The sequence below is a fragment of the Aquicoccus sp. genome (assembly GCF_041686535.1).
Lineage (GTDB): Bacteria > Pseudomonadota > Alphaproteobacteria > Rhodobacterales > Rhodobacteraceae > Aquicoccus.
In genome coordinates this window covers 55,157-100,895 of record NZ_JAWLDS010000002.1, presented here as the reverse complement: position 1 = coordinate 100,895, position 45,739 = coordinate 55,157, and the positions used below count along the sequence as shown (strand labels likewise).

General features: G+C 63.6%; 39 protein-coding genes and 1 tRNA gene (1 of these 40 only partly in view). 22 read left to right on the top strand and 18 right to left on the bottom strand.

All coding sequences use genetic code 11. The annotated features are described in order from the left end of the window. Positions 1 to 149: 149 nt before the first annotated feature. Positions 150 to 225 (bottom strand) — tRNA-Ala (locus ACESL9_RS01230). A gap of 177 nt (positions 226 to 402) precedes the next feature. Continuing rightward, positions 403 to 723 (bottom strand): TIGR02300 family protein, encoded by a 321-nt coding sequence (locus tag ACESL9_RS01225; protein WP_372613540.1) that lies wholly within the window; start codon positions 721 to 723, stop codon positions 403 to 405. A 137-nt stretch (positions 724 to 860) separates the two neighbouring features. Here ACESL9_RS01225 and ACESL9_RS01220 point away from each other — a divergent pair, with 137 nt between their 5' ends. Both ACESL9_RS01220 and ACESL9_RS01215 read left to right on the top strand, forming a co-directional pair. Further along, a complete protein-coding gene (locus tag ACESL9_RS01220; RefSeq protein ID WP_372613448.1) occupies positions 861 to 1,547 on the top strand; it encodes a M48 family metallopeptidase in 687 nt (228 codons plus the stop codon). A gap of 185 nt (positions 1,548 to 1,732) precedes the next feature. After that, positions 1,733 to 2,911, top strand: a complete 1,179-nt coding sequence (locus ACESL9_RS01215; protein ID WP_372613446.1) for an acetyl-CoA C-acyltransferase family protein — start codon at positions 1,733 to 1,735, stop codon at positions 2,909 to 2,911. On the opposite strand, the gene pbpC is transcribed toward ACESL9_RS01215, so the two are convergent. Further along, on the bottom strand, positions 2,908 to 4,959 hold the full coding sequence (gene pbpC, locus ACESL9_RS01210; RefSeq protein WP_372613444.1) for a penicillin-binding protein 1C: 2,052 nt from the start codon (positions 4,957 to 4,959) through the stop codon (positions 2,908 to 2,910). The genes ACESL9_RS01215 and pbpC overlap by 4 nt on opposite strands. Then, complete coding sequence (locus tag ACESL9_RS01205) at positions 4,956 to 10,388, bottom strand: alpha-2-macroglobulin family protein (protein WP_372674408.1); 5,433 nt, start codon at positions 10,386 to 10,388, stop codon at positions 4,956 to 4,958. Before ACESL9_RS01205 ends, pbpC begins: the two co-directional genes overlap by 4 nt. Positions 10,389 to 10,530: 142 nt before the next feature. On the opposite strand from ACESL9_RS01205, the gene ACESL9_RS01200 reads away from it, so the two are divergent. Next, a complete protein-coding gene (locus tag ACESL9_RS01200) occupies positions 10,531 to 12,732 on the top strand; it encodes a response regulator (protein ID WP_372674407.1) in 2,202 nt (733 codons plus the stop codon). On the opposite strand, the gene yaaA is transcribed toward ACESL9_RS01200, so the two are convergent. The 3 genes from yaaA to ACESL9_RS01185 form a co-directional block, all read right to left on the bottom strand. Continuing rightward, positions 12,717 to 13,490: a peroxide stress protein YaaA gene (gene yaaA / locus ACESL9_RS01195; protein ID WP_372610677.1), complete on the bottom strand. Its 774-nt coding sequence runs from the start codon at positions 13,488 to 13,490 to the stop codon at positions 12,717 to 12,719. The genes ACESL9_RS01200 and yaaA overlap by 16 nt on opposite strands. A 34-nt stretch (positions 13,491 to 13,524) precedes the next feature. After that, complete coding sequence (gene recQ, locus ACESL9_RS01190; RefSeq protein ID WP_372674406.1) at positions 13,525 to 15,564, bottom strand: DNA helicase RecQ; 2,040 nt, start codon at positions 15,562 to 15,564, stop codon at positions 13,525 to 13,527. Positions 15,565 to 15,646: 82 nt separating this feature from the next. Next, positions 15,647 to 15,931, bottom strand: a complete 285-nt coding sequence (locus tag ACESL9_RS01185) for a YggT family protein (RefSeq protein ID WP_111362730.1) — start codon at positions 15,929 to 15,931, stop codon at positions 15,647 to 15,649. A 158-nt stretch (positions 15,932 to 16,089) separates the two neighbouring features. On the opposite strand from ACESL9_RS01185, the gene ACESL9_RS01180 reads away from it, so the two are divergent. The 12 genes from ACESL9_RS01180 (at position 16,090) to ACESL9_RS01125 (ending at position 27,135) form a co-directional block, all read left to right on the top strand. Further along, positions 16,090 to 17,481, top strand: a complete 1,392-nt coding sequence (locus ACESL9_RS01180; protein ID WP_372610673.1) for an MFS transporter — start codon at positions 16,090 to 16,092, stop codon at positions 17,479 to 17,481. Positions 17,482 to 17,504: 23 nt separating this feature from the next. Beyond that, positions 17,505 to 18,323: a penicillin-insensitive murein endopeptidase gene (mepA, locus tag ACESL9_RS01175; protein ID WP_372610719.1), complete on the top strand. Its 819-nt coding sequence runs from the start codon at positions 17,505 to 17,507 to the stop codon at positions 18,321 to 18,323. Further along, positions 18,296 to 19,186, top strand: coding sequence for an esterase-like activity of phytase family protein (locus ACESL9_RS01170; protein WP_372610671.1), 891 nt, complete (start codon positions 18,296 to 18,298; stop codon positions 19,184 to 19,186). Before mepA ends, ACESL9_RS01170 begins: the two co-directional genes overlap by 28 nt. Before the next feature lie 76 nt (positions 19,187 to 19,262). Beyond that, positions 19,263 to 19,901 (top strand): queuosine precursor transporter, encoded by a 639-nt coding sequence (locus ACESL9_RS01165; RefSeq protein ID WP_372610669.1) that lies wholly within the window; start codon positions 19,263 to 19,265, stop codon positions 19,899 to 19,901. Positions 19,902 to 20,231: 330 nt separating this feature from the next. Beyond that, a complete protein-coding gene (gene arfB, locus ACESL9_RS01160) occupies positions 20,232 to 20,645 on the top strand; it encodes an alternative ribosome rescue aminoacyl-tRNA hydrolase ArfB (protein ID WP_372610667.1) in 414 nt (137 codons plus the stop codon). A gap of 138 nt (positions 20,646 to 20,783) precedes the next feature. Beyond that, entirely contained in the window at positions 20,784 to 21,716 is a 933-nt protein-coding gene (locus ACESL9_RS01155) for an AEC family transporter (protein ID WP_372610665.1), read from the top strand. Positions 21,717 to 21,729: 13 nt separating this feature from the next. Next, entirely contained in the window at positions 21,730 to 22,413 is a 684-nt protein-coding gene (locus tag ACESL9_RS01150; RefSeq protein WP_372610663.1) for a nitroreductase family protein, read from the top strand. Positions 22,414 to 22,460: 47 nt separating this feature from the next. Next, positions 22,461 to 23,294 (top strand): S-formylglutathione hydrolase, encoded by an 834-nt coding sequence (gene fghA, locus ACESL9_RS01145; protein ID WP_372610661.1) that lies wholly within the window; start codon positions 22,461 to 22,463, stop codon positions 23,292 to 23,294. 1 nt (position 23,295) lies between these two features. Beyond that, on the top strand, positions 23,296 to 24,729 hold the full coding sequence (sthA, locus tag ACESL9_RS01140) for a Si-specific NAD(P)(+) transhydrogenase (protein WP_372610659.1): 1,434 nt from the start codon (positions 23,296 to 23,298) through the stop codon (positions 24,727 to 24,729). Further along, the gene (locus ACESL9_RS01135; RefSeq protein WP_372610658.1) at positions 24,726 to 25,172 is read left to right on the top strand and encodes a YaiI/YqxD family protein; all 447 of its coding nucleotides are present in this window, start codon (positions 24,726 to 24,728) and stop codon (positions 25,170 to 25,172) included. Before sthA ends, ACESL9_RS01135 begins: the two co-directional genes overlap by 4 nt. A gap of 16 nt (positions 25,173 to 25,188) precedes the next feature. Continuing rightward, positions 25,189 to 26,157 carry a DMT family transporter gene (locus ACESL9_RS01130; protein WP_372674405.1) on the top strand — a complete coding sequence of 323 codons (969 nt, stop codon included), beginning with the start codon at positions 25,189 to 25,191 and terminating at the stop codon, positions 26,155 to 26,157. Between the two features lie 63 nt (positions 26,158 to 26,220). Beyond that, positions 26,221 to 27,135 (top strand): ornithine cyclodeaminase family protein, encoded by a 915-nt coding sequence (locus ACESL9_RS01125; protein ID WP_372610654.1) that lies wholly within the window; start codon positions 26,221 to 26,223, stop codon positions 27,133 to 27,135. Between the two features lie 24 nt (positions 27,136 to 27,159). Here ACESL9_RS01125 and ACESL9_RS01120 read toward each other — a convergent pair whose 3' ends face one another. Next, positions 27,160 to 28,392: an MFS transporter gene (locus ACESL9_RS01120; RefSeq protein ID WP_372610652.1), complete on the bottom strand. Its 1,233-nt coding sequence runs from the start codon at positions 28,390 to 28,392 to the stop codon at positions 27,160 to 27,162. 393 nt (positions 28,393 to 28,785) lie between these two features. Here ACESL9_RS01120 and zapE point away from each other — a divergent pair, with 393 nt between their 5' ends. Further along, complete coding sequence (gene zapE / locus ACESL9_RS01115; protein ID WP_372610650.1) at positions 28,786 to 29,853, top strand: cell division protein ZapE; 1,068 nt, start codon at positions 28,786 to 28,788, stop codon at positions 29,851 to 29,853. A gap of 21 nt (positions 29,854 to 29,874) precedes the next feature. Here the strand turns inward: zapE and ACESL9_RS01110 are convergent, their stop codons facing one another. From ACESL9_RS01110 to ACESL9_RS01065, 10 genes are all read right to left on the bottom strand, one after another. Beyond that, the gene (locus tag ACESL9_RS01110) at positions 29,875 to 30,447 is read right to left on the bottom strand and encodes a hypothetical protein (protein WP_372610648.1); all 573 of its coding nucleotides are present in this window, start codon (positions 30,445 to 30,447) and stop codon (positions 29,875 to 29,877) included. A 275-nt stretch (positions 30,448 to 30,722) separates the two neighbouring features. Further along, positions 30,723 to 31,994 carry a bifunctional folylpolyglutamate synthase/dihydrofolate synthase gene (locus ACESL9_RS01105; RefSeq protein ID WP_372610646.1) on the bottom strand — a complete coding sequence of 424 codons (1,272 nt, stop codon included), beginning with the start codon at positions 31,992 to 31,994 and terminating at the stop codon, positions 30,723 to 30,725. Further along, positions 31,991 to 32,938 carry an acetyl-CoA carboxylase, carboxyltransferase subunit beta gene (accD, locus tag ACESL9_RS01100; RefSeq protein WP_372674404.1) on the bottom strand — a complete coding sequence of 316 codons (948 nt, stop codon included), beginning with the start codon at positions 32,936 to 32,938 and terminating at the stop codon, positions 31,991 to 31,993. Before accD ends, ACESL9_RS01105 begins: the two co-directional genes overlap by 4 nt. Before the next feature lie 80 nt (positions 32,939 to 33,018). After that, entirely contained in the window at positions 33,019 to 33,918 is a 900-nt protein-coding gene (locus ACESL9_RS01095; RefSeq protein ID WP_372610643.1) for a CPBP family intramembrane glutamic endopeptidase, read from the bottom strand. After that, positions 33,915 to 34,808 carry a CPBP family intramembrane glutamic endopeptidase gene (locus ACESL9_RS01090; RefSeq protein ID WP_372610641.1) on the bottom strand — a complete coding sequence of 298 codons (894 nt, stop codon included), beginning with the start codon at positions 34,806 to 34,808 and terminating at the stop codon, positions 33,915 to 33,917. Before ACESL9_RS01090 ends, ACESL9_RS01095 begins: the two co-directional genes overlap by 4 nt. A 43-nt stretch (positions 34,809 to 34,851) precedes the next feature. Next, positions 34,852 to 35,802, bottom strand: coding sequence for a fatty acid desaturase family protein (locus tag ACESL9_RS01085; protein ID WP_372674403.1), 951 nt, complete (start codon positions 35,800 to 35,802; stop codon positions 34,852 to 34,854). A 69-nt stretch (positions 35,803 to 35,871) separates the two neighbouring features. Then, entirely contained in the window at positions 35,872 to 37,185 is a 1,314-nt protein-coding gene (locus ACESL9_RS01080; protein ID WP_372610637.1) for a TRAP transporter large permease, read from the bottom strand. Continuing rightward, a complete protein-coding gene (locus tag ACESL9_RS01075; RefSeq protein ID WP_372610635.1) occupies positions 37,178 to 37,687 on the bottom strand; it encodes a TRAP transporter small permease in 510 nt (169 codons plus the stop codon). Before ACESL9_RS01075 ends, ACESL9_RS01080 begins: the two co-directional genes overlap by 8 nt. Positions 37,688 to 37,749: 62 nt before the next feature. Continuing rightward, positions 37,750 to 38,766, bottom strand: a complete 1,017-nt coding sequence (locus ACESL9_RS01070; RefSeq protein ID WP_372610633.1) for a TRAP transporter substrate-binding protein — start codon at positions 38,764 to 38,766, stop codon at positions 37,750 to 37,752. Positions 38,767 to 38,969: 203 nt separating this feature from the next. Next, the gene (locus ACESL9_RS01065; RefSeq protein WP_372610631.1) at positions 38,970 to 39,470 is read right to left on the bottom strand and encodes a MarR family winged helix-turn-helix transcriptional regulator; all 501 of its coding nucleotides are present in this window, start codon (positions 39,468 to 39,470) and stop codon (positions 38,970 to 38,972) included. A gap of 144 nt (positions 39,471 to 39,614) precedes the next feature. Here ACESL9_RS01065 and ACESL9_RS01060 point away from each other — a divergent pair, with 144 nt between their 5' ends. The 6 genes in view from ACESL9_RS01060 to ACESL9_RS01035 are tightly spaced (at most 12 nt apart) and all read left to right on the top strand, a layout consistent with a single transcriptional unit that may run on beyond the window. Beyond that, positions 39,615 to 40,556: a PDR/VanB family oxidoreductase gene (locus ACESL9_RS01060; RefSeq protein WP_372610629.1), complete on the top strand. Its 942-nt coding sequence runs from the start codon at positions 39,615 to 39,617 to the stop codon at positions 40,554 to 40,556. Between the two features lie 12 nt (positions 40,557 to 40,568). Continuing rightward, complete coding sequence (locus ACESL9_RS01055) at positions 40,569 to 41,909, top strand: aromatic ring-hydroxylating dioxygenase subunit alpha (RefSeq protein ID WP_372610627.1); 1,341 nt, start codon at positions 40,569 to 40,571, stop codon at positions 41,907 to 41,909. Then, positions 41,906 to 42,385, top strand: coding sequence for an aromatic-ring-hydroxylating dioxygenase subunit beta (locus ACESL9_RS01050; RefSeq protein ID WP_372610625.1), 480 nt, complete (start codon positions 41,906 to 41,908; stop codon positions 42,383 to 42,385). Before ACESL9_RS01055 ends, ACESL9_RS01050 begins: the two co-directional genes overlap by 4 nt. Continuing rightward, a complete protein-coding gene (locus ACESL9_RS01045) occupies positions 42,382 to 43,998 on the top strand; it encodes an AMP-binding protein (protein WP_372674402.1) in 1,617 nt (538 codons plus the stop codon). Before ACESL9_RS01050 ends, ACESL9_RS01045 begins: the two co-directional genes overlap by 4 nt. Further along, positions 43,995 to 45,155, top strand: coding sequence for a thiolase family protein (locus tag ACESL9_RS01040; protein WP_372674401.1), 1,161 nt, complete (start codon positions 43,995 to 43,997; stop codon positions 45,153 to 45,155). The genes ACESL9_RS01045 and ACESL9_RS01040 overlap by 4 nt, the downstream gene beginning before the upstream one ends. After that, positions 45,155 to 45,739: the 5' portion of an SDR family oxidoreductase gene (locus tag ACESL9_RS01035; RefSeq protein WP_372674400.1), read on the top strand. It continues 654 nt past the right edge of the window; only the first 585 of its 1,239 coding nucleotides appear in the window; its start codon is at positions 45,155 to 45,157; its stop codon lies beyond the right edge, outside the window. The genes ACESL9_RS01040 and ACESL9_RS01035 overlap by 1 nt, the downstream gene beginning before the upstream one ends.

Here is a 45,739-nt window from a genome sequence, read left to right as displayed (position 1 = left end):
CCGGACAAGGCAAGCCTTTGCCACCATGACACGGAGGCGCCAGGACAGGCGGCTTCTGTCCCGCACCGGCCTGAACGTGGCGTGCCGGCGAGGTGAGAACGCCGCAGGGGGAACGGACAATCAAGGATGGGTCTTGCAACGCAGGGATTTGGTGGAGCCTAGGGGGATCGAACCCCTGACCTCTTGCATGCCATGCAAGCGCTCTCCCAGCTGAGCTAAGGCCCCGAAAGTCCAGCCGTTGGACTGTCGCCGCTATCTAGGCAAAGCGCCGGGCGGGATCAAGCGGAAAATCGCGGTTTTCGCGGGTGGCTGACCCGCGATGACCCGCGAGGGTCCGCACAACAGAAAATGCGCCGCTGCCTGGCAGGGCGCATTCCGATCACATGCAACCGGCGTTGCAGGTCAGTCGTCGTCATCCGACGCGACATCGGCGATCTCGTCGAGCGACACGTTGTCGTCGTCGTCATCTTCGAGAACATCCGCGTCGAGATCAACCTCGACATCATCCTCATCGAGAACATCCGCTTCCAGTTCGTTCTCTTTGCTCTTGGTCTTCTTGGTCACGGCATCTTCGGAATCGGCGGACAGCAGGCTGCGCTTGCCGGTCTCGATATTGATGGTCTCACCGGTATAGGGGCTTACCACGGGGTTCCGGTTCATGTCGTAAAACCGCTTTCCGGTGGTCGGGCAGACGCGTTTGACGCCCCATTCTTCCTTGGGCATGGCAATCCCTCTGAACTCTCTTGTCTTGTCGACGATCCGCGCCAACTGCCATAACATGTGCAGGGTGTCAAAGGCTTTCAGGGACTTTCGGGAATGCAGAAATTCAAGGTCGCAGTGCAGCGGGCGAAACCGCGGTCATGAGCGTGCATGTCATCCCCGGCGACCCGCCGGTCGAACTCTTGCTGCGGCGCTCGGGGCGGGCACGGCGCATTTCGCTGCGGGTGTCGGCGCTGGACGGGCGGGTGACGCTGACCTGCCCGCAGGGCACACCTGACGGCACGGCGCTCGCGTTTGCCCATGAGAAGGCGGACTGGCTGCGCCAACAGCTGGACCGGACCCATGACGCGGTAGCGGTGGGAATCGGCTGTGACCTGCCGTTTCGCGGGCGTCTCTTGCGGGTTCTGCCCGGTTCGGGACGCGGGGTCCGGGCCGGACAGGAATGCGTGCATGTCGGCGGTGCGCCCGATCGCGCGGCAGCCCGGCTCGAAGGGTTTTTCAAGCAGACCGCCCGCGACCGCCTGGCCGAGGCATCCGACCGCTACGCTGCCGCGCTGGGCCTGTCCTATACACGGCTTACCCTGCGCGACACGCGTTCGCGCTGGGGATCCTGTTCTTCGCAGGGTGGGCTGATGTATTCCTGGCGGCTGATCATGGCGCCGGATGCTGTGCTGGAATACGTCGCCGCGCACGAGGTTGCGCATCTGGCCGAGATGAACCATTCACCACGTTTCTGGCAGCATGTTGCGCGGCTCTACGGGGATTGTTCCGCGCCGCGCCGCTGGCTGCGCGATCATGGCCCGGGTCTGCACCGCTACCAGTTCTGAGACCAACTGCCCTGCGCGGCAACGCGGCACGCGGGTGTGTGCGTGCGGAAATTACCGACCCGATGCGCGCAAAGATCCTTTGGGCTGGAAACAAGGGACAAAATGACGAAACGTAGCCCTGCCATTCGCTGGCCACAGCGCGTATGCTGCGTGCGGAAACACGTCACTTTTTTCGGGATAGGCTCATGACAGATATCGTAATCCTCGACGGCGCCCGCACTGCCATCGGAACCTTCGGCGGCGCGCTCGCCGGAACACCGCCCGCGCAGACCGGGGCAATCGCGGCAAAGGCGGCGCTGGAACGTTCGGGCGTCGATGGTGCGCAGATCGGGCATGTGGCCTTTGGCCATGTGATCAACACCGAACCGCGCGACATGTATCTCAGCCGCGTGGCGGCAATCGATGCGGGCATTCCCGATACGGTACCCGCGATGAACGTCAACCGCCTGTGCGGCTCGGGTGCGCAGGCGATCGTTTCGGTGGTGCAGTCACTGATGCTCGGCGATTCCGATTTCGGTCTCGCCGGTGGGGCCGAAGCGATGAGTCGCGCACCGTACATCGTGCCAGACCAGCGATGGGGCGCCAAGATGGGGGATATCCGCACGCTCGACATGATGCTGGGTGCGCTCAACTGTCCGTTCGGCACGGGCCATATGGGCGTCACTGCCGAGAATGTCGCCGGCGAGCATCAGATTTCGCGCGAAAAGCAGGATGCCTTTGCGCTGGAGAGCCAGCAACGCGCCGCGAAGGCCATCGAGGCGGGTCATTTCCAGAGCCAGATCGTTCCGGTCGAGGTCAAGGTCAAACGTGACACTGTCGCCTTTGACACCGACGAACACCCCAAGCCCTCCACCACGCAGGAAGGACTTGCCGGCTTGCGCCCGGCCTTCCGCAAGGACGGCAGCGTGACCGCAGGCAATGCCAGCGGCATCAACGACGGTGCCGCCGCCGTCGTGCTCGCCCGCGCTGACGCGGCGGAAAAGGCCGGTCTCAAACCCAAAGCGCGCGTTCTGGGATACGCCCATGCCGGCGTTCGGCCCGAGGTGATGGGCATCGGCCCGATCCCCGCCGTGAAGAACCTTCTGGCCAGGACCGGGCTTGAGATCAACGACTTCGACGTGATCGAATCGAACGAGGCTTTCGCCGCGCAGGCCCTTGCCGTCAACAAGGAACTGGGCCTCGACCCGGCCAAGGTGAACCCCAATGGCGGTGCAATCGCGCTTGGCCACCCGGTCGGCGCAACTGGCGCGATCATCACGGTCAAGGCACTCTATGAGCTTGAGCGGCTCGGCGGATCAAAGGCCCTGATCACCATGTGCATCGGTGGCGGCCAGGGGATCGCGCTGGCGATCGAACGGCTTTAATCGACCTCGACCACGGCGCGCGCGGACCGCCCGCGCGCGTCAATCACCGACAGGGTCACGAACCCCTTTCCGACATGCTCCAAGGCGATCTCGCGCTGGTAGTGGCCAGTGACCTGCGGGGCCCCGTCCGCCAGAACCGCAAAGGGCGGCACCCCGTCGCGCAGTTTGACCACAAGCGGCATGCCCTCCTCCAGCGAGACCCGCACGCCATCTGGCGGAAATGCCAGCACCGGAGCATCGGCCTCCGCGCTGAATACCGCTTGACGCCCGCGAAACCTTTGAAGCGGCGCAGGCAGGTCGGAATTGCCCAGGATCAGTGCCTCGGGCGGCGGGGGTGGAAGCGGATCAAGTTTGGGTTTCAGGCGCTGGAACACCTCGAGCAGAAGCGGCGCCGCCAGATCGCCGCCAAAGGCGCCCGGAACCGGCGTGCCATCAGGCCGGCCGATCCAGACCCCGGCCACGTGGCGGCCGTCATAGCCCACGGCCCATGCGTCGCGGTGGCCGTATGACGTGCCTGTCTTGAAGGCCAGCCGCCCGTTCGCCTTGGCCTCCGAAGGTGTCAGTTGCGACAGGATATGGCCCACATGCCACGCGGCGGCGCGGCTGACGAAACGTTGGCGTTCATGGACCGATGACTCGTCCGGCTTCCAACTCAGCTCAATGGCTTCACCGCCCCGGGCGAGACCCGCGAACAGCTGGACGAGCTCATGCAGGGAAATGCCGAGACCACCCAATGCGACGGCAAGCCCGGGCTTGCCCCCGGTCACGGTGGGGCCGATACCGGCGCGCTTCAATCCGCTCATGAACCGGGCGGGTCCGATCTCGTTCATCAACAGGACCACGGGGATATTGAGAGACAGGCGAAGCGCCTCGGACACGCGGATCTCGCCCCGGAAACGCCCGTCGAAGTTTCTCGGGGCATATGAACCGAAGGCCACCGGCCGATCCTCGATCACCGTCTCGGGATGGGCCAGTCCCAGGTCGAAGGCCATGGCGTAAACCAGTGGTTTGAGGGTGGATCCCGGCGACCGCGCCGCCCGCGTCATGTCGACGAATCCCTGCCGCGACGATGTCTTGCCGTAGCTGGCCGAGCCGACCGACGCGAGGATTTCGCCGCTGCTGTGGTCGGCCACCATGATCGCGACCGAAATTTGCCGCGACAGGTCCGACAGTCGCGCGGTGGCAAGTCGTTCCAGTGCCTCCTGCAAATGGCGATCCAGGCTCAGATAATGCCGCATCGACAAGGGGGACGCGGTGCGCACCCGGTCCGTCATGTGCGGAGCGAGGGCAGGAAAAGGCTGTCGCTGGCGTGGCACCGGGGCCGCCCAAGCGCTTTCCAGCGTCTCGCCCGAGATCACGCCCGCATCATGCGCACGCGCAAGTACGCGGTCGCGCCCCGCCCTTGCCGCGCGCCAATCGCGGTCGGGCCGCCGGGTTTCCGGCGATTGCGGCAAGGCTACCAGGAGCGCCGCCTCATCCGGGGTCAGGCGCCGGGGTTCCTTGCCGAACCAGGAGAGGCTTGCCGCGCGTACGCCTTCGAGGTTGCCGCCGAAGGGTGCGAGCGTGAGGTAAAGGTCAAGGATCTCGTGTTTGCTCAACTTGCGTTCCAGTGCAAGTGCAAGGCGGATCTGGCGCAGCTTGCCGCCCCATGATCCTGTGCCGCTGTCTTCCAGCAGGCGCGCGACCTGCATCGTCAGGGTCGAGGCACCCGAAACGACCCGCCCATGCCACAGCGCCTGTCCGGTGGCCCGCACCATGGCCCATGGATCAACGCCGGAATGGGAGAAATAACGCTTGTCTTCAAAGGCGATCAGCAGTTCGGGATAAAGCGGGTCAACCTGTGCGACGCCGGTTGCCATGCGCCAGCGCCCCTCATCCACGGTGTAGACCCGCAACAGGTCACCGTTCCGGTCGCGCATTTCGACGGAAGTTTCGGTCGCAAGCGGCGGCAGTGCGGTGATGTCGATCCAGCGATCGAACCGCGCCCAGCCCACGACCATCGCCACGACAATGCCCAGCAGTCCGGCGATGCAGGCGACCCGCTTCATTCCGAGACGATCAGCCGTCCTGCCGCAGTCTGTGCGCGGTAGTGCGGGCGATACATGTCCTCGACCTGTGCCGCAGGGTGATGGAACTCACCGGGCGAGACGGCGCGCACGATATAGGCCAGTTGGAACGCCTTGTCCGAGCGCCAGTCGACCGCGGCAAGGAAACGATCGGACCGGAACTCCGCGTGCTCGGCCTCTTGCGGGTCAAGCCAGTCCAGCGCCCGGATATCACCCGAGCGCAGGAGATTGGGGTTGTCGATCTCGAACCCGGCAGGCAGCGAGTCGTCGATCATGAGCCGCGCCTCGCCCCGCTCGAACGGCGTTATGCGCAACACGGCAACGAAACGCTCGCCCATTCGGGCCGTGAGATCCTGAACCGGTTCACCCTCCATCGTGTAATAGTCCCGTTCGATACGATAGCCGTAGCCGCCCGCCTCCGGGGCCACCTCGGGCACGCCGAAGGTGGTCAGGGTCAGATCGGTCGGCGTATCGCTTTCGTTGCGAATGGCCTGCGGTTGCGCCCGCGCCTCTGCCTCGATCATGCGCACGAACGGGTCATCGAGTGGCGATCCGTTCACACTCAGCCCGGACACGGAAGGATCGTCGACCAGCGCCTTTGCCGCCAGCAGGGACCACGCACTTTCCTGTGTCGAGAAGCTGCGGCTCGTCTGCGCGACATGGTCGGCCAGTTGCCTGCGATCGACCGCTTCGCTGCCCGCCTCGATCGCAAGGCCCAGGACCCCGGCGGCATCGCGTAGATTGCTGCCGTAATCCGCACGCCAGACCGCGGCCTCGTCCTGCAGGCGCGACTGCATCATGCGCCCGGCCCGCGCGAAGAGCGCGTCGGCACGGGTCTGGTCGCCATACATGGCCAGCGCCGCGCCAAGCTGTGCAACCGCAAGCGGCGTGGAAAACGTCTCGACCTTGACGTCGGCGAAGTAGCGCAGATCGGCCATCGCCGCGGCCCCTTCGCGGGCCAGAACCATCAACGCATAGGCGATGTCGGCCCCGCCTTCGTCGAAATCAGGGGCATAGTTCACCCGGTTGCGCAGGTTGTCCATGGCCATGCGAAAGGCTGCCTGCGGCACGTCATGGCCTTCGACCCGCGCGCGGCTCAGGAAATCCGAAACATAGGCATCGAGCCAGAAATCTCCCGACGCGGCACGCCACAGCCCGAATGCACCGTTGCTTGACTGATGGCTCAGAACCCTGGCGATGGACTGGTCTATGCGCTCTTGCACCTGCCGTTGATCGGCATGGCCAAGGGCCGTGGCCACCTTGCCGAAATACAGGAGCGGCATGGCGGCGGATGCCACCTGTTCGGAACATCCATAAGGGTAGCGGTCAAGCGCCGAAAGCAGGCCCGGCGCGTTCAGCTTGGCCAGAGGGCCGGCCGAAACGGTTGCCGAGGCGGTACCGGAGCGCATCCCGGCAAAGACATTCTCGTCGAGCGTGAAGGTCTCGCCCGATCCGAGCACAAAGCGCCGTGTGAGCGCGATTTCGGGGTCGTTCACTCGAACGGGCAGCGCCAGCGCCTTCACGAGTTGCCGGCCATCCGGTGTTGTCAGGGCCACGCGCAACCTGTGATCACCTGCAGCGTCGGCGACAACCGGAATCGAAAAGCTGGCCTTTTCGCCATCGGCCAGCGTCACCCCGGAAGGAATCGCGGCGTCGAGCGTCACCCCCTCGGCGGATACATCAAGCCCCATGCGGCCGGCCGGTCCGTCGGCGTGGGCAAGTTCAAGCAAAAGCCGGCTTTCGTCTCCGGGCGCCATGAAGCGCGGCAGGCTTGCGGTGACGACCACGGGATCGCGCACAAGCACCTCGGCTGCGCCCTGGCCGACGCCGGTTCTCGTCCAGGCCACTGCCATAAGGCGCACCGTTCCGTTAAACTCCGGCATATCAAAAGAAACGTCTGCCGTCCCATCCGGGCCGACTTCGACCGGCCCGGAGAAGAAGGCCACAAGCTCATCCGTCGGCGGGGGCGACTGCATACGCATCTCGTCCGAGGCATCCCCCCCCGAGCGCACGGCCCCCATGACCCCGTTCATCCCGTCGATCAACCGGCCATAAACATCGCGGATATCCATGCCCAGCCGCTGCTGGCCAAAGTAATGGTCGGACGGATCGGGGCTCTCGAACCCGGTCAGGTTGAGTATGCCGACATCGACGGCCGCAACAGTGACGTAGGCCATCTCGTCCTCTTCACCACCATCCACACGGATCACCGCATCCAGCGGTTCACGCGGTTGGGAGGTGTCGGGCGCGTCGATCTCGACGCTCAACTGCTTTTCGTCCGGATCGATCTGCGCATAGGACAGGCCCATCGACCGCGCCGGGTTCTGCGCTGCCGCAACATCCATGGGCCGGATCACGGTCGCCGAGACATACGCCCCGGCACCCCAGTCGTCCGTGACATCCAGCGAAACGCGGTTCTCACCCTCTTTCACATCGACCGTCTTCATCGCGATCAGGTGGTTCGACATGACCGTGACAAGCGCCTTGCCGGCATAGCGCGGCACGAGACGCAAGGTCGCCACGTCTCCACTCCTGTAGCCGGGCTTGTCGAGCGAAAGCTCCAGCATGTCCGGGGTCCTGGTCACATCCGCCGGTGCGTACCACCCCGCGTGGAAATCCTGCGAGCTGGAGACATAGCCGCCATCGATTCGCTCGACGACAAGCTCATAGTGCCCCCATTCGACCGGGGCGGAGACCTGCACCGGTTCCGCGCTCAAAGCCGCCTCACCCCGCTTGACAGCCTGGCGGGTCGTCACGGGCTCCCAGTTCCAGTTGCCGTATTCCTGGTACCATTGATACCGCGTCTCGACGCGGTTGACCGTCCAGCGCACCTGCATCGGCACCCGCTTGAGCGCAGGCGACAGCGCGATCACGTCGAAAGCGGCCTCGGTCCCCTCTGCCACGACACCTTCATCGAAGAGCGGCCGGAGGCCGATCACCGGACCGGCAGGCTCCACGGCCTGGGTCACGCGCCGCTCGACCGGTCGGCTTGACCCCTCGGACACCCGGCCAACCACGTCAAGTTCGAGCATACGGTCATCCGCCGGGGCGTCCGGCAGCCCGATCTGCACCCTTGCATTGCCTTCGGCGTCTGTCCTTTCGCCCTGAAAAGAGCCGCGGCGCGCTGGCGCCTCGCGGTCATGCCGTCCGAACACGTAACCCGGCATGGAGTCCAGGGACCGCCTGGTCCGCAGCACCGTGTCCCCCTCGAGCAGCAAATCTGCGCCCGGCGCCCCGTAGAGGTATCTTGCCGCCACGTCCAATGTCGTGTTTCTGCCGGGCCGCAAGCCACCGTCCGGCAAGGACATTTCGAAATCGATCCGCTCGGGCAGGAAATCCTCGATCAGGATTGTCTGGCTGGCAAGCGCGTCCTTGGCCATATCCGCCTTGACCTCCAACCGCCAGACACCGCGCGGAACGCTGGTGCCGATGGGCATTTCGAAAACATGACCGCCCGCAAGACCGGTTTGCGAGACATGCCGCGCATACTCCACGCCATCCGGGCGCGTCAGTATCGCGGTCAATGGAAGCTGTTCAATCGCAGCAACCTCGGAGTCACGCGCCAGAACTGTCGCGTGGATCACCTCGCCCGCCCGATACGCACCACGGTCCGTCGCTAGGAACACATCCACCGGTCCGCCCGGTGCCCGACCTTCCACACCCCGGTCCGACAGATCGAAAGCCGGATCAGAGAGGGACAGGAAGGCCATGTCCGCCTCGCCATCCCGGGCCGTCACCAGCGCCGGTTCAGAGCCGCCCTGACCACGGGTCAAGCCCGGTTCAAAGCGGGCATGGCCCTGGGTATCGGTTCTCGTTTCGGCCAGAACCCTGTTGGCACGCGAAACCAGAGTCACCTCGACACCCTTGCGCAACTCGGCATCGCCGAGGCCGCGCACGAAGACATGCAGGCCGTCATCGCCGCTCATCGTCGCAATGCCCAGATCGGACAAGACAAACCACTGGGTCGCACCCGGATCGTCATAGCGGTCTTCGCCCGGCACAGATGCGCTCAATGCGTAGACCCCGGCAGGAAGCCCTTCAATGATTTCACCGACGGGCAGACGTGTCAGGACATCCGCGTTGAGGTCGTTGCCCACCTCTCCGACCCCAGTCCAGACTTCGTCGCCGATTTCCCCGGCAAAGCGCCTGTCGGCAAAATGCGGCAGGGGACGACCGAAATACTGTTCCTGGATCGCGCGCAGCACGCTGCGGTCGCTGACATGGCGCAAGCGCAGATCAACCGTATCAAGGTTCACCGTCTCGACCGGCACCGCCGCGTCGCCGGCTCTCGGAAGCACGTAGGCCCGACCCGGGAACCGTACCGATGGTGAACGGTCGCGCACGTAGAAAGACAGTTCGGTAGCCTCAGCCAGGATCTCGCCACTCTCCGCGGGCAACCCTTCGCGAAAGACCAAGGTATAGCGCTGACCATGCGCGAGGCCGGAAACACATATCCGGCTCCCTTCGGCTTCAACCGCCATGCGTTGATCCGGCAGGCGGACAAATGGGGCATAATCGGCCCCGAGCCTGGTCAGCGGTTCGGAAAACTCGGCGCATATGCGGGGATCGGCCTGATCGCTTTCGACCACGTGATCGGTGATGCGGAAGCCGTGTTTTGCAATGGCGTCGTCCAGCGCGGCCAGGAGATCCTCCCGTGCAGAGGTTGCCTTGGCCAATCGCAGGGCCGGAATCATGTCCCGACCACGCCCCAGGCGCTCCAAGGCTTCCGACATCACGGAAAGCGCATTGACGCGTTCAGCATCAGTCCCGGCCCTCAGATAACCGTTGACGGTCGCGAGAAACGCGCGCTCGGCATGCTGGCGCATATCGCCCGCATTCGAACTGTCGATCGCCAGTGACAGCCTGCCGTATTCAACCCACTGATCGCTGGCATCCGATACCGCGACCGCGGCCCCGATCCAGCGCATTGCGTTGAGCGGGTCACCCGCCCGCCGACGGTCATCCGCCGACTTCAGGAGGGTTTCCACGTCCCATTGCCCCCCGGGATGAAGCGGTCCGATTCCAATGGCCTGTTCGACGGCGCGCGCAAGATCGCGCTCCTGCAGGAAAGCCAACTCTTGCGCGCGGGCGGGGGCGTCTCGGGCAATGCGCGGGTCGACCGTCAGAACCTCGCCGGAAACCGCCCCATCGTAGGGGTTTCTCTCGCTGATCTCTGATTTCGGAAAACAGGCATTCGAGCGCTTGTTGAAGGTGAAGGCCCGACATTGTGGATCTGCAAGGCAGGCCTTCTGGCACGATTCCAAGTCGGTATCGAACATCGACTGCAGGTCGGAGCCGTAAAAATCCACGTCTGTTGTAACGACAAGGCGACGCTCGGGGATGACATCCTGTGCAACTGCGATATCGGACAGGCCGGTCAACGCCAAAAGCAAGGGCAGAAAAAAACGCATGAAATCCTCCGTCGGCAATGGATTGATCGTCTCACGACCCATGCGTTTGCGCAACGATTCCCCCATGCGCAGCTTAAGCAAAAATTCACCACAATGGCAGAACCTCACGGCGACCAAGAGAGCGAAATCCGAGAGTTTCGAAATGAGCCTGGCAAACAAACTCGCCGAGGAACGGCGTCTCAGGCTGGCCGCCGAGCGGTTGCTCGAACAAAAGCAAGCCGAGTTGTTTGCGGCCAACCGCAAGCTTGGACTTCATGCCCGCAAACTCTCGGATGAGATCGTCGAAACCCGCGCCGAAGTCCAAACCGTTCGCGACGAGAACCAGCGCGTCAAATCCGACCTGACGGTCGCCCACGAAAAAGTCGAGATTGCCGAGCGCCGACTGTGGCATTCGATCGAGACCATTCAGGACGGCTTTGCCTTCTTCGACGTCGACAGCCTCATGATCGCGGCGAACAAATCCTATCTTGCGGTGTTCGACGGGCTGGAAGAGATCCGGCCCGGGGTCAGCTATGTTCGCATCCTGCAATTGCTCACGGAAGAGGGTATTGTCGATACGGGCGACAGCCCTCCCGCGGATTGGCGCGCAATGATGACCGGGCGTTGGCAATCGCCTTCGCCCGATCCCACGGTGATCCGGTTGTGGAACGGCCAGTACATCAAGCTGATCGATCAGCGAGGTCACGGCGGTGACGTCGTCAGCCTTGCCCTGAACATCACGGAAACCGTGCGATATGAAAAGGAACTGAAGAAGGCGCGCGAACGGGCCGAGGCTGCGAACCGGGCAAAATCCACGTTCCTTGCCAACATGAGTCACGAGATCCGCACGCCCATGAACGGGGTCGTCGGCATGGCCGAACTCCTTCGTGACACGACGCTTGACGAGGAACAAAAACTCTATGTCGATACGATCAAGAACTCGGGCGAGGCCCTTCTGGTCATTATCAACGATGTTCTGGACTACTCCAAGATCGAAGCCGAGAAACTGGTTTTGCATCCTGAACCGTTCGACCTTGAACGCTGTATTCACGAGGTTGTCTTGCTCTTGCAGCCAGTGGCCCGTGACAAGAGCATCGAGATGGTTGTCGAGTATGACCTGTTTCTCCCGACGGTGTTCGTGGGAGATCCCGGTCGCATTCGGCAGGTCCTGACCAATCTCTTGGGCAACGCGGTCAAATTCACTTCCCGGGGGCATGTCCTGGTCCGCGTCGTCGGCATGCAACATGAAGGCAGCACCGAAACCCAGCTTCACATCACCGTCGAGGATACGGGGATCGGTATTGCCGCCGAGAAGGTCGAACACATATTTGGCGAGTTCAACCAGGTTGAAGACGAGCGAAATCGGCAGTTCGAGGGCACCGGCCTCGGGCTGGCCATCAGCGAGAAGCTCATAAAACTCATGGGGGGCACGATCTGGGTCGACTCGGAAGAGGGGGTCGGCTCCTGTTTCGGGTTCAGGTTGGCACTGGAGACGGATGACACGGGCCCAGAAGAACCTTTAGGTTTGCCCGAGCACCTGAAGAAGATCATGGTTGTTGATGATCTGGAGGTGAACCGCCTGATCATGGGCAAGCAGATTGAAGCCTTCGGGCTCAAGGTGCATTGCGTCGAGAACGGACCGCAGGCGCTCGAAATGCTCGACGACAGCTTTGATGCGATCGTGACCGATCACAACATGCCCGGCATGGACGGGCTCGAACTTGCCCGTCTGCTGAAGGAACGACGGGATGACTTGCCCATCATCCTTGCGAGTTCGGACCCGGGAGCCGCCGAACAGGATCCGGCTTTCGCCCTTATCCGGGGCGTGATGCCCAAACCGACGCCAAGGCGGATGCTGCTTCGACACCTAGCTGCCCTTGAGGCCGAGCAGCGCCCCCAGGTTGACCGTCTACCTTCAGCCGTCGCGTCGACCCCGAGCGCGCAATCCCGGCCAATGCGGATACTCGCCGCCGAGGACAACAAGACAAACCAGTTGGTTTTCGAGAAGATGCTCAAATCACTCGACATTGACTTGAAGTTTGCGGGCAACGGGATTGAAGCCATCGAGCTTTATCAGAAGTTTGCCCCTGACCTGATATTCATGGATATCTCGATGCCCCAGATGGACGGCAAGGAAGCCAGCGAAAGAATCCGTGTGATCGAAGGGCAGGGCATTTCCCGCGTTCCCATCGTTGCCCTGACGGCCCATGCCATGGACGGTGATCGCGAAGGCATCCTGGCTGCCGGTCTCGATCACTACCTGACCAAACCGCTGCGCAAGGTCGAGATCATCTCGATGATCGCCAAGTATCGCCCGGATGACGCGCGCGCGATCATCCCGGAAAACGTTCAGGCACCCGCCTGAGCATCTTCATCGCGCAGGAAAACCCAACGATCCTCCTGTGACATCCCGGCGTTGAAACGATACCCTCCGGAGCTGAAATCCTTCAGATCCTCGGGATCGACAAGCCGGTTCTGAACGATGAAGCGCGCCATCGCGCCACGTGCCTTCTTGGCATAGAAACTCACGATCCTGGGCTTGCCCGCACGCATTTCCATGAAAACGGGTTCAACCATCCGCAGTTCGAGCGTGCCGCGGTCGACCGCGCCGAAGTATTCCTGGCTGGCGCAGTTCACGAGCGTCGTGGTGTCGATGTCGCGGGCCTGATCATTCAAGGCCCGCGAAATGCGGTCACCCCAGAAGTCATAGAGCGTCTTTCCCTTCGGGTTGGCGAGTTTGCTTCCCATTTCGAGCCGGTAGGGTTCGATCTCGTCGGTTGGCCGCAAGAGGCCGTAGAGCCCCGACAGAATCCGAAGATGATCGGCCGCCCAGGCCATTTCATCGCGATCCAGCGACGCGGCCTCGAGCCCGGCATAGGTGTCTCCGTCGAACATCAAGGCCGCCGCCGATCGCGGCATCGCCCCGAAATCCCTGAACCTGTCCCGGTTGAGAAGAGCCAGCTTCTCGCTGATCCCCATGAGCCTTTGCAGGTCTGCCGGGCCCAACTCGCGCGCAATCGAAGCCAGCGATTCAGCCTCGGCCTGAAAGATCGGCCGGGTCAACGCGAACTTCGGGTCCGTGTTTTCATTCAGTCGTTTGGCAGGCGAGACGATGACAAGCATATTGCAACCCCAATGAAGCAACCAGAACCGGGACTTAATCCACCTCGCAGAGGATTTCCAGAAACGCCGCCCCAAATCGTTCACTGCGCTTTGGCCCCAGGATCCGCTCGATCGCCTGCGCATCGACCGAGCGCAATTGCGCGACACGTGCCAGAAGCGATGCCGAGCATGTCATGGGCTTCTCGATCCCGTTGCGGCCCCGAGCAAGTTCGCTTTGCACCTGCATCAGGCGGTCATAGATGCGACCCGCATCACGCCCGGCAATCCCGCGCCGCGCCGGATGCACCCTGGTCGCTTCGCCCTGAATGACCGACAGGAATTCAACTCCATAGCGCTCGAGCTTCTTCGCCCCGACGCCGCCGATCCGCGCCATGTCGTCCAGAGAGTCAGGTCGCGTTTCGGCCATCTCGATCAGGGTGCGATCATTGAAGATGATGTAGGCAGGCACCCCTGCGTCCTCGGCCAATGCCCTGCGTTTGGCCTTGAGAGCCGAAAGCAGCGGTGCATCTTCGTCCGAAACCAATGTCTTGACCGTCGGCCTGTCCGGGGGGGTGCGCACGCTGTCCTGTCTGAGTGTTATGCTCTCTTCACCACGCAAGATCGGCAAGGCTTTCTCGGTCAGGCGCAGCGCGCCATGCCGATCAGGGTCAGGGCGCAGCAGGTCGTGACCGAGCATCTGCCGAAAGATCGCCTGCCATTGAGGGCGCGAATACTCCGTGCCCACGCCGAAGGTCGGCAACGCATCATGACCGCGCTGGCGCACCTTTTCCGTGGCATTGCCCAGGAGAATATCGACCAGATGTCCCGCACCATACCGTTCTTCCGTTCGCAGAACCGCGGAAAGCGCCTTGCGCACCGCGATTGTCGCATCAAAGGTTTCGGCCGGGGCATCGCAGATATCGCAATGTCCACAAGCAGGTGCGCCTTCGCCGAAATAGGACAACAGCGTCTTTCGCCGACATTCGATCGCCTCGGCGAGACCAAGCAGGGCATTGAGCCGACCATGATCGGCCAAGCGGCGTTCCGGCGGGGCGAGGCCCTCGTCGATCTGCGTTCGGCGCAGACGGATATCATCAGGGCCGAACAGGGTGAGCGTTTCCGCAGGCGCACCGTCACGTCCGGCGCGGCCGATTTCCTGATAATAGGCTTCGATCGACTTTGGCAGGTCGGCATGGGCGACCCAGCGGATATCGGGCTTGTCCACACCCATCCCGAAGGCAACGGTCGCAACCACGATAAGGCCGTCCTCGCGGGCGAACCGCGTCTCGACAATGCGGCGATCCTCGGCCTCCATCCCGCCATGATAGTGACAGGCATTATGCCCTGCCTCACGCAATGCCTGCGCCAGACCTTCGGTCTTGGCCCGGGTACCGCAATAGACGATGCCAGACTGCCCCTTTCGTGCCGCCACGAATTCGAGGATCTGTCGCCGTGGACCGTCCTTGGCGGCGAACGCGAGGTGGATATTGGGCCGGTCGAACCCGTACAGGAAAACCTCGGGGGTCTTGCCACCGAACAGCCTTTCGACGATCTCGTCGCGGGTTTCGGCATCGGCCGTGGCCGTGAACGCGGCCAGCGGCACGTCCAGTGCGTGCCGCAATTCCCCGATCCTGAGGTAGTCAGGACGGAAATCATGCCCCCACTGGCTCACGCAATGGGCCTCGTCAACCGCGATCAGGCGCACGTCGATCCGCCGCAACATGCCAAGCGCGGAGCCCGCCGCAAGCCGTTCGGGCGCGATGTAGAGCAACTTCAACCGATTGCTGTCCAACGCGTTCCAGACGGCATCTGTTTCCTCTTCGGTGTTGCCGCTGGTCAATGCGCCCGCCTCGACACCCGCTTCGCGCAAGGCGCGCACCTGATCCCGCATCAGCGCGATCAGCGGCGATATGACAACGGTCACCCCGTCGCGCATCAATGCCGGCAACTGGAAGCAAAGCGATTTTCCACCGCCCGTGGGCATGATGGCAAGAACGTCGCGCCCGGACGCGACCGCCTCGACGATCTCTTGCTGGCCCGGACGAAAGGCATCGAAGCCGAAAACGTCGCTCAGAAGCGTATCAGCGCCTGACATTGAAAGCCCGTGTTGATGAGACTGCTCTTGTCCGGTGTTTCACATGTCGGGGCGCGATGAACAAGACCCGACCTGGAGCAGTTCAGCGCAAGAGAAGCTCGGGCAGAATGAAATCGCGCAGGGATATGATGATGATGAACACGACAAGCGGCGCCAGATCGAGCGGGCGCGTATCCGGCAGGATCCGCCGGATCGGGTCGTAAATCGGTTCAAGCAGGCGGTTGAGGCCATGCCATACCTGGGCGACGAAGGGTTGATGCAGGTTGAGGACCTGGAAATTGATCAGCCAGCTCATGATGATATGGGCAAGCAGGATGAAGAATGCGACGTTCAGAATCAACGCCAACGGCCCATAGATCGCCATCATGCCGAAAAAACCCTTTCCTTTGCCACGCTTGTGAAACTAGGTCACGCCCTGTTTAAGAACAAGGCCCATACGAAAATTAGCAGCCTGTCAAGGTCAGGAATACCTTGCCACATTGCCCGTTTCACGGTCTAACTTCACCTGTCGAACCGGGGGTGGGCATGGCCGAGATTTCAGCGCGCAAGCGCATCTGGGGATGGTGGTTTTTCGACTGGGCCAGCCAGCCGTATCATACACTTCTTGTAACATTCGTCTTCGGGCCATTCTTTGCGGGGGTCGCCGCCGAGTACTTTCTTGCCGACGGCCTCGGCCCCGAGGTCGCCGCCGCGCGCGCGCAGAGTGTCTGGTCGCTTTGCCTGACGATCACCGGGATTCTCATCGGGATCGGCGCCCCGGTCATGGGCGCGCTGGCCGATACGCAGGGTCGGCGCATGCCGTGGATCGTCGCGTTTTCGATCATGTACGTGATCGGGTCCGCCGCGCTGTGGTGGACGATGCCGGACGGATCGACCATGTGGTGGATGCTGGTAGCGTTCGGTGTCGGTTTCGTCGGCGCCGAGTATGCGCTGATTTTCATCAATTCGCAGCTTCCTTCGCTGGGTGACGAACAGCAGGTCGGCGAGATCTCGGGATCGGGCTTTGCCTTTGGGTACCTTGGCGGCCTCGTCTCACTGATCATCATGCTGGTCTTTTTCGTCGAGCAGGGTAGCGGAAAGACCCTGGTCGGCCTCGACCCGGCCCTTGGCCTGCTGGATGCCTCCGAGAACGAGGGGACACGTATTGTCGGACCTTTGACCGCGCTTTGGTATGCGGTGTTCATGATCCCGTATTTCCTGTGGGTCCGGGACGTCAGGACACCCCGCATCGACGCCGGCTTTTCCGGCGCCATGAGGCTGTTGCGTAAATCCGTTGCGAATCTCAGGCACAGATTGAGCCTGCTGACCTACCTGGGGTCCTCGATGTTCTATCGTGATGCCTTGAACGGGCTTTACGGGTTCGGCGGCGTTTACGCCAAGCTGGTGCTGAACTGGGACCTGACCATGATCGGTGTTTTCGGCATCGTCGGCGTGATTTCAGCGGCGGCGTTCAGTTGGATTGGCGGCAAGATCGACAAGCGCTTGGGGCCCAAGCCCGTGATCATCATGGCGATCTGGACACTTATCGTTGTCTGCACGGTCATTGTGGGCATGTCGAGAGAGCAGATTTTCGGCATTCCCCTGACAGAGGGGTCCAGCCTTCCGGACATCGTATTCTTTGGATGTGGTGTGTTGATCGGCGGCATGGGTGGCATGTTGCAGGCGGCCTCCCGCACGCTCATGGCACGCCACACCGACCCGATCGCACCGACAGAAAGTTTCGGGCTCTATGGCCTGTCGGGACGGGCGACGGCATTCCTGGCACCCGCGCTTATCGGTGTTGCCACGACCATCACCCAAAGCGCGCGACTTGGTATCGCGCCGATCATCCTGCTGTTCCTGGTCGGCCTGATCATGCTACGCTGGGTCAACGCCAGGGGAGACAAGGAAACATGGTCCGTTTTGCCACATTCGTGATTGGTCTTTTGCTCGGCTTCACCATGCCCGCTCAGGCGGCGGACCCGCTTGCCAAACAGCTGTTCGGATCCAAGAGTGGGCCGTCGCGGCACTCTCCGGCTGCCTTCGGGGGATATGCCAAGGGCTGTCTTGCCGGCGGGGTGCAACTGCCCGAGACCGGCCCCACCTGGCAGGCGATGCGGCTGTCGCGCAACCGCAACTGGGGTCACCCGGAAGCCATTGATTTCATAAAGGACCTGAGCCGTGCCGCGGCCCGCCAGCCGGGGTGGAACGGGATCTATGTCGGCGATATCAGCCAACCGCGTGGCGGGCCGATGCTGTCGGGGCATCGCAGTCACCAGATCGGCCTCGATATGGATTTCTGGATGCTGCCCGCCCAACGGCTCAACCTGTCCCGGGCGGAGCGGGAGTCGCTCTCCTCGATCTCGTTGCGGCATGCGAACGGGGCGTTTGTGAACCAGAACTGGACCCGCGCGCATCACGAGATCATCAAGGCCGCCGCATCCGATCGTCGGGTGGCGCGGATATTCGTCTTTCCGGGAGCAAAGGTGCAGATGTGCAAGGATGAGCGCGGCAACCGCGCATGGCTGCGCAAGGTGCGGCCCTGGTGGGGGCATCACTATCATTTCCATGTCCGACTCGCCTGCCCGCGGGGTATGCATGGTTGCGAAAACCAGAGCCCGCCACCGCGAGGTCACGGCTGCGCCGAGGCCCAGGAATGGGTCAACAACATCCTCGATCCGCCGCCACCCGATCCGAATGCACCGAAACCGACGAAACCGCGGGAATATGTTCTCGCTGATCTGCCTCGGCAATGCGCTGGCGTCCTGCAATCGCCATAGGTGCGATCCTTCTGGTCATTTCGACACTCACCGGTTCGGTCGGAAAGCCGTTCCCCGAGACGTATGTGGCCAGCCATATCTGGCAGGAGGAACTATCGGGATTCGGTGGATTTTCGGGCCTCGACATCGCGCCGAACGGACGTGATTTCGTTGCCGTGACGGATCGTGGCTTTCTTGCCCGCGGGGTTCTGATCCGCGACGGTGAACGGATCACCCGCGTCAGGCTCGATCATTTTGCCCCGATCAACCCATCTCAAACCGACAGCAAGCGCAAGAATGACGCGGAGGCCGTCGTGACAGGGCGCAATGGGCTCTATATTTCGTATGAGCAGAATCATCGCACCATACATCTTGAGCGTGCTGGCGCCATCCTTCGCTTGCCCGCCCATCCCGATTTTCGGCTTTTCCCACGCAATGGCGGGCTCGAGGCGCTGGCCATGGACGCGATGGGACGGCTTCATGCCATTCCCGAGCGATTTCTGCGTGACCGGGCCTTTCCCGTCTATCGCCTTGAGGGTTCGGAATGGTCGATCGTCACCACGTTGAAACCCGTCGGCGGCTTTGTCCCCGCTGGCGCGTCTTTTGGCCCTGATGGTGCGCTTTATGTTCTGGAACGGGCCTTTTCCGGATATGGCTTCCGCTCGCGCGTGCGGCGCGTGACCGAAACTGCCGGAACCTGGAGAGATGACGAGGTATTCCGCTCACCCGTCGGGCGTCATGACAATCTCGAAGGGATTGCCACATGGCGCGACAAGGATGGTCATATCCGCCTGACGATGATTTCCGACGACAACTTCCTTTTCCTGCAACGCACCGAGATCGTTGAATACAGGGTTCCGTCAGAGCTTGCCATTCGCCGGTGAACCCCGTAAACGCCACCTGTTTCCCGCGAGGGGGAACCATGTCGCCGCAACCATGTCAAAACGGGCTTAACCTGATATGAATCGCACGCACCTTCCCGGTATTCTTGCCATGGCCACCATTGTCGTGGCTTCCAACGTCCTCGTTCAGTTTCTCGTTCTCGACGGGTTGCTGACCTGGGGGGCCTTTACCTATCCGTTTGCCTTTCTCGTCACCGACATCATGAACCGGGTCTATGGACCCGGACCCGCACGGCGGGTCGTCCTGGCCGGTTTCGTGACCGGTGTCATCTGTTCGCTCATCGGCTCGCAGATCATGTTGCAGGGCGACGGTTACGAGTATTCTGCCGTGCCACTACGTGTCGCGGTGGCGTCAGGCACCGCGTTTCTGGTCGCGCAACTTACTGATGTTGCTGTATTTAACCGCGTGCGTGGCGAGTGGTGGAGGGCGCCCTTGGTGTCAACGCTGGTGGGGTCGGCGCTGGATACGGCGCTTTTCTTCAGCATCGCCTTCTCGGCCTCGATCTCGTTCGGCGAGGCGGCCGATTCGGCGGTGAGCTGGGCCTGGGAGACGGCACCCTTCATGACGCTGGGCGCCGAAGCACCGCTCTGGGTCTCGCTGGCCTTTGCCGACTGGCTGGTCAAGCTGGCGCTCGCGCTGATCGCGCTTGCCCCTTTTCGCATCATTGTCACACAAGTTTCACCCCGTATCTCGTGATTTCGTTTGACTTATCCACAACCTGTGGCAATCTGAGGTCAACGGAAACCAAAGAAAGGAGGTGCTCTTGTGTCTATTGAGATCATGGAGAAAGGCTTTGGAACAGTGCGGGAGAGGATCACCTGAGGCAGCCCTCGGGTCGTGACGATCCCGGATTGGTGTTCGCCTAACCAGAGCACCTCCTTAAATCTCGAAGGGCCGTTTCCTGTGTGGAAGCGGCCCTTTTCGATTGCGCGCGGGGCGTTTACGCTCGCACGCAACACCCCGAAATCGGGGGGTGACATCCGGCTGACATCCGTGCACCCCCCGGCTGCCGCCGGAAACGCGAGAATGCCGTTAACCATCAACGATCAGATCACGCTCGAAGACTGGGAACTGACCGAGACGTTCAGCCGATCCTCCGGCCCGGGCGGCCAGAATGTCAACAAGGTGGAAACCGCAGTCGAGTTGCGTTTCGAGGCCGCCCGCTCGCCCCATCTGCCCGAGGCGGTGAAGCGGCGGTTGAAGCGGCTGGCGGGGCGGCGATGGACGGGCGACGGCGCGGTGGTGATCCGGGTCGAAGAAACCCGCCACCAGGCCCGCAACCGCGAGATTGCACGCGAGCGGCTGGCGGAGCTGATCGGAAAGGCGCTCGTCGCCCCCAAGCGGCGTATCCCCACGAAACCGACAAAGGGTTCGAAGGAGAGGCGGATCAAGGCGAAAAAGGAGCGCAGCGAAGTAAAACGATTGCGGGGGCGCGTATAGAGCGGGCGTTGCCCACGAAACGCCCTGGCATGTCCGCCACCTGCGCGAACATGGCCAGACAGGGCCTTGGGCAGCCCGCGAATACTTGGTAAGGCCCATCCACGCGGATCAAGCGCAACATGCCACGGGACGGCCTTCATGCTCGACATCTTCCTAAAGACCCTGCCGTTCTTTGCGCTGATCGGTGTGGGCTATGGCGCCGGGAAAACACGGTTTTTCACGGAAGAGGCGACCGCCTACCTGACCAAGTTCGTGTTCTATTTCGCACTGTCGGCGATGCTGTTCCGGTTCTCGGCCAACCTGAGCCTGTCGGAGCTGATCGACTGGCGTTTCATCGCGGCTTACCTTTGGGGAAGCGGATTCGTTTACGGGATCGCGATGGCGGTGGCGTTCCTGCGCGGGCGGGGCCTCGAAGAAGCGTCGATCGAGGCGCAATGCGCGGTGATCGGCAATGTCGGGTTCCTGGGTGTGCCGATGCTTGCGCTCTTGATGGGGCAAGAGGCGATCGGGCCGGTGATGCTTGTCCTGTCGATGGACCTGATCGTGTTCGGCTCGCTTGTCGTGATCCTGATCACCGGGGGGCGTGACGGGCGGATGCGGCTGGGAATCCTGCGCACGGTGGGGCTTGGGCTGCTCAAGAATCCGATGATCATGTCGATCGTTCTGGGGCTGACATGGGCGGGGCTGGAAATACCGATCCCGACCCCGCTGGAGGAGTTCGTGACCATTCTGGGCGCGGCAGCGACGCCGGGCGCGCTCTTTGCGATCGGGGCGTCGCTGGCCAGCAAGTCGGCCGAGCGGATGGTGGTTGCGGGCTGGCTCAGCTTTGCCAAGCTGGTGCTGCACCCGGCCATCATCGCGTTTTCGGCCCTCTTTCTCTTTCCGCTCGATCCCTATCCGGCGGCGGTGATGATTGCCTGTGCATCGCTGCCGGTCGCGGGCAACATTTTCATCCTGGCCCAGCATTACGGGGTCGCGCCGCACCGGGTGTCGGCGTCGATCCTGTTTTCGACCGCGTTCAGCGTCTTGACCGTGTCGGCGATCATGGCATGGGTGATGCAGCTATACTGAGAGGAGGCCCGCAATGGCCGAAGACTACAGACCGTTGCCGCTGCCCGATTGGGTGGATCGCCCCGATGACGAGATTGCCGCACGGGCCGGGGCGTTCCGGGCCGAGATGGCCCGGCGCCACACGATCCGCGATTTCTCGACCCGGCCGGTGGCGCGGTCGGTGATCGAGGATTGCATCGCGACCGCCGGGCTGGCCCCGAGCGGAGCGAACCATCAGCCGTGGCATTTCGTGGCGATTGCCGATCCGGGGGTGAAGGCGAAGATCCGCACGGCGGCGGAGGAAGAGGAGGCACGGTTCTACGCCGGGGGCGCGGGCGACGAATGGCTTGCCGCGCTCGAACCCATCGGAACAGGGGTGTCGAAACCGCATCTTGAGCTGGCGCCGTGGTTGATCGTGGTCTTCGCCCAGCGCTGGGGCGAGCGACCGGATGGCACGAGGTTCAAGCACTACTATGTTCCCGAAAGCGTGGGCATCGCCAGCGGGTTCCTGATCGCGGCATTGCACCGGGCGGGGCTTGCCACGCTGACGCATACGCCCAACCCGATGAAATTCCTGACCGACATCTGCGACCAGCCCGCGCATGAAAAGCCGGTCATGATCGTGGCGGTCGGGCATCCGGCGGATGACGCAACCGTGCCGGAGAAGGCGCTGATGAAAAAGCAGCTGTCAGAAATAGCGACATTCATGGATAGGTGAGCCCGGCCCCCGGCCGGACGCGAGCCTGAACAGGACGGGAGAGCAAGATGGAAACGATATCGGAAAACAGGTGCTTTGGCGGCACGCAAGGGGTCTATACCCACGGGTCCGAGGCCTGTGGTTGCCCGATGACCTTTGGCCTTTTCCTGCCGGAGGAGGCACAGGACGGCCCGGTGCCGGTATTGTGGTATCTTTCGGGCCTGACCTGCACCCACGAGAACGCGATGGTCAAGGCCGGGGCGCAGGGATGGGCCGCCGAGCAGGGCATCGCGCTGGTCTTTCCCGACACCAGTCCGCGGGGCGAGGGGGTGGCCGATGACGAAAGCTACGACCTCGGCATGGGGGCGGGGTTCTACGTGAACGCGACCGAAAGCCCGTGGGCACCGCATTACCGGATGTGGGATTACGTGGCCGAGGAATTGCCGCAGCTTCTGGGCGACAATTTCGCGCTCGACATGGAGCGGCAGGCGATCACCGGCCATTCGATGGGCGGGCATGGCGCGCTCACGCTGGCGATGGGTCTGCCGGGGCGGTTCCGCTCGGTGTCGGGTTTCGCGCCGATTGTGCATCCCACGGCCAGCGACTGGGGCCGCAAGCAACTCAGCGCCTATCTGGGCGAGGACGAGGGCAATTGGCGGCGTCACGACGCGACGCTGATGATGCGCGAACATGGTTTCGACGGGCCGATGCTGATCGACACCGGCACGGATGACCAGTTCATCGACCTTCTCAAGCCCGAAGCCTTCGCGCAGGCGGTGGCCGAGCGGCGCCAGCAGGCGGTGATGCGGTTGCAACCAGGATATGATCACAGCTATTTCTTCGTCTCTTCCTTCATGGAGGATCACGTGACATTTCACGCCGAGTCTCTCTATGCGAGGTGAGATGCGCGATTATGACCTGATCATCATCGGTTCGGGTCCGGCGGGCCGTGCGGCGGCCATACAGGCCGGAAAACTGAAACGCCGGGTGCTGGTCGTCGATCGAAAGGACCGCCTGGGCGGCGTGTCGGTGCATACCGGCACGATCCCGTCGAAAACCCTGCGCGAGACGGTTCTGAACCTGTCGGGCTGGCGCGAACGGAGCTTTTACGGGCGATCCTATCGCGTCAAGGAGGATATCGGGGCGGGCGATCTCAAGGCGCGGCTGCACATGACGCTCGATCACGAGGTGGATGTGCTGGAGCACCAGTTCAACCGCAACCATGTCGATGTGCTCAACGGGTTCGCACGGTTCGTCGGCGCGCATGAAATCGAAGTCGCGACCGAGGCGGGCGAGGTGCGGCGGCTGACGGCCGACAAGTTCCTGATCGCGACCGGCACCAGGACCTTTCGGCCCGAGAACGTGCCGTTCAACGGGCACAGCGTGCTCGACAGCGACGAGTTTCTCGAGCTGGCCAAGATCCCGCGCAGCCTTGTCGTCGTGGGGGCCGGGGTGATCGGGGTGGAATATGCCACGATGTTCGCAGCCCTCGACGTGCGCGTGACCCTGATCGAGCCGCGCGACACGTTCCTCGATTTCATCGACAAGCGGCTGATCGAGGATTTCACCCACCAGATCCGCGAGAACGGGGTCGATCTGCGGCTTGGATCGCCGATCGGAACGATCGAGGATGCAGACGAGCATGTCGAGGTCACGCTTGAAAACGGGCGCCACGTGCGCGCCGAAATGCTTCTCTTCGCGGCCGGGCGGATGGGGGCGACGAACCGGCTTGGCCTCGACGCGGTGGGGGTTGAGACCGACCATCGCGGGCGGCTCGAAGTGGATCGCAAGACCTATCAGACCGCCGTGCCGCATATCTATGCCGCGGGGGACGTGATCGGGCATCCCAGCCTTGCCTCGACCTCGCTTCAGCAGGGACGGGTGGCGGCGTGCCATGCGCTCGATACGCCGACGCTACCCGAAAGCCCGTGGTTCCCCTATGGCATCTACTCGGTTCCGGAAATCTCGACCTGCGGCATGTCGGAAGAAGAGATGCAGGAGCGGGGCATTCCCTACGAGGTCGGCATCGCGCGGTTTCGCGAGACCAGCCGCGGCCATATCATGGGGCTGGAACACGGTATGCTCAAGATGCTGTTCTCCCTGAAAACCCGGCGGGTTCTGGGAGTGCAGATCGTGGGCGAAGGCGCAACCGAGTTGATCCACATTGCGCAGGCAGTTCTCAACCTCAAGGGCACGGTGGATTATTTCGTGCAGAACACGTTCAACTATCCGACCCTCGCCGAAGCCTACAAGATCGCCGGGCTCGACGCGTTCAACCGGATGCCTATCCCTGAGGAATACAAGGTGAAGAAGAACAAGGCGGGCAAGGGCGCGTGATCTATGTCGATGCCGATGCCTGCCCGGTCAAGGCCGAGGTAGAGAAGGTGGCAACCCGTCACGGGCTGCGCATGTTCATCGTGTCGAACGGCGGCTTGCGGCCGTCGCAGAACCCGCTGGTCGAAACAGTGATCGTGCCCGAGGGACCGGATATTGCCGATATTTGGATCGCCGAGCGCGCCGGGCCGGGCGACGTGGTGATCACCGGCGACATTCCCCTGGCCGCGAAATGCGTCGAGGCGGGGGCCGTGGTGCTCAAGCACAATGGCGAGCGGCTGACCCAGGCCAATGTGCGCGAGGCGCTGGCGATGCGCGACCTGATGAGCGATCTGCGCGCCGCGGATCCGTTTCGCCAGGGCGGCGGCAAAGGGTTTACAAAGACCGACAGGTCGCGTTTTCTCGACGCGTTGGAAACGACCCTGCGGGCATTGTCGCGGGGCTGACCGCGAGAGGGAATCCATGGCAACCGCTGCGATGAAACGGGGCAACCTGATCGGTGCGCTTTGCGCGGCCTTTGCTGTGATGTGCTTTTCGGTCAACGATGTGGGAATCAAGTTCCTGTCGGGCGACTACGCGCTGCACCAGGTGGTGTTGATCCGGTCGCTGATCGGGACGGTGGTGTTCCTGCTTGTGATCATGCCGCTGAGCGGGGGCTGGCGGGTGATGAAGACCAGGCGCCCGGGTATTCACCTCATCCGCGGGTTTTGCGTGGTTCTGGCCAACATGTCGTTTTTCCTTGGGCTGGCGGCCTTGCCGATTGCCGATGCGGTGGCGATCTTCTTCATTTCGCCGCTGGTCATCACGGTGTTCTCGGTGATCTTCCTGGGCGAGCATGTGGGGCCGCGCCGCTGGACGGCGGTTTTCCTTGGCTTCGCGGGGGTGATGGTGATCGTCAAGCCCGGCACTTCGGCGTTTCAACTGGCTTCGCTCCTGCCGATTCTCGCGGCGATCCTTTATGCCACGCTGCACACGCTGACCCGCAAGATCGGCGCGACCGAGAGCGCGGCGACGATGGCATTCTATATCCAGTTCACCTTCATCGTGACCAGCGCGGCGTTCGGCCTGGCCATCGGTGACGGGCGGTTTGCGGGAAGTGCCGACCCCTCGCTGGAGTTCCTCACCCGCGCCTGGGGCGTGCCTGCGGTGGAGGATTACGCGATCTTGACGGTAATTGGCCTGACCAGCGTGGCGGGCGGCTATTTCATCTCCCAGGCCTACCGGATGAGCGAGGCGGCCTTTGTCGCGCCGTTCGAATACGTGGCCATGCCGATGGCGGTGATCTGGGGTCTGACGATCTTTGGCGAATGGCCCGCACCAAGCGCGTGGCTGGGGATCGCGATGATCGTGGGCTCGGGCCTGTTCCTGCTGTGGCGCGAGGCCGAATCCGACGATGACATGGCCACCAAGGGGCCGAAATACCGCCGCTGAGCAGGGGTTTGACCTCACGGTGCCGGTCGTTAGTCTGGATGAAACAGGAATGGGAGCGAGCCGATGGACGTGACGATGATCCCTTTTGTTGAGGGCGAGAAACTGCTCGATTGGGTGGGGCTGACCCGGGCCTTCGAGGGGGGGCACAAGCGGCCCAAGGCCGAGATCGGGGATACGTTTCTCTATCGTGATCCGGACACGCTTTTGAGCCGGGCAGCATGGATCGACGGGATGGGGATCGCAGTGAAAAGCGCCACGATCTTTCCGGGCAATCCGGTCAAGGGCAAGCCGATGATCGGCGGCGCGGTGAACCTTTACGACGATGCCGACGGGCGATTCGAGGCGATCGTGGATTTCCACCTCGTGACCAAGTGGAAGACCGCGGGCGACAGCCTTCTCGCCGCGATGAAACTGGCGCGCAAGGACAGCCGAAAGGTGCTTATCGTGGGGGCAGGCACGGTGGGCCGGTCACTGCGCGAAGCCTATGGCGCGGGCTTTCCCGGGGCCGAATTCACCGTCTGGAACCGCACCCGGGAAAATGCCGAGAAGATGGCCGCCGAGTATCCCGGGATGCGGGTGGCCGACGATCTGGAGGCTGCGGTTGCCGAGGCCGATATCGTCACATCGGCCACGATGTCGACAGACCCCCTGCTTCGCGGTGAGTGGTTCCGCCCCGGTCAGCATATCGACCTCATCGGCGCCTATCGCCCCGACATGCGCGAGGTGGACGATGCCGCGCTCCAACGCGCGCGGGTCTTCGTGGACAGTTTCGACACCACGGTCGGCCATATCGGCGAGATCAGGATCCCCCTGGAATCTGGTGCGGTCCGGCGCGCGGACCTCGTGGCCGATTATTATGAGATGGAGAAATTCACCCGCAACTCGGAGGACGAGATCACGCTCTTCAAGAATGGCGGCGGTGCGCATCTCGACCTGATGACGAGCCGCTATATACTTGATGCATGGCGGGCGGGGTGACACCCGGCGCCGCGTTTTGCCAGGTTACGCGGGGACGAGGCGGCGCTCCTTGACCGGGAGATGGACGATGGCCGAGAACGCGCCGACGCCGACGCCGACCCACCAGACGGCGGTGTAGCTGCCGTAAAGGTCATACATCCGTCCACCCAGCCAGACGCCCAAGAAACTGCCCAGCTGGTGCGAAAAGAAGACGATGCCGTACAGAGTGCCCATGTAGCGCAAACCGTAAAGATGGGCGATGAGACCTGAGGTGAGCGGCACCGTCGCGAGCCAGAGCGCGCCCATCGTGACCGAGAACAGCAGCACCGTGGCGGGGGTCATCGGCGTCAGGATGAAGGCGGCGGCAATGAGGGTGCGGCCGGTGTAAATCCCTGCCAGAAGGTATTTTTTCGAGTAGCGGTTGCCCAACCAGCCAGCGACGAGCGTGCCTGCGATATTGGCCAGGCCGATAAGCGCGATGGCCGCGGCACCCAGCCGCGAGGTCGTGGTGATGCCCATGTTGTGCAGGATACCGCCCGAGGTGATCGGGCCGCACATCTCGGTCACGAAGGCGGGGAAATGCGCGGTGACGAAGGCGAGCTGATAGCCGCAGGAGAAAAAGCCCAGGAAAATAAGGGTATAGGACGGGTCGCGGAACGCCTTTCCAAGGATCTGCCCCATGCTCTCCTGCAACTCGGCGCGGCTCGCGGGTTGGGGCGCGCGCATCATCGGCAGGACCATGAGGGCGGCGAGGATCGTGGCGGCGAAGATCAGGAAAACGCTTTGCCACGGAAACCAGGTCAAAAGCCATTCGGCGGTGGGGGCACCGATCACCTGCCCGGCCGATCCCGCAGCGGTGGCAATCGCGAGCGACATCGAGCGGTTGGCATCGGAACTGGCCCGTCCCACCACCGCGAGGATGACCCCGAACCCGGTACCCGCGATGCCGAATCCGACAAGGATTTCATAGAGTTGATGGGCAGTCGGCGAAACCGCGAAAGCGCTCAGAACAAGGCCCAAAGCATAGGTGAGGGCGCCGAGGATGATGGCCTTGCGGTCGCCGATCTTTTCGGCAATGGCGCCGAAAATGGGCTGACCGATGCCCCAGAACAGGTTCTGGAGGGCGATGGCCATGGAAAACTCGGCCCGCGCCCAGCCGAATTCTTCGGCGATGGGAATTTGAAAGACGCCGAAACTCGCCCGAATGGCGAATGAAATCAATATGATGACACATCCCGCCATAAGGACGGGGGTCATCAGGGGGGCGGATTTGGGCATCGAGACTCTCCTGATCGCGGCGTGACTTTAGCCGTTCCGGGGATGGCGTCAATTCGGCCGCTAACGTGAACGGTTAACACCGCTGCCAGGCCGAAAAAGGGGGGGGTGATTCCCGGCTGCTGCCCGGCTGCCAGGCGTATGACCTGCGCGGGCGTGTCCTCGGGCCGCCAGAGAGGTTAACGCAACGGCCCCCTGCCCGACCGCCTGCGCACGCACAAGGCCGCGACATGAGTATTTCTCCCAGGAAAGAGACCGGGAGGATCGGCATGCGCCTGGTGCTCTTTCTTGGTGAAAATACTCATTGCACCACCAGGAAGACAGGCGCCGCATATGCGGTGGAGCGCAGCATTCCGGGGCCTATACCTTGGTGAAAAGCCGGGTTAGACGTGGCGCATGACGCGCGATGTGACAAGCGAATACCAGGCAAAGGTGGCGCAAGGCCAGATCAGGCCCGACCCGGCGCAGGAAGCGGTATTGCCGTCGCTCGAGCGGGTGCGCGCGGCGCTGGCCAAACCGGTCAGGACCGGCTGGTTCGGGCGCCCCAAGCCGGAGCCGATCCGCGGGCTTTACATGTGGGGCGGGGTCGGGCGCGGCAAGTCGATGCTGATGGATCTCTTTGTCGATTGCCTGGACGATATCCCGGCGCGGCGGGTGCATTTCCATGCCTTCATGCAGGAGATACACGCGGCGATGCACGAGGCGCGCCAGCAGGGTGTCGAGGACGCGCTGAAGCCCGCGGCGCAGTCGGTCATCGATTCGGTGCGCTGCCTGGCCTTCGACGAGATGCAGATCACCGACATCACCGATGCGATGATCGTGGGCCGGCTCTTCGAGGCGTTGATCGGGGCCGGGGTTGCGGTGGTCACGACCTCGAACCGGGTGCCGGACGACCTTTACAAGGACGGGCTGAACCGGCAGCTTTTCCTGCCGTTCATAGATTTCCTCAAGGAGAACATGGAGGTGTGCGAACTGGCCAGCCCGACGGATTACCGGCAGGACCGTTTGCAGGGCCAGCCCACCTATTTCACTCCGGCCGACGCGGCGGCACGCCGGGCGATCGAAGAGATATGGCAGGATTTCACCGGCGGGCGCAGCGAGCCGCTGATCCTGCAGGTGAACGGGCGCGAGGTCGAAGTGCCACGCTTTCACAACGGGATCGCGCGGGTGAATTTCCACGATCTGTGCGGGCGGGCGCTGGGCCCCGCCGATTACCTGGCGCTGGCCGAAGAGGTCAAGGTTCTGATCCTCGAGGAGATCCCGCGGCTGGGGCGTGGCAATTTCAACGAGGCCAAACGCTTCGTTACCCTGATCGACGCGCTCTACGAGGCCGGTGTGCGGCTCATTGCGAGTGCGGCGGACGAGCCCGAGATGCTTTATGTCGAGGGGACGGGCAGTTTCGAGTTCGAGCGCACCGCGAGCCGGCTGCGCGAGATGCAAAGCGAGGATTGGACCGCCGCGTGACGGCCCAACCGATGCGTGGGTTCAATTGCTCCAGTCGTGGACATGCACGTCGCGACCGGAATGGCCCTCGAGGATCTTCACGGCGAGATCTTCCTTTTCCTTGTTCTCGACGCGGACCCACAAAAGGATGCCACCGTGTTCGATCTGGCTTTGATAATAGTCCCGGTGATGCTTGCCGACGCGGCGGGCCAGCAGGGTCCCGATCGCCGTGGCCGGGGCGCCGCCGATTGCGATGGCAGCGATGGACGCGGCAAGGGTGCTGGCCGGGGTCAGCATTGCCGCCATCGCGACATAGGACCCAAGGAAAAGAAAGCCGCCGATGATCCCGCCTTCAAGCTCGCCGATCGCCTCTTCCGAGACGAAGGCCGCGCGCGGGGCGCTTGGGTCGTCCGCGAGTTCCTCTGAATGCCAAAAGGCATCGCCGAACTTCTCCTTCATGGCTTCCTGACCGCCGAGAAGGCTGATGTCCTGAAGGGGAAAGCCGACAAGGCGAAGATCGTAGAAGGCGGCCTGCAGCGCTTCGAAACTGTCGAAGACGCCGACCGCCTCGGGGACTTTGATAACCGTGATATGGTTTTCGTTTTCGGATGTCATGGTCGTATCGCTTTCAATCTGACAAGACGTGTCTATGGGATGAACGCTGTCAAACTGAGCATTTATCGGGCGCGAGGACCATGATCGAGATCAGAAAATGGAATGAGACACATGAAAGGGGGCCGTTGAACCGGCCCCTCGATCATTCCCTGCCTGCGTATTCCGATGCCCGTATCTGATGCTTGGCTCCAGATATAGGCGAATCACGGCGAATCAGTCAACATAAAGTGATTCGTTTCCGTCGAATCGTTTTGCACGGTGCGGAGGGAACCGCGTCAGCCGTGATCGCGCAGAACGCCACCCGCAAGGTAGAGCGAGCCGCAGATCAGGATACGGGCGTCCGGACTGTGGGCGATGATGGCGTGCACGGCCTCGGCCACGGTGTCGGCGGTGCTGGCGGGGATGCCCGCGGCGGCGGCGGCACGGGCGGTGTCGGCGGCGGGCAAGGTATTGGTCTCGCCCGGAATCGAGACGGCGGTGAGGCTGGCGGCATGGGGTTTGAGCGGCGCCATGTAGCCCGCGACATCCTTGGTGTTCATCATGCCGCAGACCAGGTGGGTGTCGCACGCGGGCAGCCGGGTCAGGCTTTCGGCCAGGGTCTCGGCGCAGGCGGCGTTGTGACCGCCATCGAGCCAGAATTCGGCCCCGGGCGCCTTGTCGAGCAATGGCCCCGAACGCAGGCGCTGCATCCGGGCGGGCCATGTGGCGTCGCGCGGGACGGCCTCGGCTGCTTTCTCGCCCAGTCCGAGGTGGCGCAGGGCCATGAGCGCGGCGCCGGCGTTCTGGACCTGGTGCGCGCCGATCAGGATGGGCGGTGGCAGGTCCAGGAGCCCGCGCATGTCCTGAAAGACGAGGCGTCCGCGTTCCTCCCATGCGTCCCAGTCGCGGCCCTGCACCAGGAGCGGCGCGCCGACGGCCTCGGCGCGGGTCTCGATCACCGCCATCGCGTCGGGGTGTTGGCGCGAGACGACGCAGGCCACGCCGGGTTTGAGGATGCCCGCCTTTTCGCCTGCGATCTGTGCGATTGTATCGCCAAGGAATTGCGGATGATCGTAGGAAACCGGCGTGATCATGGTGAGAGCCGGTCGGTCGATCACGTTGGTCGCGTCGAGGCGGCCGCCGAGACCCGTTTCGAGCAGGGTGTAATCGGCGGGCGTGCGCGCCATGGCCAGAAAGGCCGCGCAGGTCGTGATCTCGAAATAGGTGATGGTTTCGCCATTGTTGGCGGCATAGCACTCGTCGAGCACCGCGGAGAGGTGATCCTCGGTGATCAGCTCTCCGGCAAGGCGGATGCGTTCGTGAAACCGCGCGAGATGGGGCGAGGTATAGGCATGGGCGCGCATGCCCGCGCCCTCGATCCCGGCGCGGATCATGGCGAGGGTCGAGCCCTTGCCGTTGGTGCCGGCGATATGGATCACCGGGGGCAGGTCGTCTTGCGGGTTGCCCAGCGCGTCGAGCAGGCGCCAGACACGGTCGAGCGTGAGGTCGATGATCTTGGGGTGCAGCGCCATCATCCGGTCGAGGATGACGTCGGAATGGGCCGTCATTTCGCGGATTTCTCGGCGGGTGGCGCGTTGAGTGTTTCGGGGGGGGAGGCCTCGGTGGTGTCGCCCGGCGGGGGCAGGTCGCCCGCAACGGCCGGGTTCAGGCCCATGAGCATTCGGGTGATGGTGATCAACTCGCCGCGCAGTTCGGTCCGGGGGGTGACGCGGTCGAGCATCCCGTGATCGAGGAGATACTCGGCGCGCTGGAAGCCCTCGGGCAGTTTCTCGCCCAGGGTCTGTTCGATCACGCGCGGCCCCGCAAAGCAGATCAGCGCATTGGGCTCGGCGATATGGACATCGCCCAGCATGGCATAGGAGGCCGTCACCCCGCCGGTGGTGGGATGGGTGAGCACGACGATATAGGGCAGGCCCGCCTCCTTGAGCATCTGCACGGCGACGGTGGTGCGGGGCATCTGCATGAGGCTGAGTATCCCCTCTTGCATCCGCGCGCCGCCGGCGGCAGAGAAGAGGATCAGCGGGCGCTTGAGCGCCACAGCGCGCTCGGCGGCGGCGATGATGGCGTTCCCGACATACATCCCCATCGAGCCGCCCATGAACGAGAAATCCTGCGCCGCGGCAACAATGGGCGTGCGCCCCATCTCGCCCTCGGCGACGAGCATCGCCTCTTTCTCGCCGGTGGCTTTCTGGGCGGCGCGCATCCGGTCTGGATAGCGTTTCTGGTCACGGAACCTGAGCGGGTCTTCGAGCGGGGCCGGAACGTTGATCTCGGAAAACAGGCCGCCGTCGAACAGCGCGGAAAAGCGTTCGCGTGGCGTGATCGCCATGTGATGACCGCAAGAGGTGCAGACGTTGAGATTCTCACGCAACTCTCGGTGGAAGAGCATGTTGCCGCAATTGTCGCATTTCGACCAGAGATTCTCGGGCGTGTCGCGGCGCGAGAAGATCGAGTTGATCCGGGGCCGGACATAGTTGGTGATCCAGTTCATCGCGAGGTGCCCTTGTTGCTTGCCGCCAGGTCATGCGCTGTGCTGTGGGCTGAGATAATTGCACCGGCAGGGAAATGCAATCAGCGCCTGAGAGCGACGCGCGCCGCGAGCCACATGAGGCCGACAAGGGCCAGTTCGGCGACAAGGCTGGCGGGCTGGAATGACCGGGCGCCATCGGCGTCGAAGAGAAACAGCGCCAAGCCGGAGTCGCGGCCATGCAATTCGCCGTAGAGCAGGAAGGCATAGGCGTTGTTCGCGAGGTGCAGCGCCAGCGCCGGGCCAAGCGATCCCGCCCGCGCCGTGAGGTCCGAGGCGGCGAGCCCGAAGGCAAAGGCCCAGACGACGTATTGGGCATTGATTCCCAGCGGTGCATGGGCATTCCAGTGGGCGAAGGCAAAGGCGAGGTTGGGCAGGGTCAGCCAGACCCATGGCCGCGCATCCCATGCCGCAACCTGCTGTTGCAGGTAGCCACGATAAAAGAGCTCCTCCGCCCCGGTCTGGATCAACAGCGCGGCCAGCGCCGGGGCCAGCATGACGAGCCATGCGAGCGGCGGGCGGATATGGGCCAACGCGTCCGTGCTCCACCATGGTGGCGCGATCTCGACCACGAAGAGCAGCAGGACAAGCGGAAGGAGCGTCGCGCGGAACTGGGAAAAGGCGCGGGCGGGCGGGCCAACGAGGCTCGGCAGGGCGCGACCATGCACGATCCGCAGCACCACCTGCAGGATCACCGCGAGCAGCAGGAACGAGGCGAGGCTGGTCAGCATCCCCGCCGGCGTGGTGCCGTCGAACACGGTTTGCGCGAAACCGGGGGCGAGCCGTTCAAGCGCGGCACCAAAGGCGCGCTGGGCCAGTTCGTAGAGGCTTTCGACGATGATGAATCCGAGGATCACCGGGCGCAGGCCGGGCGTTCCGAGCGCCGGCGCGACGAAGCCCCGATGCGCGGCATAGGCCGAGGGGCGCATCGCGCGGCGGTTCATCGCGCGAGCGCGAGTCGCGCAGTCAGCCACGAACAGAGCAGCGCCAGCAGGTCATAGGGCAGCCAGGTTGCAAGCGCGGCGGTTTCATCGAGCGCGAAAGGATAGTGACCGAGCGCCAGACCGTTGAGCGTGCCCTGCGGAGCGGCGATCAGGATCGCGTTGAAATTGATCACGAAATGCAGCGCCAGCGCAGGACCGAGCGTGCCCGAGCGCGCAGTGAGATCGGCCGCGGCGAGCCCGAAAAGCGCCCCGACAAGGACGAACCAGGGGGCGTTATCCCCCTGGGTCGCCGGATCGTAGTGCAGCATCCCGAAGAGCACCGACGGCACAACGAGCCAGACCGCAGGATGCGGCAGGCGCGCGGCAAGCTGGCTTTGCAGGTAGCCGCGAAAGGCCAGTTCCTCGGCGCTGATCTGGAGAAAGAGCAGGGGAAGGGTCATCGGCAGAAGGGCGAGCCAGCGCAGGATGGGCAGGTTCGGCGTGGCGCTCATCGCATCGGGTTCGGGCAGGAGCCAGAGCAGGAATCCCAGCGCCGAAAGCGCGACCGTGGTGCGGAAAAAATCGCTGGCCGCACGGCGCACGGGACCGATCAGCGTGAAGAGGCCACGCCGGTGCAGGGTGCGCAGCACCAGTGCAAGGGCGATGACGATCACCCCGAACGAGCCCAGGAGCGCGATCATGCCGCGCGGGGTCGATCCCTGGCTGATTTCGCGGGCGAAGTCGGACCAGTCCCCCGGCCCGACCAGTTTGCCCAGCAAGTTGAAATAGGTGAATCCGAGCGCGTAGTAACACGCCACCATGATGGCGACGCCCAGCGCCAGTCGCCAGAGTTCGGCCGAGGGGCGGGCCGGGTCGGTCAGGTTCTTGTGTGGGGCGTAGGCATCGCGCATGACAACAAGCAATACCGCGAAGCGGATGACGCCGCCAGAAATTTCAGACCGGGTGGTCGGGCCGGGACGCGGCCAGGCGCAGCACGTCGGCATAGGAGCGGCCGATCTGCATCCGTTCCCCTGCCCCGCGCGCGATCAGCATGTCATGCAGCCGCGGCAGGTTGCGGGAGGGCATGTGCATCACGAGGTGATGTTCGAGATGGTAGTTCACCCAGTAGGGTGCAACGAAGGCCCGCATCAGCGGCCCGGCCAGCGTGGTGCGGGTGTTGCGCATCGGGTCAGTCGTGCGTTCGACGGCACCATGTTCGGCGATGTTCCTGATCCGCACGACGAGCTGATACCATGTGAGCAGCGGCAGCAGCCAGAAGACCGGATACCACCACCATGCGCCGATCACGGTGAACAGGACAAGCAGCGCGGCATTGGCCAAGAGGGATCTGCCGACCGACGGCCCCGCGAAAGCCTGCGAGAGCCCGTCGGCATCGGGTTCGATGTCGGGGTCGAAGGCGGTCTTGAAGGCGAATGCGATCTGTTGTGCGCGCAGCTTGATCCCGGTGCGGCCGGTCAGGTCGCGGATGATCTTGCGCCGAAGCGAGGATTTCGTGGTCGGGAACGGGGCCGAGAGCACGAGGTCGGGGTCCTGGTCGGTCTGGGTGTGGCGGTGGTGCTTGAGATGGTAGCGGCGATAGGCGGCGAGGTCGGCCAGGATCGGGCGTCCACAGAGCCAGTCGCCCACAAGCTCGTTGAGCCTGCGGCTCTTGAACAGCGCGTTATGCGCGGCCTCGTGCATCAGGATGGCAAGGCCGAGCTGGCGTGAGCCGATGATCATCACCGCGAGAAGCAGAGTGAGCGGGTTGGGCCACAGCAGGAAAAGCGCCATTGCCGCCGCGATCACGCCCCAGCAGTGGAGCACGAGCCATGCGCCCCAGAGGTCGGAGCGTTCCGCCAGCGGACGGATGTCGTCGGATGTGAAAAGCCTGTGACCCGGTGTCATGCAATCGTCCTCCCTCGGGATCAGGGTCGGGCAAGGCGGCGGGTATTGTCAATCGTGACGCGGGGGCGGCTACATCATCGAGGGCAGGTAGAGCACCAGCCCCGGAACCGCCAGAAGGAGCGCGAGGCGCACGATGTCCATCGCCCAGAACGGTGTCACGCCGCGAAAGATCGTACCGGTCGTGACATCGCCGACCACGCCCTTGAGGACGAAGACATTGAGACCCACGGGCGGTGTGATCAGGCTGATCTCGGTGACGACGACCACGACGATGCCGAACCAGACCGGATCGAAGCCGAGACCGGTGACGAGCGGAAAGAAGATCGGCACGGTCAGGAGCAGCATCGAGAGGCTTTCGAACACGGTGCCCAGCAAGATGTAGATCAGCAGGATCACCGCCATCACCATCCATGGCGAGAGGCCCAGTTCGGAGACCATGGTGCGCAGCGACTCGGGCAGGCCGGCAATGTTGACGAAGTTGGAAAAGATCCACGCCCCGATCAGCACCGCGAAAAGCGAGGCGGTGGTCATGGTGGTTTCGCTCAGCACTTCGCGGATGTCGGAGAACGACAGGCTACCCCGCGCCAGCGCGATCAGGAAGGCGCCCATGGCGCCCATGCCCGCGGCCTCGGTCGGCGAGAAAGTCAGCTGGATGGGCCAGAAATCGAGGATGCCGTAGAGGCCACCGATAACGAGACCGAAAAGCAGCAGCACCGCCCAGACACCGCGCAATGCACGCATCCGCCCGGCCCAGTCGGTCCGGATGCCGGCGGGGCCGGCCTTGGGATCGCGCGCGACGGTGATGCGCACCGCAACGAGGTAGAAGAGAATGCCCAGCGCACCCGGGATGATACCCGCGATGAAGAGCTTGCCGATCGAGGTTTCGGTGAGGATGCCATAGATCACCAGGATCACCGAGGGCGGGATCAGGATGCCCAGCGTGCCGCCCGCGGCGATCGAGGCGGTCGAGAGGCTGTCGGCATAGCCGAATTTCCGCATCTCGGGCATGGCGACCTTGGACATGGTGGCCGCGGTGGCCAGCGACGAGCCCGAGATCGCGGCAAAACCGCCACAGGCGACGATGGTTGCCATGGCCAACCCGCCGCGCATATGGCCCAGAAAGGCGTTGGAGACCGCGTAGAGCTCGCGGCTGATGCCGCCCTTGTTGACAAAAAGCCCCATCAGGATGAAGAGCGGCACCACCGAAAGCCCGTAGTCCTGGCTGGTGTCGATGATCAGCCGCGACACCATCGAGATCGCCCCGCGCCAGCTTGTCTCCATCCAGTAGCCGACGAGGCCGACAAGCCCCATTGCAAAGGCAATCGGCATGCGCAGCAGGACAAGCGCGAGAACCACGCCAAATCCGATCAGGGCTTCAGTCATTGCGGATCAGTCCCAGTTTGTTCGGTGCGAAAAGGAGGATCAGACCGCGCAGCACCATCACGAGGCCGGTGGCGAAGGTCATGATCGCGATGAACCAGCCCAGATAGAATGTCGGGATGTTCAGATACTCGGTCTGGTCGCCATAGGAGCGCGACCGTTCGGCAAGGACAATGACGCGGGTGGCCGGATAATAGAGCATCGCCCCACAGAGAACCGTGACCACCCCGTCAAGCAGGCGCTTCATGTGCAGCCGGACGAAGATCGGGTCGAGCAGGTCGACCGCGATATGCTGACCGCGGGCCGAAAGGAGTGGCAGGGCGGAAAAGACGATCACCGCAATGGCGATGCGGGTCAGTTCGGTCGCGGCCTCGATCGGCGCGTTGAAGGTCGAGCGCATGACCACGTCGGTAAAGGTCATCACCATCAGCCCGAAAAGGGCGATTGCGGCGACCGTCATCGGCACGGCGACGGAAAGCTGGACCAGGCGTTTCAGAATGGGCATGGGGGACCACCGGATCGGGAACGGGGCCGCGCTTTGCGCGGCCCCGTCCGGTTTGGGTTGGCTCAGTTGCCTTCCTTGGCCATCTCGGCCTTGACCATCTCGTAAGCGGCCTGCGCGTCGATGCCGGTATCGGCAATTTCGCCGAGGATCTTTTCACGCACCTTGGCGGCCATTTCGGCAAAGGTGGCCTGATCTTCCTCGGAAGCGAGAACGATCACGTTGTCCTCGGCCTCTTCGGTGGCGGCACGGGCACGCACGTCGGACGCATCCCATGCAGCGCCCATCATGCGGCTGAAGGGTTCGCCAAAGACCTTTTCGTCAAGCACCTTTTGCACGTCCTCGGGCAGGCTGTCGAACTTCTCCTGGCTCATCAGAACGGCAAAGGAGCCACGGTAGAAACCGCCGGGCATTTCATAGACGTTCTTGGCCACTTCGTTCAGCTTGAAGCTGATCCGTTCGCCCATGTTCATCGCAACGCCATCGGCGGAGCCGCTGTCGAGGGTTTCATAGACCTTGGGTGCGGGCACCTGGATGCCGACAAGGCCGAGCTCGGCGCCGACATCGGCCGAAACGCCGCCACCGAGGCGGGTCTTGAGACCATCGAGATCGGCCAGCGTGTTCACGGGCTGGTTCGAGTGGATCTGCCCCGGTCCATGGGTCGAAAGGCCGATGAGTTTCACGCCGCGATGCTCGTCGAGTGCCGCGAGGTGCTCTTCGTGGACGCGCCAATAGGCCACGGACGCGGCCTCGGCGCTGCCCTCGTAACCGGGCAGCTCGATGAGCTTGGTCGCGACGAACCGGCCCGGCTGATAGCCGTGGAAGATGATGGTCATGTCGGCGGCGCCGTCCATGACAAGGTCCATCTGCGCGGGCGGGGGCGCGAGGCCCATCTTGACCTCGCCGGTGATCTGCCCGTCGGTGGCCTCTTCCATCATGTCGACAAGCCCTTCGAGCATGTCGACATTGATCGGGTGCGCGGGTGGCAGCCAGCTCGAGATCACCATATTCTCCTGGGCCTGGCTGGCGGTTGCGGCACAGATCGCGAATGCGGCGCTGGCCATTATGCGTGTCAGTTTCATGTTGGTCGTCCTCCCGGTTTCACAGCCGTCGGCAGGGTCTCCTCCCCACGCGCGGCCATTACATGCAATTTCATATATTCACAGAATCAGTTTGCTGTGAACCTGAAATTTAAAATAATCGACCATGCGGTCGGTTATTCTGTCAAGTGATGTTTGAACACGATGACGCCGGGACAACGGGGCGGCCGCCCCTGGGTTGTGCCTCAGGCCCCGGACTCGCCGCGCGTTTGCTCGTCCGGATCGAGCCGGGCCAGAAGCGCCGCCAGCGCGGGTTTGAGTCGCGCACCGTCACCGCCTTCGAGCTGGGCAAGAAGCGCGGCTTCATGGGCGCGGGCGTCAGCGACGAGGGTCTCGGCGATCCTGCGCCCTTTTTCGGTAAGATGAACCCGCACCCGGCGGCGGTCGCGCGTGTCGCCCTTGCGAAGCACGAGACCGCGTTCCTCCATCTGGATGATGATTCGGGTCAGGCGCGATTGTTCGATCAGCGAGATCCGCGCCAGACGGGTGATCATCGCGCCGTCGCGGTCGTGCAGCCAGGCCAGCACCCGCCACTCCGGCACGCGCAGGCCGTGGCTGCGCACATGGGCATGGAACTGTGCGCTGGCGGCCTCGGACGCGGCGGCAAGAAGGTAAAGCAGGTAGTCCGAGACGAATCCCTCGTCCCCGGTTTCATCTTCGCGGGACGCTGTTTGTGGCGGTTGCATCCGGTGGTTCCTTTCCTTGCCCGTCCCTTCTTGAGCCGGGAGTGACGTGAAAAGTCAATGAAAACACCCGGTTTTCGGCCGGGAAGAAAACACTTGACCCAAATTATATGAATTTTCATACTTATTGCCAAGGGAGACGCGAGAATGACGAAACTTGACCTGATCGTTGCAGATCTTCGCCCGTTGACCGCGCGTATTTCGGAATTCACGCTGCAAGCGGCGGATGGCGGGGCCTTGCCGGATTGGGAGGCGGGCGCGCATATCCGGGTGGATGTCGATGGCGGCGACCGGGCCTATTCGCTGATCCGGTTTGCGCCCCAAGAGGACGGCGCCTACCGCATCGCGGTGCAGCGCGAGGATGACGGCGCCGGCGGGTCGCGGTTCATGCATGGGCTGAAGGAAGGCGACAGGATCAAGGCCGCGCCGCCGAAATGCGATTTCCCGGTGGCGCCGGGCGAGGCGGCGGTTCTGCTCGCCGGGGGGATCGGGATCACGCCGATGATCTCGATGGCCGCGGAATTGAAGGCGGCGGGCGTGCCGTTCGAATTGCATTATGCCGGGCGCATCCGGGGAGAGATGGGATTCGTCGATGACCTGGCGAATCGTTTCGGAGATGCGCTGCGCGTGCATTGCGACGATGAAGAAAGCGCGCTCGACCTTGACGCAATGATCGGTGCTCTGGGCGAGCGGCATCTTTACATCTGCGGGCCGCGGGGCATGATCGACGCGGCCCGAGGCAAGGCCGAGGCGGCGGGCGTGCCGCGCGCGCGGGTGCATGTGGAGCTTTTCGACAATGCCAGCGCGGCGGCCGGGGGCGACCGGGCGTTCGAGGTGGAAATCGCCTCGTCGGGCGAGGTCTTCACGATCCCGCCGGGACGGAGCATCATCGAGGTGCTGGAGGAAGGCGGGATGGACCTGATCCACGATTGCCAGCGCGGCGATTGCGGCATCTGCCAGACCGAGGTGATCTCGGGCGAGCCCGATCATCGCGACGTGGTTCTGTCGGAGGCCGAAAGGGCCGAGGGCAAGGTCATGCAAATATGTGTCAGCCGGGCGAAATCGGCACGGCTGGTGCTGGACCTGTAAAGGGAGGAAACCATGGGACGTTACACCGACAATCCACAGGCGGTGGCCGGGCTGGTGCGCGGACGCGAGGTGCATCGGGATGTCTATATCGACCCCGAGATCTACCGGCTGGAGATGAAGCACCTCTTCGCCAATGCATGGGTGTTCGTGGGCCATGACAGCCAGACCCCCAACAAGGGCGATTATTTCACGACGCAAGTGGGCGATCAGCCGGTGATCATGGTTCGCCACACCGACAACGAGATCAAGGTTCTTTACAACCGTTGCCCGCACAAGGGCACCAAGATCGCGATCGACCGGACCGGCAACACCGGCAAGTTCTTTCGCTGCCCCTATCACGCTTGGTCGTTCAAGACCGATGGCTGCCTTTTGGCGATCCCGTTGAAGAAGGGATACGAGGGCACCGGGCTTGAGGAGGCCGAGGGCAGCCGCGGCATGAAACCGGTGGGCGCGGTGCATAATCACCGCGGCTTCGTCTTTGCACGTCTGGCCGACGCGGGCATTTCCTTCGAGGAATATTTCGGCGACAGCCTCTCGTCGCTCGACAACATGGTGGACCGCTCGCCCGCCGGGCGGCTCGAGGTGGCGGGGCCACCGCTGCGCTACATGCACCAGTGCAACTGGAAGATGCTGGTCGAGAACCAGACCGACACCTGCCACCCGATGGTGGCGCATGAATCGAGCGCCGGGACGGCCGTGCAGATCTGGAAGGAGATGGGCTATTCCGAGGATGACCCCAAGCCACCAGCGATGGAGATCATCGCGCCCTTCATGAGCCCCTACGAGTTCTTCGAGAACATGGGCATCCGCACATGGCCCAACGGGCATGGCCATACGGGGGTGCATCATTCGATCCATTCGAAATACTCCGAGATCCCCGGCTATCTCGACGCGCTGAGCGAGAAATACGGGGCAGAGAAGGCGCAGGCGATCCTGGGCGAGAACCGGCACAACACGGTCTATTTCCCCAACATCATGATAAAGGGGCCAATCCAGCAATTGCGCGTCTTCATCCCATTGGCCGCCGACAAGACGCTGGTCGAGAGCTACATCTATCGACTGGTCGATGCGCCGGATGAATTGCTGGCGCGGACGGCGATGTATAACCGGATGATCAACGCACCCACCTCGATCGTGGGGCATGACGACCTCGAGATGTATGAGCGCGCGCAGGAGGGGCTGCATGCCGATGGCCTCGAATGGGTGAACGTGCAGCGGCTTTACGAGGAGGACGAGGATTTCGACGAGGAGCGCGTCGAGAACGGCACCACCGAGCGGCAGATGCGCAATCAGTTCAACGCATGGGTCAAGTTCATGACCGCGTCCATGCAGGGCAAGGAGGCGGCGGAATGAGCATCACGCGCGAGGACCTGATCGATTTCGTCTATGGCGAGGCCCGGATGCTCGACGAGGGCCGCTTCGAGGAGTGGCTGGAGCTGTGGCTGGAGGATGGGCATTACTGGATGCCGCTCGACTGGAAACAGGAGGATCCGCTGCATGTGACCTCGCTCCTCTACGAGGACATGTTCATGCTGCGGCTCAGGGTGCAGCGCCTGACCGGCGCGCGGACCTTCAGCCAAAAGCCCAAGAGCCGGTGTCATCACGTGCTCAACCGCCCCTTTGTCGACGAGATGGATCACGAGGCGGGCCGGTTCGTGACCAACACCAACATGCATTACGTGGAAACCCGGCTGGACGAGCAGTTCCTGCTGGCGCTCACGGCAGTGCATGAATTGAAGCTGGTCGATGGGCGCTTGCGGATCGCCAACAAGCGGGTTGATCTGCTCAATTGCGATGCGGCGTTCGGCAATATCCAGCTTTTGCCATGATCGCGAGCGATTGCCCAAGCGTTCACGACGCCTTTGCCGCCAGCGCCGCGCGCTGGCCGCGGCGTGACATGTTGAACGTGTTGCCCGAGACGGCGGAGATTTACGGGATCGAGGCGGGTGCGCTGAGCTATGGCGCGGCGCTGGACGAGGTGGCGGCGCTGGCCGGGCGGCTGGCCGAAGCGGGCTATGGCAAGGGGCACCGGGTGATGGTGCTCTTGGAAAACCGGCCCACGTTCTTTCTTTGGTTCCTTGCGCTCAACCGGATCGGCGCGTCGATCGTGCCGGTAAACCCGGACCTGCGCGCGGCGGAGCTTGCCTATATGGCGGGCCATGCCGAGCCGGTTCTGGCGGTGGCCCTGCCCGACCGGGTGGCGGAATTGCGACAGGCGGCAGACGCGGCCGGGGTGGTGATGCCGGTCATCGCGCCGGGCGATCCCCTGCCCACCCCACGCGCCGGCGGGGCGCTGGCCGGGGGCGCGGGTGTGCGGGCCGAGGCGGCGATGCTTTACACCTCGGGGACGACGGGCCAGCCCAAGGGCTGCGTTCTGCCGAACGAGTATTTCCTGATGGCGGGACGGTGGTATGCCGAAGCAGGGGGGCTTTGTGCGCTGAGCGAGGACGGCGAGCGGATGATCACGCCCTTGCCGATCTTTCACATGAACGCGATGGCCTATTCGCTGATGGCGATGATCGCGGTGGGCGGGTGCCTCACCGCGCTGGACCGGTTTCACCCGCGCACATGGTGGAAATCGGTGCGCGAAAGCGGGGCGACCTGCCTGCATTACCTCGGCGTCATGCCCTCGATGCTGATGGGCCTGCCCGAGAGCGACGCCGACCGCGCGCACGAGGTGCGGTTCGGGTTCGGGGCCGGGGTCGATCCCAAGCTGCATGGCGCGTTCGAGGAACGGTTCGGCTTTCCGCTGGTCGAGGCATGGGCGATGACCGAGACCGGCGCCGGGGCGGTCATCTGCGCCAACACCCTTCCCCGGCGGGTGGGCGAAAGCTGTCTCGGTCAGCCGGGGCCGGAACTGGAGATCCGCATTGTTGACGACGAAAACCGCGATACGGGCGGGAGCCCTGGCGAGTTGCTGGTGCGTCACGCGGGGGATGACCCGAAGCGGGGCTTCTTCGCCGAGTACTACAAGAACCCGGAAGCCACGGCGGAAGCCTGGGCCGGGGGCTGGTTTCATACCGGCGACATCGTGCGGCAGGAGGCGGATAGCGCGATGTTCTTTGTCGATCGCAAGAAGAACGTGATCCGCCGCTCGGGCGAGAATATCGCGGCGGTCGAGGTGGAATCGGTACTGATGCGGCATCCGCGCGTGCGGGGCGCGGCGGTGGCGGCGGTGCCGGACGCGGTGCGCGGTGACGAGGTGTTTGCGTGTCTGGTGGTCGACGATCCGGTGCCGGAGCTGGCCGAAGAGATCGTCGGCTGGTGCCTGACGCAGCTCGCCTATTACAAGGCGCCGGGTTACGTGGCTCTCGTGGACGCGCTGCCGCTGACCGCGACGCAGAAGATCCAGCGCGGCGAGTTGAAGGCAATGGCGGCGGGGCTGGTCGGGGCGCCTGGCACGGCGGACCTGCGCCACATGAAGAAGCGGAACGCGGCATGAGCAAGGGTTATGACGGCGTTGTGCTGACCTCGCCAGTGACGGTGCCCTATGTGCGCTTTGCCCATGAGACGGCGCATTGGTGGATCGCGCGGGGCCTCAGGGGCGCGCTCGATGCGGCGGGGATGCGGCCGGGCGATATCGACGGGCTGTCCGTCTCGTCCTTCACGCTGTTCCCGGATACACCTGTTGGCCTGACGCAGCACCTGGGCCTTTGTCTGCGCTATCTCGACACGATCCCGATGGGGGGTGCGTCGGGCGTGGTGGCGGCGCGGCGCGCGGCGCGGGCGGTGCAGGCGGGGGACGCGGACGTGGTGGCCTGTGTCGCGGGCGACATGAACCGGATCGATTCGTTCCGCCAGCTTTTGTCGGCCTTCTCGCGCTTCTCGCTCGATGCGGCCTATCCCTATGGTTACGGCGGGCCAAACGCGAATTTCGCGCTTATCATGGATGCCTACATGGCCGAGTATGGCGCCACGCGCGAGGATTTCGGGCGCATCGCGGTGGCCCAGCGCGACAATGCCTTGCGTAATCCCCATGCGCTGATGAAAAAGCCGCTGACGCTTGACGATTACATGGGCGCGCGGATGATTTCCGACCCGGTCTGCCTGTTCGATTGCGTGATGCCCTGCGCCGGCGCCGAGGCGTTTCTCGTGATGCGCGAGGATGAGGCGCTGCGGCGCGGCCTGCCCTTTGCGCGGATGGCCGGGACGATCGAGCGGCACAACGCCTTTCCCGAAGACCCGGTGCAGTTGCGCGGTGGATGGGCGGTGGATATCGACACGCTTTATGACAGTGCTGGGTGCGCGCCGGAGGATATCGACCTCTTGCAGAGTTACGACGATTACCCGGTGATCTCGATGATGCAGATCGAGGATCTGGGCTTTTGCGAGAAGGGGGGCGCGGTGGAGTTCGTGCGCGGCCATGACCTGACCGTAACGGGGGATTTTCCGCACAACACCAACGGTGGACAATTGTCGGTGGGACAGGCCGGGGCGGCGGGCGGCTACCTCGGCATTGTCGAGGCAATCCGGCAGGTGACGCATCAGGCCGGACCGACGCAGGTCGAGGGCGCGCGCCGCGCGATGGTCTCGGGCTTTGGCATGGTCAACTATGATCGCGGCGTCTGTTCCGCGGTGGCCATATTGGAGGGCGCGTGATGGTATTGGAACGCCCGAAACGCAAAGACCCGCGCAAGCGCAGTGTGGTGCCGACGCTGCCGCCACAGATGCGTTCGCGCGCGGCGCTCGGGCTGGCGGTGGCGGCCGGCGCGGGGCGGTTTGCCTTGCAGCATTGTGCCGAGTGCGGCGCGGTTCAGTACCCGCCGCGCGATGCCTGTCATGCCTGCCTCTCGGTCGATCTGCATTGGCGCGATTGCGCGCCGGAGGGCCGGGTGATGGCCGAAACGGCGGTGCGCGCCTCGCCCGACCCCTATTTCCGCGAGCGGCAGCCGTGGCGCATGGGAACGGTGAAGCTCGATGCCGGGCCGGTGGTCCTGGCGCACCTGGTGGGCGTGTCGCGGGGCGATGCCGTACGCATGGACCTCAGGCTCGACCGGGCGGGACAGGGGGTGATGGTCGCCCTGCCCGAGGAAAGGAACAGCGAGATGGAAGACGATCCGGTGTTGCGTGCGATGGGCACGCATCCGAAATATCGCCGCGTGCTGGTGAGCGATGCCACGCATCCGGCGGCGGTGCCCCTGATCAAGGGGCTGCTGGCGGCCGAGGCGTCGCATGTCTTTGCC

Excerpts from the sequence above, each read along its gene's own strand:
- sthA (WP_372610659.1), top strand. The coding sequence starts at position 23,296 with ATGCGCGATTATGACCTGATCATCATCGGTTCGGGTCCGGCGGGCCGT.
- arfB (WP_372610667.1), top strand. The coding sequence starts at position 20,232 with ATGCCGTTAACCATCAACGATCAGATCACGCTCGAAGACTGGGAACTG.
- ACESL9_RS01055 (WP_372610627.1), top strand. The coding sequence starts at position 40,569 with ATGGGACGTTACACCGACAATCCACAGGCGGTGGCCGGGCTGGTGCGC.
- fghA (WP_372610661.1), top strand. The coding sequence starts at position 22,461 with ATGGAAACGATATCGGAAAACAGGTGCTTTGGCGGCACGCAAGGGGTC.
- ACESL9_RS01060 (WP_372610629.1), top strand. The coding sequence starts at position 39,615 with ATGACGAAACTTGACCTGATCGTTGCAGATCTTCGCCCGTTGACCGCG.
- ACESL9_RS01220 (WP_372613448.1), top strand. The coding sequence starts at position 861 with ATGAGCGTGCATGTCATCCCCGGCGACCCGCCGGTCGAACTCTTGCTG.
- ACESL9_RS01200 (WP_372674407.1), top strand. The coding sequence starts at position 10,531 with ATGAGCCTGGCAAACAAACTCGCCGAGGAACGGCGTCTCAGGCTGGCC.
- ACESL9_RS01075 (WP_372610635.1), bottom strand. The coding sequence starts at position 37,687 with ATGCCCATTCTGAAACGCCTGGTCCAGCTTTCCGTCGCCGTGCCGATG.
- ACESL9_RS01050 (WP_372610625.1), top strand. The coding sequence starts at position 41,906 with ATGAGCATCACGCGCGAGGACCTGATCGATTTCGTCTATGGCGAGGCC.
- zapE (WP_372610650.1), top strand. The coding sequence starts at position 28,786 with ATGACGCGCGATGTGACAAGCGAATACCAGGCAAAGGTGGCGCAAGGC.
- ACESL9_RS01155 (WP_372610665.1), top strand. The coding sequence starts at position 20,784 with ATGCTCGACATCTTCCTAAAGACCCTGCCGTTCTTTGCGCTGATCGGT.
- ACESL9_RS01080 (WP_372610637.1), bottom strand. The coding sequence starts at position 37,185 with ATGACTGAAGCCCTGATCGGATTTGGCGTGGTTCTCGCGCTTGTCCTG.
- recQ (WP_372674406.1), bottom strand. The coding sequence starts at position 15,564 with ATGTCAGGCGCTGATACGCTTCTGAGCGACGTTTTCGGCTTCGATGCC.
- ACESL9_RS01065 (WP_372610631.1), bottom strand. The coding sequence starts at position 39,470 with ATGCAACCGCCACAAACAGCGTCCCGCGAAGATGAAACCGGGGACGAG.
- ACESL9_RS01225 (WP_372613540.1), bottom strand. The coding sequence starts at position 723 with ATGCCCAAGGAAGAATGGGGCGTCAAACGCGTCTGCCCGACCACCGGA.
- yaaA (WP_372610677.1), bottom strand. The coding sequence starts at position 13,490 with ATGCTTGTCATCGTCTCGCCTGCCAAACGACTGAATGAAAACACGGAC.
- ACESL9_RS01180 (WP_372610673.1), top strand. The coding sequence starts at position 16,090 with ATGGCCGAGATTTCAGCGCGCAAGCGCATCTGGGGATGGTGGTTTTTC.
- ACESL9_RS01130 (WP_372674405.1), top strand. The coding sequence starts at position 25,189 with ATGGCAACCGCTGCGATGAAACGGGGCAACCTGATCGGTGCGCTTTGC.
- ACESL9_RS01185 (WP_111362730.1), bottom strand. The coding sequence starts at position 15,931 with ATGATGGCGATCTATGGGCCGTTGGCGTTGATTCTGAACGTCGCATTC.
- ACESL9_RS01125 (WP_372610654.1), top strand. The coding sequence starts at position 26,221 with ATGGACGTGACGATGATCCCTTTTGTTGAGGGCGAGAAACTGCTCGAT.
- ACESL9_RS01085 (WP_372674403.1), bottom strand. The coding sequence starts at position 35,802 with ATGACACCGGGTCACAGGCTTTTCACATCCGACGACATCCGTCCGCTG.
- ACESL9_RS01040 (WP_372674401.1), top strand. The coding sequence starts at position 43,995 with ATGAGCAAGGGTTATGACGGCGTTGTGCTGACCTCGCCAGTGACGGTG.
- accD (WP_372674404.1), bottom strand. The coding sequence starts at position 32,938 with ATGAACTGGATCACCAACTATGTCCGGCCCCGGATCAACTCGATCTTC.
- mepA (WP_372610719.1), top strand. The coding sequence starts at position 17,505 with ATGCCCGCTCAGGCGGCGGACCCGCTTGCCAAACAGCTGTTCGGATCC.
- ACESL9_RS01110 (WP_372610648.1), bottom strand. The coding sequence starts at position 30,447 with ATGACATCCGAAAACGAAAACCATATCACGGTTATCAAAGTCCCCGAG.
- ACESL9_RS01215 (WP_372613446.1), top strand. The coding sequence starts at position 1,733 with ATGACAGATATCGTAATCCTCGACGGCGCCCGCACTGCCATCGGAACC.
- ACESL9_RS01105 (WP_372610646.1), bottom strand. The coding sequence starts at position 31,994 with ATGACGGCCCATTCCGACGTCATCCTCGACCGGATGATGGCGCTGCAC.
- ACESL9_RS01170 (WP_372610671.1), top strand. The coding sequence starts at position 18,296 with ATGCGCTGGCGTCCTGCAATCGCCATAGGTGCGATCCTTCTGGTCATT.
- ACESL9_RS01150 (WP_372610663.1), top strand. The coding sequence starts at position 21,730 with ATGGCCGAAGACTACAGACCGTTGCCGCTGCCCGATTGGGTGGATCGC.
- ACESL9_RS01095 (WP_372610643.1), bottom strand. The coding sequence starts at position 33,918 with ATGAACCGCCGCGCGATGCGCCCCTCGGCCTATGCCGCGCATCGGGGC.
- ACESL9_RS01120 (WP_372610652.1), bottom strand. The coding sequence starts at position 28,392 with ATGCCCAAATCCGCCCCCCTGATGACCCCCGTCCTTATGGCGGGATGT.
- ACESL9_RS01070 (WP_372610633.1), bottom strand. The coding sequence starts at position 38,766 with ATGAAACTGACACGCATAATGGCCAGCGCCGCATTCGCGATCTGTGCC.
- pbpC (WP_372613444.1), bottom strand. The coding sequence starts at position 4,959 with ATGAAGCGGGTCGCCTGCATCGCCGGACTGCTGGGCATTGTCGTGGCG.
- ACESL9_RS01045 (WP_372674402.1), top strand. The coding sequence starts at position 42,382 with ATGATCGCGAGCGATTGCCCAAGCGTTCACGACGCCTTTGCCGCCAGC.
- ACESL9_RS01090 (WP_372610641.1), bottom strand. The coding sequence starts at position 34,808 with ATGCGCGATGCCTACGCCCCACACAAGAACCTGACCGACCCGGCCCGC.
- ACESL9_RS01165 (WP_372610669.1), top strand. The coding sequence starts at position 19,263 with ATGAATCGCACGCACCTTCCCGGTATTCTTGCCATGGCCACCATTGTC.
- ACESL9_RS01205 (WP_372674408.1), bottom strand. The coding sequence starts at position 10,388 with ATGCGTTTTTTTCTGCCCTTGCTTTTGGCGTTGACCGGCCTGTCCGAT.